A 56984-nucleotide genomic window follows, 5' to 3' on the forward strand; every position below is an offset into this window, starting at 1 on the left:
GACCGTGCAACTCATTGTCAGCAGCCTCTGCAAGCGAACGCCCGTGGCGTTCTGCCAGCCAAATCCGGGCAGCGACGATTTTCTCATAGCCGAAGATCGATCCGGCGCTGGCTATTCCAGCAGCAGCACGGATGACATAATCTGCCCATTCGGCAGGTCCGGCCTTGTTTTTAGTATCAGTAATCATGATGAACTCCGCGTCAGCAAGCGGGAGCGCTCGAGTCTCTCAGTCACGGGATGCTTGCGACTAGAACCGGGTGATGTTTCACCTTATCACAATTGAGCGAACCCGAAGAGCCCTGTATGACCCGCATTACGTAGAGCGGGGATAGGGCACATTAGGGCGATGATAGTAAATTGTCGCGTCACGGCACGGCATTTTCTGATCGTGTCTCTGCCAATGACATGTTTCGGCGAAACCCGTCATTCAAGGTTGCGCCCGGGAATGGCAGAATTGTCCCACGTTCGGTCGAACCGTTTCTTTTCAGAATTGCATGGTCAAGCGTCGACATCGCGCAACGCGAGGTTGGCATCATGGCGAATCTCGCAGCCATGTTGCAAAGGTGGCAGGCGGAGAATCCGGTCGTTTCCGGGTCAAATCCGCCGATGGCCTGCTTCCGTCAACCGCGCGGCAGGCCCTGACGATCTGCACGGACTGTCGGTCGCTGTGGCCGCGCCAGCGATCGTCACCGCAAGGCTGAGACCCGGCTTGGCCGGGGCTCGGTGGTGCAGGCGTCGGTGCGCTGGCGCAACAAACGCCGAGCCATAGAGCGCGGTCGTGCCGGTTGGCGCAGCGCCCGGCGCGAGGCGCCCCGTCTGGACGTCCTCGCCGACGTACAACCACCGCCCCACCTCATCGGTACCGCCGCCGCATCAGGTCGCGATACCCGCCCAACGCCAGGGTCTTCGCTTCGCGCGCCAGCCGCCGGACACGCGAACGCAGCGAGTCGGATCGGTCGTTCCAGTCTTCGGCCACGCGCGCCTCGCCGAACAGAACGGCCCCGATTTCGCGCTGGGTCGCGCCGTCGGCCAGCGCGTCATGGACGCGCAGCAACTGGATGCCGCGTTCGATCCAGGGGTCGCGCGGGTACAGCGAGCGGGCAAAGCGGCGATGGTGCTGGAGATGGAGGAGGCGGCGCAGCGGCAGGATGCCCGCCTCGGCGCTGCCAAGCCCATGCAGCCGATAGTGGAGGTGGACCAAGGTCTCGCCGGCAAGCCGGCCTTGCGCCACATCGAGCCGGATATGGTGGCGACCGTCCGAGAGAACGGCATGGTCATAGCCGTCCGGATCGGTGACGACGGTCAGCCAAGCGGCGACACGCTCCAGATCAAGACCATCGGGATCGGCGCGATCGGTGGAAATCGCTATAACGGACAGGGTTGCGGGATCGAGATCGGCATGCCAGATGATCCGTGCCTCGGGTGCCGACCGGGCCGGATCTTCAGCGAAAGTGCAGCCCCCACGCGCGCGGATCGACGCGGCCGCGGGTAACGCTGCTCGCCCGGGCATGCCAGGCGATATAATCAGGATTGCGACGCAGCCACTCCCACATGATCCCGGCGCGATCGATACCGCGCAGCCGTGCGTAAGCGGTGCTCTCACGCCACGCCTGCAGCAGCGTCACGGGCCGAAACCCGCGAACAGCGCGGGGGCATATATGCTGCATCGCACAAGACAACTTCTGCGCGCCTGCACAACATGATATGACGCTTCCATGACAGGAGTCGCCCGGCGACGGCTTGAGGCCCCGCCGCCTGGCCCACAGGACCAAGGAAGGGCGACCGCCGGGATCCGGGCAGCACGAGACGCCGCCGACGGTCGCGACAGGATCAGATGCCTTATTCGGGCATGGCGATGCAGCTTGCGCGCATCGTCGAAACGGTCGGCAACGCGGACGAGCTTGCGGCGGCCATGGCTGCCATCAGCGTGCAACTGGGTTTCCAGTATTTCGCGCTCAGCCATCATGTCGATGTGGCCACGGCCGGTGACGCGGCGATCCGGCTGCATAATTATCCGCGGCGCTGGGCGGACTATTATGACCAGAACGCTCTGGGCGTGAGCGACCCGGTGCACCGCGCCAGCCATGTCACCAGCATCGGCTTCCCCTGGTCGCAAATGGCGGCGATGATCCCGCTGACGCCGGGCGATCTTCGGATCCTGGCGCTCGGCCGCGCACAGGGCATCGGCGACGGCTTCACCGTCCCGGTGCATGTTCCAGGCGAGGCGCGCGGCTCCTGCTCCTTTGCGAGCGAAGCGGGCCGGCCGCTCCCGCAGGCCATGCTGCCGCTGGCGCAACTCGCCGGCAATTTCGCGTTCGAAGCGGCGCGCCGATTGTGGACGGGACGCGGCGGGCTCTTGCCGCGTCCGGGGCCTGCACTGACCGACCGGCAGCGCGACTGCGTCCTGTGGGTCGCGCGCGGCAAGGGCGACTGGGAGATCAGCCGCATCCTGGGGATCAGCGAAGAGACGGTGGCCCGGCATATCAAGCAGGCCTGCGAACGCTACGGCGTGAACAAGCGGACATTGCTGGTGATCCGGACGCTGTTCGACGGAACCCTCACCTTCTCGGATATCTTCCGCCGTCGCTATGCCCCTTTTCGGGCATAGCGCTGCGACCGGCATCTCGCCGACCCTCGACCGATCACGGCCAAGGGAGCAAGAGCCATGCTGCATATCCTGCAATCCGCCCCGCCGTCCGCGTCGGACGCGGCGCTGCGCGCGATGTTCGCCGCGCGCAAGTCGGTCTTCGTCGACCTGCTCAAATGGGACGTCCCGGTCCTCGAAGGTCGCTATGAAGTCGACCAGTTCGACGATCTCAACGCCATCTATCTGATTCTCGCCGAACCCGACGGGGCGCATCTGGGCTCGGTGCGTCTGCTGCCGACCATGCGCCCGCATATCCTCGACAGCCTCTATCCGGGCCTGTGCGAGGACGCGCCGCCGCGCGCGCCTGACATCTACGAGATCACCCGCTTCTGCCTCGACCGCCGGCTGCGCGCGATCGAGCGCCATACGGTGCGCGATACGCTGGTGACCGCGCTCGTCGATCATGCGCTGGACCACGGCATCACCGGCTACAGCGCGATCGCCGAAATGGGCTGGTTCCAGCAGATCCTCGCGTTCGGCTGGCGCTGCCGTCCGCTCGGACTGCCGCAAGTCGTCGATGGCGCGATGCTGGCGGCACTGCGCATCGACATCGCCCCCGACACGCCCGGCCTGCTCGCGGCGGCGGGCATCCAGGCGGCACCGGCCATCCGGGACAGCCGGCGCATCGCGGCCTGAAAAAAGGAGAACGACGATGATCGGCAGGATCGACGACGAGATCGCCCGCAGCGCGCGCGACCTCCTCGACCATGGCTGGTGTATCCTTCCCGATGCGCTGCCGCCCGCGCAGGTCCACGCGCTCGATGATGAATTGATGGGTGATTTCGCGGCGACGCCGTTCGGCCAGGGTGGTTTCTACGGCAGCACCACCAAGCGGTTCGGCCGCCTGCTCACGCGCGCGGCCGGCGCCGCGGCGCTGGTCCAGCACCCGCGCATTCTCGGCATCGTCGAGGCCGTGCTCGCGCCCTGGTGCGAATGCATCCAGCTCAATACGACCCAGGCGATCGCGGTTCATCCCGGCGCCCCGGCGCAATTGCCGCACCGCGACCAGGACATGTGGCGCGGCCCTGTCGGCGAGATCGAATATCTCGTCAATGTGATGTGGCCGCTGAACGATTTTACGGATGAAAACGGCGCCACGCGGGTCTGGCCGGAAAGCCATGGCGCGAACGCACTGGCCGAGCCGGACGGCGCGCCTTTCGCCGCCGAGATGGCTCCCGGCGCGGCGCTTCTGTTCCTCGGCTCGACGCTCCACGGCGCGGGTGCAAACCGCACGCGGGAGGTGCGACGCGGGATCGTGATCGGCTATGCACTGGGCTGGCTCAAGCCCTATGAAAACCAATGGCTCGCCTATCCGCCCGAGGTCGCGCGCGCGTTCCCGCCCGATCTGGCGGCGCTGGTCGGCTATCGCCAGCATCGGCCCAATCTCGGCAATTTCGAGGGGCAATGCCCTTCGGTGCTGCTGGGCGGACGCGCGGACCGGCCACTCGGCGCCGTCGATGCGCTGCGGCCCGACCAGCAGGTGCCGGTCGATGCCTTTGTGCAGGAACAGCGAGACGCGCGGTGAACGCCGGAGCGACCGCCGAACGGGTCCATGAGGCGCTGCGCCTCCGGATCATGAGCCGCGAATTCCGGCCAGGCGACAGGCTCGACCCGGCGGTGCTGGCCGCGCCGCTCGCCGCGAGCGTCACGCCCGTGCGCGACGCGCTCCACAGGCTGACCGGCGAGGGTCTTGTGGAGACGCGCACCGCCGGCGGCTTCCATGTCCCTGCGCTCGATGAACCGGGCCTCGAGGATCTCTATGACTGGTCGGCCGAACTCGTCCTGCTTGCCATCAACGCATGGCGACGCCCGGCCGTACTTCCGCCCCTTGGCGACCTCGCGGACGACGCGGCCCTGGCCGACCGGACTGCGGCGACATTTCTGGCCGTCGCCCGCCATTCCGCCAATCGCGAGCATGCGCTCGCGCTCGACCGGCTCAACGCCCGCCTTCATGCCGTCAGGACCGTCGAAGAGCATGTGCTTGAAGGCACACACGCTGAACTGCAGGCGCTGTGGCAAGCCGTCAGGACCGCCGAACGCAAGCACCTGAAAATCCTGTGCCGCAGCTATCATCGCCGCCGCCGCCGCGCTGCCGCCGACATCGTGCGGGCCGTCTACCGCGCGGACTGACGCCCGCCGCCCTGCCAAACAAAATCGATATAGAATCCGTATAAAGTTCGGATAGCCGGTCGCCCTCCATAGTCTGCCATGGCTGCATTTCGCAGCAGGACGAAGGAGTGCATCATGGAACGTGAAGACGAAGTGATCGACCTCGGCACCGCCAGCATCGAAACCAAGGGCGGCGCCGGCCTGGTCATCGATGCCAAGAATGGCCAGCAGCTCTTCGGCATTGCCGACGACTGACGGCGTCGGCGCGCGGTCCCACGGGATCGCGCGCCGATCCGGGCTTCGATCCTGGGCGTTCGATCATGGGCTTCACCCTTCGCAATGGCATCTCTTTCTGCCACGTCGGCGATCGGATCATCTTTCTCGATATCGAGGCAGACCGGTATTTCTGCCTGTCGCCAGACGCCGAGTACAGCTTCCGGGCGCTGGCGGATGGCGCGACCCCGCCGCCAGACGATGCGCACGTCCAGGGACTGCTGGCGCGCGGCCTGCTAACGGCCTCGGTGGCCCCAGAGGCACCGGCCGCCTGCCCCCCGATCGTCATGCCGCGGACGAGTATTCTTGATCTGGATCTTCCGCGGCCTGCCTTCGCCGGGACGACCAGCGCCCTGTGCTGTCTTGCCGCCACGCGCGTACGATTGAAGATGGCTGGTCTCGGCCGGACCCTTTCCTGGCTATCGACCCGAAAGTCGCGCTTGCCGACATCCCGTGCCCTGCCGGAAGGGCAGGTAGAACGGATCATGGCCGGGTTCGTTTCTGCGGCGCACCTTGCCAGCCAGATCGACCTGTGTCTTGCAAACTCCATCGCGGTGGCATCGCGCATGATCGCGAAGGGAATACGGCCCGATGTCGTGCTGGGGGTGCAACTCGGGCCATTTTCCGCCCACTGCTGGGTCCAGCACGGGGACCGGCTCGTCAACGACCGCGTCGACATGGTGCGGACCTTCACGCCGATCCTGGTCCTATGACGGGGCGCCGCTTTCTCGCGCTGATCGCGACCAGCGCCGAGCCGCTTCCTCCGGGGCGGATCGACAGCGCGCGCAAGGCTGCGGCATCGCTCGTGCCGCTGATCGAAACCGACCGCTTCATGCTGTGGAGTGACCACCTGTACGGAATTGCACAGGTTGGCGGCCATGCGATAGTCGGCGAGCTGTTCCATCGTGGCAGCACGCGGCCGGAAACCACGCTTGACGATGCGGCATGGACGGCGATCGCCCGGTCGCGAGGCGAGAGACTGATCGAACGCTACTGGGGCAGCTATGTCGCCTTCACGACCAGCGATACCGCCGCCGCCATCATACGGGCGCCCATGGGCGATCAGGGATGTTACCACGCCCGGGTAGGCGGCGTGCTCCTGGTCGCGTCCGATCTCGCCCTGCTGCGGGACCTCGGATGCCGCTTCAGCGTCGATCCCGATGCCCTGGCGCGTCACATCGCCTATCCCGAATGGCGGCGCAGCGAGACCTGCCTCGACGGCGTGGAGGAACTGCGCGGCGGCGATCGCCTGCTCGTCTCGGCGAATGGGGTAGAATACGAGACATTATGGTCGCCCTGGGCCTTCGTCGCTCGGGATCGGATGATCGACGATTCCGGGGAAGCGGCTCGCGCCGTGCGCAACGCCGTGCATCTTACCGCGCGTGCCCGCACCGCCAGCCATGATCGCGCCCTCTTGCTCCTTTCCGGCGGGCTCGATTCGGCGATCGTGGCCGCCAGCCTGAAGGCGACCGGCACCGATGTGATCGGCCTCAACCTCGTCGGCGACGACGCGGCAAGCGACGAAAGGCGCTATGCCGGGATGGTCGCCCGGTCTGCCGGCATCGAACTGCTGACGCGGACATTCGACCTTGACCGCGTCGATGTCCGCCGCTCGGGTGCGGCCCATATGCCCTATCCAGTGCATCGCTGCTTCACGCAGGCGCAGGACGCGGTCGCGGCCGAAACCGCCGAGCTATGCGGAGCCGATATCCTCATCGATGGCGGCGGTGGCGACAATGTCTTCTTCGCTTCGCGCACCGTGTCGATCCTCGCCGACTGCCTCGCCACCGGCGGTCTGGACAAGCGCTTTTGGAGCGCCGCACGGGCACTCGGCGACCTGGGCCAGACCGGGACATGGGCCCTGACCTGGCGCGCGGTGCATCGCGCCTGGCTGCGCTCGCCAGCCCCGCGCCAGCCGCCAGCGATCGACTTCCTGTCTGACGCAGCAAGGGCGATCGTCGAGGACGCTCCTGCCCATCCCTGGTTCACGCCACCCGACGGCGTCCTGCCCGGTCGGGCCAGCCATGTGGCCCTGCTCGCCCCGGCACAGAATATGGTCGAGGCCATCAATGCCCAGGCCCAACAGCGCGCGGTATCGCCACTGGTTTCCCAGCCCGTCGTTGAGGCCTGCCTGCGTGTCCCGAGCTGGAACTGGCTTGCACCCGATCGGGACCGGGCGATCGCACGCAGCGCCTTCGCGCCCGATCTTCCCAAGGCCATCGTGTCGCGTCGATCGAAGGGCACGCCCACCGGGTTCGTCGCGACCATCTTCGACCGGCATCGGCAGACCATTCGCGACATGCTGCTTGGCGGCAAGCTGGCTGACCTTCGTCTCATCGACGAAAGAAAGATTTCACAGCTACTCTTTATGCTTGGTCCGGTTCGAGACCTGCGCTTCGTGCGCATCATGGAACTGGTCGATGCTGAAGCGTGGGCTGCATCCCAAAGCTAGAGGCGGCAATCTCAGACGGTACGTCCATCCAGCAATGCCGAGAGGGGACAAAGGATGGGAGCTACCATGTGCCAGCGTGAAGTCACATTCCGAACTGCGGGCCGTGGTTGGAAGGCGTTGGCGATTGGGCAGCATGTGATCGACCGGTTCAGGCAGCGCTGCGTTTCGAACGGCTTGCCGTATGGCGATTCTCCGGCTCGGGCAGGCCCAGATGCGCGCGAAAGGTTGCGCCCTCATAATCGGTTCGGAACAAGCCGCGCGCCTGCAGAATGGGAACTACCTTGTCGACGAACAGGTCGAGTTGCCCCGGCAGCGGCTCGAAAATGACGAAGCCGTCCGCCGCGCCTTCCTCGAACCAACGCTCGAGGCGATCGGCGACCGTCTCAGGTGATCCGACGAACGCCCCGCGCGGTGTCGCCAGCCGTTCGACCACCTGCCGCAGCGTTAGGTTCTCTGCCCGCACCTCGGCGAGGATACGCAGCGTGGCGCTCTGCTGGCTGTCAAACCCGATATGCGCCACGTCCGGGAAGGGCGCGTCGAGATCATATTGACGGAAGTCATGGTCGTTGAAGGTGCGCGACAGGAAGCCAAGGCCCGTGTCGATCGATTCCAGCGCCGCCAATTCGCGATAGCGGGCCTCCGCTTCCTCTTCCGTATCGCCGATGATCGGCGCGATGCCCGGCAGCACGAACAACAGGTCGGGATCGCGGCCGAAGCCCTTGGCCCGCGCCTTCACATCGGCGAGATAGGCCTGGCCGTCCTCTTTGGTCGGCGCATGGGTGAAGATCACTTCGGCATGGCGCGCGGCGAAGCTGCGTCCGTCGTCGGACGCGCCGGCCTGGAAGATGACAGGCTGACCCTGCGGCGTGCGCTTGATGTTGAGCGGCCCGCGCACCTGAAAATACTCGCCCTTGTGTTCCAGCCGATGCAGCTTGTTAGGATCGACGAACTGGCCGCTCTCCTTATCGGCGACATGCGCACCCTTCTCCCAGCTGTCCCATAGCCCCTTCACCACGTCGAGATATTCAGCGGCGATCTTGTAGCGGGTTGCATGGGCGGGATGCTCGGTCCTGCTGAAATTGGCCGCCGTATCCCCAAGCCAGGACGTGACGACATTCCAGCCGGCGCGTCCGCCACTCAGATGATCGAGCGAGGCGAACTGGCGGGCGACGTTGAACGGCTCGGAATAGCTGACTGTCAGCGTCGCGACGAGGCCGATGCGCGATGTCGTGGCGGCAAGCGCCGACAATATGGTGATCGGCTCGAACCGATTGAGATAATGGGGGCTGGATTTCTCGGTGATCGACAGGCTGTCGGCGACGAAGAGGAAATCGAACTTGCCGCGTTCCGCCGTCGCGGCCTGCTTTTGATAATAGGACAAGCTGGTGCTGGCGTTCACTTCGCGGTCGGGGTGCCGCCAATCGTTCCAGGTGCGGCCGACGCCGTGCAGGATGAAGCCGAGTTTGATGTGCGGGGATTTGGCCATGGCCGGTCCTTGATGCAGGAAAAGAGGAGGATGAGCCGACCCCATCTAGGCCAGCGCTTGGTCGGCAACCAACGCAATGTCCTCATGCGCATATGAATTGAGCAAATACCCCTTGATGTTGTTTCTGCCGCGCTGATGTTGGCCTGCGGCATCCCGCATGAGGAGACAGAATGACAACGTCCGCTCGCACCCCGGCGCATCCGATTGAGCCCTTGTTCACCAAGCGCTGGTCGCCGCGCGCCTATGACGGCTCGTCGATTCCCCAAGCTGCCCTGGACAGCATATTCGAGGCAGCACGCTGGGCGCCGTCCGCCTTCAATTATCAGCCTTGGCGGTTCGTCTACGCCCATCGGGGCAGACCCGATTGGCAGCGCTTTATGGACCCGCTGCTTCCTTTCAACCAGAGCTGGGCTAAGAATGCCGCCGTGCTGCTGTATCTTCTGTCCGATACGCTGATGGAACAGGGTCCGGGGTCGGATCCCAAGGCGTCATACAGCCACAGCTTCGATGTCGGCGCGGCCTGGGCTCTGATCGCGTTGCAGGCGACGAGATTGGGCTATCATGCTCATGGCATGACCGGCGTCGATTTCGACGCGGCGCGGATCGCGCTGAATGCGCCGGAGCGGTTTCGGATCGAGGCGGCAGTGGCGATCGGACGACAAGGCGACAAGGCCAGCCTACCCGAGGCCCTGCGAGAGCGGGAAGTCCCCAGCGGTCGCAAGCCGATCGAGGCGTTCACGTTCGCTGGCGCGTTCCCGGGCTGACCCGTCCCGCGCCGCCGGGCGAGGGCGCGGCTGGCCTACAGACCGGCGGCTTCAACCCAATGGGCGTTGCTGATGTCCCGGGCGAGCGTCCAGACCTGCCGCCTGATGTCTGGCACGGCGACGATTTCCCAATGCGCGCCGCGCGTCATTGGGCCGACGACACGGAGGCGATCCCGTGCCTCGCCACCCGCGCCGATCGCCCGGCACTGGCGATCCACGTCAATGCCGATCGCCAAGGAATCAGGCCGGATCGCGCTCTGGCTCGCCAGCGCGCGAAGCAGTTGGTCACGCGTGCGGCCGAGGTCGCCGAGCGGACCTGTGCAATTGACCACACGCGCGAAATGCCGCCAAGCCACCGCATCGCTGCCCCGAGAGCGCAACGCAACCGCGATTCGCGCCCCGTCCGGTCTTGCTTCCATGACCTTTGCGGCGGCGATCTCCAGACGCCCGGCGGCCCGCATCCCCGCCAGCCTGTCCGCTACCGCAGGCGCGATGCGATGTCGGTGCACATCCCAATAGGGACGCAGATGGCGCAGGAAGCGCGCACGGTCGGAGGCATCGGCGGCACGCCACATATCCTGAGTAAAGGGCCGCAATTCGTCCACCGCCGCGCGCCAGCCAACCGCGTCCGCGCGCGCACGCACACGCAGCACCAGCGCCGAGGCGGAGCCGTTCGGCCGCTCCGACAGGCCGGGCGCCGCCTGCGCCGGTGCATGGGCGCGGGGCAGCAGCCCGCGCCGTGACACCGCCACGATCGGCCCCGCAAAGCCAGCCGTGTCGAAGCTGAGCGCGCAATCCACCGCTGTCAGGCCGGTGCCCAACAGCAGCACCTGATCCTCCGGCCCCAATCCATCGGCCAGCCCCAGCGCCCAGGGATCATCGGCATAGGCGGGATGGGCAATGCCGGCAAAGGCGGGCAGGGCGTGCGGCGGCAGGTTGCCCGGTGCTAACACTGCGATGTCCGCCTTCACTTGCGCACCGGTGGCGAGGCGCACTGTCGCTGCCCCGTCCGACACCCTGAGATCGACGGCTTCCGCCTCCACCAGCCGCAGCCGTGCCCCGGCAGCAGCCTTGGCGGCCTCCAGCAGGTCGCGAAGGTAGAGGCCGTAAGTTTGCCGCGTGGCGAAGCTCGCATCCTGTCCTGCGGCCCGCGTCCTCAGCCAGTCGGCGAAGTGGCCAGGTTCGTCAGGCAGCGCGCTCATATTGGCGGCGCGGACGTTGAGAATATGGTCGTGCTGCGCGGCGCCATAAGCGAGCCCGCGCCCGAAGCGGTCGCCTCGCCGTTCGATCAACGTGACGCGCACTGCGCCATGGCGCAGCAGATTGATCGCCAGCAGCGTGCCGGAAAAGCCGCCGCCAACGATGGCGACATGATTGGCGCTCAGCATGGATCAAGCATTTCTAATGGTTTGGGCAGCATTGCTTGTGGGACATATCTCTACTTACTCAATAGATAAATAGCCTCAATTCGATTTTCTGGAGCTGCGTTGTCATGACCCCTCTACAACCCCTGATCGCCGGATGGCGGCGCTGGAAGGCGGCGGCGGCGCGCGAGTTTCTGCGCGATCCCAACGTCATCCTGTTCGACCGCGCGCCCGAATCCGCGCCGGCCGCGACAAGCGCCCGTGGCGGCTGAGGGTCTTTCCCGCCGGTTGATGCTGGGCGGCGGCGCAGCCTCCTGCCTGCTGCTCGCCGCCTGCGGATCGGGCAAGGCGGGCCGCCCCACGCTGCGCGTGTCCATCACCGGCAAGGGCGATGGCGATTCGCGGCTGCTCTTCAAATCCGCCAGCATAAAGCCCGAAGGCTTCGACATCGCCTATAACGAGTTCCAGTCGGGCCATCTCGTGGTCGAGGCGCTGAATGGCGGCTCGCTCGACTATGGCGGGATGAGCGAGATCCCGCCGATCTTCGCCGCCGCTTCGACCATCCAGAGCTTCCGCCAGATCGCGGTCGCGCATGGCGACGTCAACAATCAGGTCGTGCTGGTGCCGCAGGGTTCGACCGCCAGGAGCATCGCCGACCTCAAGGGCAAGCGCGTCGGCTATGTCCGCGCCACCACCTCGCAATATTTCCTCATCCGGATGCTGGAGGAGGTTGGCCTGGGCTGGGACGATATCAAGCCGGTGGCGATGGGCGTGACCGACGGCGCGGCGGCCTTTTCCCAGGGCGCCCTCGACGCCTGGGCGATCTACGGCTTTCCGATCCAGCGCGCGATCGCGACCGAAGGCGCGCGCATTCTGCGCACCGCCTACGGCATCCTTTCGGGCAATTATCTGGTGGCCGCGCATGTCGACGCGCTCGCCGATCCCGACAAGGCGAAACTGATCGCCGACTATCTCGGCCTTGCCCAGAAAGCTTATGCCTGGGCCGCGGCGCATCAGGATGAGTGGGCGGTCATCGTGTCCAGGGATATCGGCGTGCCGCTCGCCTATGTGCAGGATCAGTTCAAGCGCAAGAGCGACGTGTACGAACTGCGCCCGGTCACGCCTGAGGCCATCGCGTCGCATCAGAAAGTCGCCGACCTCTTCTACGCCCAGAAGCTGCTGCCCAAGCCGGTCGATGTCCGCCCGCTCTGGGACGACCGCTTCAATTCCGCTATTCCGAAAAGAGGCTGACCATCATGGCAACCCGTCTCGCCACGCCCGACAGCGCCCCGTCTACGATCACCGCCGACTATCTCGACTGGCTGACGCGCGAACTCGCGTCGCACGCCGAAGCCTATGACCGCAGCGGCGAATTTCCCCGCGCGCCCTTCGACCTGCTGGCGCACGAGGGACTGATCGGCCTCACCGTCCGGCCGGAACTGGGCGGGCGCGGCGCGAACCTTTCGGAAGCCCTGCGCGTGCTCGCCGCCGTGGCGAAGGGCGAGCCCTCTACCGCGCTCATCCTCTTCATGACCTATCATTATCACGCCAACCCGCTCCGCGCGCAGGGCTGGCCCGCCGCGATCTACGAGCGGCTGGCGGCCGATGCGGTCGCGGGCCGGGGCCTCATCGGCGGGCTGCGCGTCGAACCCGAACTCGGCACCCCTGTTCGAGGCGGCCTGCCGGCAACGATCGCGCGGCGCACGGCTGACGGCTGGGCGATCAGCGGCACCAAAATCTATTCGACCGGATCGACCGGGCTGGACTGGTATTCGGTCTGGGCTAAGACCGACGAGGAAAATCCGCGTGTCGGCAATTTCCTGGTGAAGGCCGGCAGCCCCGGCGTGACGATCGAACCCGCCTGGGATCATCTGGGGATGCGCGCGACCGTCAGTCACGCCGTCCATTTCGCCGACACGCCGACCCCGCTCGACCATGCGGTGGACGTGCGCCTGCCGGAACAATGGGCGGCAGCTGCGGGCGACCCCAGCCTCGCCATCTGGAATGCGCTCGCCATCTCGACCATCTATGATGGCGTGGCGCGCGCGGCCCGCGATTGGCTGGCGACCTATCTCAACGATCGCGTACCGTCCAATCTCGGCGCGTCGCTCGCCACCCTGCCGCGCGTGCAGGAGAAATTCGGCAAGATCGAAGCGCTGCTTCAGGTCAACGCGACGCTGATCCGCGACGCCGCCGCGCGCTACGACGCTGGCGATCAGCCGGGCGCGGCCGCGGTCAACAGCATCAAATATGTCGCGACCGCCAACGCGATCCGCGCGGTCGAGATCGGCCTGGAACTTACTGGCAATCCCGGCCTCAGCCGCCACAACCCGCTCGAACGCCATTATCGCGACGTGCTGTGCAGCCGCATCCATTCGCCTCAGACCGACACGATCCTTGTCGCGGCCGGCCGCGCGGCTTTGGGACAATAGCCATGTCGCTCGTCATCGCCAGCCAGCTCGACGCCGATTTCAACAAGGGGCTCGGCCAACATCCCATCGCCCCGGTCGTGATCGACGTAGCGGAGGATGAGCCCTGGACCGCCGCTGCGGAAGCCGACCTGCTGCTGGTCCGCCCGACGCCCGCATGGCGGCAGCCCCCGGCGGCGCGCCCCTCGCTCTGGCCGGGCCGCTTGAAATGGGTCTACAGCGCGTCCGCCGGCGTCGATTTCTATCCCGAATGGCTGCTGGACACGCCGCTCGTCACCTGCGGGCGCGGCGTCGCGTCGGACGAGATCGCCGACTATGTTATCGCCGCCCTCTACGGCCATGCCAAGAATCTGGAGGCGGTGACGGTGCGGTCTCGCGCCGACTGGAAGCAGGCGCCGTTGGGGCGCGTCTCTGGCACGACCGTCGGCATTGTCGGGCTGGGCGCGATCGGGCAGGCGGTGGCGCGGCGGGTTCTGGCGCTCGGCGCCCAGGTAGTGGCGCTGCGCCGATCGGGCGCGCAGGCCGGGATCAACGGGGTCGAGCTGCTCAACGACCTGCCCGCCCTGGTCGCCCGCGCCGACCATGTCGTCATCGCCGTGCCCGGCACGCCCCAGACCCGCCATCTCTTCGACGACCGTCTGCTCTCGCAGGTTAAGCCCGGCGCGCACATCATCAACGTCGCGCGCGGCTCGGTGCTGGATCAGGATGCGCTGATCCGCGCGCTCGACCGGGCGGACGGGCCGGGTTTCGCCACGCTCGATGTCACCGATCCCGAGCCTTTGCCCGAAGGCCATCCGCTCTACACCCATCCCAAGGTTCGCCTGACGCCGCATATCTCCAGCAACTATACGCTAGTGCGGCACCGGCTGCTGGAAAAGGTCCGCGACGACATCAGCCGCTTCGTGCGCGGCGAGACGCCGTCCGACGTGGTCGATCCCGCGCGCGGCTATTGATGCGGCAGGCGCATCACAGCGCCTGCACCGTCTCCCGCGCCAGTTCCGCGAGCCGCTGCGCCGCGCTGTCCAGCTTGTCGCCCGCGCGCAGGATCGCGGCGACGCGCGGCAATTCGGGCAAGCGCTCATGCGTCAGCGTCGATTCCTCGCCAATGAAGAGGTGCGTGCGGCAGGTGATGCCGAGCCCCGCGCCGACTGCGGCCTTGAGCGTCGCGAGATTGGGCGTCTCCACCGCGATCCGCCATTGCAGGCCCGCATCCTCCAGCCCCCGTATCGCCGCCTCGCGGAAGCGGCAGGGCTCCTCCAGTACGGCGAGGGGAATGATGCTGCGATCGGCCAGCGCCGGCTCTCCATACCAGGCCATCGGCGCGACCGTCACCGCATGGGCGTCATTGGGCGCGGCGAAACCCAGCAATATGTCCAGCTCGCGCCGGTCGAGCAGCGCCTGCAACTCCGCCGTCCCGGCCACCCGTGCATAGATTTGCGCGTCGGGGTGCAGCTCCGAAAAGCGCGAGAGCAGCCCCGACAGCAACGTATCGGCGAAATCCTGCACCATCCCGATCCGCGCCGGCCCGGCAAAGCGCCCGGCGCTCACCGCCGCGACAGCCTCGTCATGCAGCAGCAACACGCGCCGCGCATAATCGAGCATCACCTCGCCCGCCGGCGTCAGGTTGAGCCTCCGCCCTTCGCGCAGGAACAGGGTCTGCTGCACCAGCTCCTCCAGCCGCTTGATCTGGAGGCTGAGCGCCGACTGCGTGACGAACACCTGCTCCGACGCATTCAGCATCGAACCGGTATCGACGATCGCGACGAAGCTGCGCAGCAAATTGGTGGGCAGGTTGACCGGCACGGTGGGCCTTTCAGCTGGAAATGCGGGGAAGGGCCGACCCATCGCAGGGAACGGGCGTTCCTTATCGCCGACGCTTATATATCAATCAAAATAGTAGAGATTGAAAGGGCCCAACTAAATCTTGCGGGATGCCAGTCCCGACCGGCAACCGGCGGTTTTCTGCGCCATGGCGAGCCAATCGAGCGGCCAGCCCCCGCTTATGATCGCTACTCATAGATGACAGCAGAAAAACTTAATTGAATTGGTAGAGAATACATGTTGGGCTTCCCGTGACCTAAACAAGGACCGGATATGGCAGGCCTGGCGATCGGACGTTCATTTGGCGCAGAGCGCACACGGCAGCCCTTTTCGCTGTCGCGCTTCGGCGGGCGCTGGCTTTCGCCGGTGCTGCTGCTCTTGCTCTGGGAGCTGGGCTCGCGCAGCGGCCTGATCCCCGAACGCACGCTCGCCGCGCCCTCGGCGGTCATCGGCACGCTGATCGAGATGGTGATCTCGGGCGAGCTGCCCTCCAATCTCCTTGTCTCCTTCGCCCGAGTCGCCGCCGGGCTGCTGATCGGGGTCGGCCTCGGCCTTGCGCTCGGCCTCGTCGCCGGTCTTTCCCGCGCCGGCGAACTGGCGGTCGACCCGCTCATGCAGATCAAGCGCACCATTCCCGCGCTCGCGCTGACCCCGCTCTTCATCGTCTGGTTCGGCATCGGCGAAACGCCCAAGGTCGCGCTGATCGCGTTCGCCACCATCTTCCCGGTCTATTTGAACCTCTACAGCGGTATCCGCGGCGTCGACCTGCGCCTGCTCGATGCGGCCAAGAGCTTCGGTCTCAGCCGGGCGGAGCAGATTTGGCATGTCGTCCTGCCCTCGGCGCTACCCTCGCTGCTGGTCGGCCTGCGCTACGCCCTTTCGGTCTCGATCCTGGTCCTGGTCGTCGCGGAACAGATCAATGCCTCGGCGGGCCTTGGCTATCTCATCAACAACGCCCGTGATTTCATGCGGACCGACATCATCGTCGTCTGCCTGATGGTCTATGCCATCCTCGGCCTCGGCGCCGACTGGCTGGTCCGCACCATCGAAGCCCGCGCCCTCATCTGGCGCCCCAGCATAGTGGAGCAATAAGCATGGACGCTCGCCTCGGCTTTAACGTGCTCAACAGCGCGCAGCATCTTCCCCATCCCGAACCCGTCGTGCGCTTGCGCGGCTTCACCCGCCGCTTTGGGCCCAACACCATCATCGACGGGCTGGACCTCGACATCGCGCCGGGCGAGTTCATCGCGCTGCTTGGCCGCTCGGGCTCGGGCAAGACCACATTGCTGCGCACTCTTGCCGGCCTGGACGAAGTGCGGGGGCAGGACGTGGAAGTCCCCGACAGCCGCGCCGTCGTCTTTCAGGACGCGCGCCTCCTCCCCTGGAAACCTGTCTGGAAGAATGTCGGCCTGGGCCTCAAGGGCGATATCCGCCCCCGCGCTGAAGCCGCGCTCAAGGAAATGGGCCTGGGCCATCGCATCGACGCCTGGCCGCTCACCCTCTCGGGCGGCGAAGCACAGCGCGCCGCGCTCGCCCGTGCGCTGGTGCGCGAGCCGCAACTGCTGCTGCTCGACGAACCCTTCGCCGCGCTGGACGCGCTGACCCGCTACCGGATGCACGACCTCGTCCTGTCGCTGTGGCGCGCGCATCGCCCGGCCGTGCTGATCGTCACCCATGATGTCGAAGAAGCGATCGCGCTCGCCGACCGGGTGCTGGTGCTCGACAAGGGCCGCATCGTCGCCGAAGAACGCATCACCGCCCCGCGCGGCGAGCGCGCCAGCTTCTCCGCCCGCCTGCGCGAAAAGCTGCTTTCCACCCTGGGGGGCGACGATCATGGCGTCGTCCCGTTCGCGCCGACGCTGGAAGCCGCCGAATGACGGCAGCCGCCATCCTCGACCGGCCGATCGACACGACCCGCCTGCGCGGCTTCGTCACCGCATTCGCGGACCTGCTCGCCGCGACCCGCGACGAACAGGCAATCCTCGACAGCGGGAGCGCCTTGCTCTCCCGGCTGATCGCTACCGACGACTGGCTGCCGGAAGAGTTCGCCCAACCCAATCCCGACCGCTACCAGCAATATCTCCTCCATTGCGACAGCCGCGAACGCTTCAGCGTCGTCAGCTTCGTCTGGGGGCCGGGCCAGTCCACCCCGATCCACGACCACAGCGTCTGGGGCCTCGTCGGCGTCCTGCGCGGCGTCGAGAGGGTGGAGCGCTTCGGCCGCCTGCCTTCAGGCGCGCTGGTGGAGGAAGGCGAGGAACTGCTCCACGCCGGTGAGGTCGATGCCGTCTCCCCCCGCATCGGCGACATCCACCGCGTCACCAACGGCCTCGCCGACCGGCCCTCGGTCAGCATCCACGTCTATGGCGCGAACATCGGCGCGGTCGAGCGCGCCACCTACACCCCCGACGGCACGGCCAAGAGCTTCATCTCGGGATACGCCAATCGCGTCATCCCCAACCTCTGGGACAGATCGAGAAATTAATGACCACCGACACGCTTTACCGCCTCCAGACCTCCACCCCGCAGGATATCCGCCGCGCACTGCTGATCGGCAGCGAAATCGCGCTGATCGACGTGCGCGAGGAGCATGAGTTCGCGCAGGGCCATCCGCTCTTCGCCGCCCAGATCCCGCTCCGCCGCATCGACGAGGAAGCGCGCTGGCGCATCCCCCGGCTCGATACGCCCATCGTGGTCTATGACAATGGCGAAGGGCTAAGCCGCAAGGCGGCCGTGCGTCTCGAAGCGCTCGGCTATACCGATGTGCGCGAACTGGAAGGCGGCCTCACCGCCTGGCGCGACGCCGGCTATGAACTGTTCGAGGACGTGAACAGCTACAGCAAGGCGTTCGGCGAACTGGTCGAGCATCGCCGCCACACCCCCAGCCTTCCCGCCGAAGAAGTGCAGGCGCTGATCCGCGAAAAGGCCGACATCCGCATCCTCGATGCCCGCCGTTACGACGAATATAACACGATGAGCATTCCGACCGGCACCAGCGTGCCCGGCGCGGAACTGGTGCTGCGCGTGCAGACGGTCGCGCCTGATCCCGACACCACGATCATCGTCAACTGCGCCGGCCGCACGCGATCGATCATCGGAGCCCAGTCGCTGGTCAATGCCGGCATCCCGAACAAGGTCTATGCCCTTCGCAACGGTACGATCGGCTGGACGCTCGCGGGGCAAGAGCTGGAAACCGGGCAAACCCGCGCCGCGCCCGAAGTGGACGACGCGGCAACGGACGAAGCGCGCGCCCACGCCCGCGATGTCGCCTATCGCGCCGGCGTCAAGCGGATCGGCTGGCAGGAACTGGAGGCGCTCCAGGCGGAGACGGGCCGGACCCTTTATCTCTACGACGTGCGCCAGCCCCGCGAATATGAAAGCGGACACCTCCCCGGCTTCCGCAACGCGCAGGGTGGTCAGCTGGTGCAGGAAACCGACCATAACGCCCCGGTGCGCGGCGCACGCATCGTTGTCACCGACCCCACCGGCGTCCGCGCCGACATGACCGCCTCCTGGCTCGCCCAGCTTGGGTGGGAGGTCTATGTCCTCGACATCGACTGGTCCGCCGCCACGCTGGAGCGCGGCCCCGACAGCGCGCCACCGCCGCGTGGCCCGGAGGGTCGCTACAAGCGCCCCTATGAAGGCACCGACAACAAGGCCGCCGCGATGCAGGCCTATCTCGACTGGGAATATGGCCTCGTCGCCCAGCTGGAGCGCGACGGCACCCACGGCTTCTACGTCATCTAATTTTTTGCAGGAGGACGCATCATGAGCGTCAAGTTCATCGGCTATATCGGCTTCAACAACGGCTCCGAAACACAATCCGCGGTGCGCAGCCGTGCGCTCGACACCGACTATGTCGATGCCGCGGCGAAGGCGCAGGAGGAAGGCGGCTTCGATCGCGTGCTCATTCCCTTCGGTTCCAACAGCCCGGAAAGCCAGATCGTCGCGGCCCATGCCGCCGCGCGCACCACACGCCTCGGCTTCCTCGTCGCGCATCGCCCCGGCTTCACCCAGCCCACCGTGGCGGCGCGCCAGTTGGCGACGCTGGACCAACTGTCGGGCGGGCGTGTCGCCGTCCACATCATCACCGGCGGCGCGGACGATGAAATGGCGCGCGACGGCGACACGAAGACGGTCAAGGCGGAACGCTACGCCCGCACCGACGAATATCTAACCATCCTGCGGCAGGAATGGACCGCCGCCAAACCCTTCGACCATCAAGGCAAATATTACGACATCCGCCAGGCATATAGCGCGATCAAGCCTGACAATCTCCCAGTCTTCTTCGGCGGATCGTCGGACGAGGCGATCGAGGTCGCCGGCCGGCATGCCGATGTCTATGCGCTCTGGGGCGAAACCCTTGCCGCCGTGCAGGACACCGTTCGTGCTGTCCGCAAGTCCGCCGCCCGCTACGGCCGCAGCCCCGGCTTCTCGCTCTCGCTCCGCCCGGTGATCGCCGACACCGAGGAAGCGGCGTGGAAGCGTGCTGCCGAGATCGAGGAGCAGGTGCGCGAGAACCGCGTCGCCGCAGGCCTTCCGCTGACCGGCCATCGCCCGCCCAATGCCGGTTCGCTGCGCCTGCTCGATACCGCAAGCAGCAACCGGCAGGACAAGCGCCTGTGGACCGGAGTCGCGGCGCTGACCGGCGCGGCGGGCAACAGCACGGGTCTGGTCGGCGCGCCCGAGCAGGTCGCCGACGCTATGCTGGACTATTACGACATCGGCATCGACCATTTCCTGATCCGGGGCTTCGATCCGCTGGGAGACTCCATCCTCTACGGCCGCGAGCTGCTGCCGCTGGTCCGCGCCAAGGTGGCGGAGCGCGAAGCGGCCGGTCTCGCGCTGGCGGGCTGATCCATGCCGAAAAAGAAGACTGTCGTCCTCCTGTCGACGGCCCTCGTCGCGGTGGCGGGCCTCGGGCTCGCCGCCGCGACCTTTTCGCGAAATGACGACAATGTCCTGCGCGTCGCCAACCAGAAGGGGCAGGTGAAGGCGATGATGCTCGCCTCGGACGCCCTTGAAGGCGCGCCCTACACGGTCGAATGGTCGGAATTTCCCGCAGCCCAGCCTCTACTCGAAGCGGTCGGCGGCGGCGCGGCGGATCTGGGCCTGGCGGCGGACGCGCCCTTCATCTTTGCCTATCAAAGCGGCAGCCCGGTCAAGGCGATCGCGGTGCAGGCCCCGGCCAATCAGGCGCGCGAAGCGCTCGCTATCCTAGTGAAGGCGGGCTCCCCGGTTCGGGGCGCACAGGACTTGGCCGGCAAATCGGTCGCCACGACGCGCGGCTCGATTGGCCACCATCTTCTGCTTCAGGCGCTCGAGCGGGCCAACATCCCGGCGGACAAGGTGCGCGTCACCTTCCTGCCTCCAGGCGACGCAAAGGCCGCATTCGACAGCGGCGCGATCGACGCCTGGGCGACCTGGACGCCCTATACCAATGTCGCGATCAAGGAAGGCGCGCGCGCCGTGGTGGACGCCAAAGATTATGGCCTGCCGCTCTATATCGACATCGCCAACGAAGACTCGATCGAACCCAAGCGCGCGCTGCTCGCGGATTTCCTGAAAAGGGAAGCCAAGGCCGTTGCCTGGGCGCGGCTGCATCCTGACCAGTTCGCGCAGGTGCTCTCGAAAGAAACCGGGCTGCCGCTCGATATCGCGCGCGCCAGCTTCGAACGGAGCAACCGCGTGGCGCGCCCGATCGACGACGGCATCGTCGCGCATGAACAGGCGATCACCGCCCGTTTTCAGAAAGCCGGTCTTATCAATAGCCCGCGCGATGTGCGGCTGGCTTTCGACGGCAGCTTCGACGGCCGCAAAGAATAAGTTTTTCGCGAACAAAACAATCTTCAGTTTAGCTGAAGTCATCGGTGGATGATCGAACTCATTTATCAATTAAATTCGTAGAGAATAGACCGCCCTCAACATCTCGTGGGGGACCCATTACAATGAACAAATGCCGTCTTCTCCTTGTCTCGACAGCGCTTTCGGCTGTTTCTTTCACTGTCTCGCCAGCCGGCGCGCAGGGCGTCGTCGCGCCGGAGCAGCCCGCCGAGGACGCCGCTGCTGACGCAGGCACGATCATCGTCACCGGCGTTCGCGGCGCGCCCCGCACCGTCGCGGAAAGCCCCGCTCCAATCGACGTAGTGGGCGCGGAAAAGCTGCAAGCGACCGGATCGGCCGAGTTCGGGGAGGCGCTGTCCAAGCTGCTCCCGTCGCTCAACTTCGGCGCGACCCATGCCGGGGTCTTTTCGATCGGTCGCCCCGTCACTAATCGCGGCCTGGCGCCTGCCTATACGCTCGTGCTGGTGAACGGCAAAAGGCGGCATAACGGCGCTTTCCTCAACAATTCGACCGCTGATACATCCGGCGCGAACCCGGTCGACATCGACCTCATCCCGACCAGCGCGATCGACCGGATCGAGGTGCTGAAGGACAGCGCCGCCGCCCAATATGGCACCGACGCGATCGCGGGCGTCATCAACATCCAGCTTGCGCAAAAGGAGGGGCTCTCCGGCGACTTCACCTACGGCACGCTCTACGACGCCAATGGCAAGCCCGACAGCTGGAAGGGCACCATCCGTTACGGCACGAAGATCGGACCCGATGGCGGCTTCCTGACCCTGTCAGGCGACATCCGCAAGCGCGGCGGCGCCTGGTGGAACCTGCCCGCGACCGACATCAACATCTACGGCCTGCCCGCCGGCCGCACGATCGACCAGGTGGTGGCATCGAGCGGCCTCACCCGCGCCCAGGTAGAGGCGAACGTCGCCGACGCCAACGCCCGCAACGCCCAGTGGAACCGCGACGGCGCGCATAATGGCGACCCGCAGATCGAGGCGTTCAACCTGAGCTACAATGCCGAGTTGCCGGTCACGGAGAATGTCAGCCTCTACAGCTTCGGCACCTATGGCGAGCGCGACGCCCAGATCGGCAACAATTTTCGCCGCCCCAACAGCACCGCCAATTTCACCGCCCTCTTCCCGGACGGCTATTACCCCCTCAACAATATCGAGGAGAACGACTTTCAGGTCGTCGCGGGGCTGAAGGGCACGCTTGTCGGCTGGGACTATGACGTCTCCTCCTCCTTCGGCCGCAACTACAGCCATCAATTCTCGAAGCTCTCGGTCCGCCCGTCACTCGGGCCGACGGGCCCCACGGAGTGGCCGAACCTCGCCAATTTCGAGTTCCGCCAATGGACCCACAATGTCGATCTGCACCGCAGCATCGATATCGGCTTCGCCAAGCCGCTCGAAATCTCGATCGGCGGCGAATATCGGCTCGACCGCTTCCGCACCTTCGCCGGCGACCCGCTCGCTTACCAGCCCGCGACCTACACCTTCAAACCCGGCGACCAGCAATATGACTGGAATGTCGGCCGCATTGCCTCCCCGGTGGTGCAGGGCGGGATTGTGCTGTCGCCCGATGACGAGGCCGACATCAGCCGCAAAGTCTATGCCGGCTATATCGACCTTGGCCTCTATCCCACCGACGCCTGGTATATCGGCGCGGCGATCCGGGCGGAACATTATGACGACGGATCGGGCAGCCCGGTGGGCCTCAAGCTCAACAGCCGCTATGAGGTCACGCCGACGCTGGCGATCCGCGGCACGGTCGGCACCGGCTTCCGCGCGCCCTCGCTGACCCAGATCGGCTACGCCCAGACCGACGGGCGGACCTCCTCCTTCTTCAACGCCGCGACCGGCCAGACCGAATTGCGCCCCACCGTCGCCAAGCTGGTGACGGCGGATTCCACCGTGGGCCAGCTGCTGGGCGCCAAGCCGCTCAAGGCGGAAAAGACGTGGAACGCGGGCCTCGGCCTCGTCTTCACCCCCGCGCCGTCGCTGTCGATCACGCTCGATGGCTATTATATCCGCATCAAGAACCGGGTGGAGCGGACCGGCCGCCTGTTCGGCCCCGGCATCTCGGCGATCCTCGCCGCCAACGGCCTGTCGGACATCGAACAGGCGGAATATTTCATCAACGCCGCCGACACCGAGACCAAGGGCTTCGACCTCGTCGCCGACTATAGCCGCACTCTCGGCGACCTCGGCAAGATCGGCGTGACGCTGGCCTTCAACTATTCCAAGACGAAGGTCACCGATGTCGTCGCCACCCCGTCGCAACTGTTCGCCGCCAGCGGCGCGTCGCTGCTCGGCGCGGGCTCGGTCTTCTTCGGCGGCGACAAGATCGGCGAGCTGGAAGTGCTTCAGCCCCGCACCAAGCTGGTCAGCACCGTCAACTGGCAGAAGGGCATTTTCGGTCTCAGCGTCACCGCCACCCGCTACGGCAAATATACGCAGCGCACGGCAGCGGGCGACGATCGCTATTTTGGCGCGAAGATCATCACCGACGCCAGCCTCAGTGCGAAAGTCACCGACTTCGCGACTCTCTCGGTCGGCGCGACCAATCTCTTCGACGTGCGGCCCGAAACCAACGGGCCGGGCAATCCCCAGACAGGGCAGGGCTATTATGGCCCGTCGCCCTTCAATCCCGCAGGCGGCTATTATTATGGAAGGATCGCTCTTGCCTTCTGATCGGCGCACCTTCCTCGCCGGTGCAGCCGCTCTCGCCCTCGCCGGTTGCGGTGAAGGCGCGAAGGGCGGCCGTACCAGGCTGGTGCTGGGCGATCAGGTCCATCTGCTCCAGTCGAAGGCAGAAGCGGCGCACGCGCTCGGCAACCTGCCCTATGACATAGAATGGGCCAATTTCGCCGGCGCCGCGCCCCTGCTCGAAGCGCTCAACGCAGGGGCGGTCGATACCGCGCCGGCGGGCGACCTGCCGGTGGTGCTGGCGGCAGCGGCCAAGGCGCCGCTCAAGATCGTCGCCGGAACAGGTTTCTCGACCCGCGACATCGGCATCATCGTGCCCCAAGGTTCCCCCGTCCGTCGCGTTACCGATCTCGCCGGCCGCCGCGTCATCGTCTCCAGCGCGCGGGGCAGCATTTCCCACTATCTCCTGCTCGAAGCGCTCAAGGAGGCACATGTCGACCGCAAGGCGGTGGATATCGGCTTCATGCTGCCCAATGACGCAGCCGCTGCCTTCAACGCGGGAAGGATCGACATATGGGCGACCTTCGGCACCTATCAGATCGCGGCGGAACTGGCCGGCGCGCGGCTGATACGCGACGGCGAGGGAATCAATAGTCCCTTCGCCCTGATCGCCGCGTCGCAGGCGGCGCTGGACGATCCGGCCAAGCGCGCCGCGCTGCGTGACGTTCTTGGCCGTCTTCAGAAGGCTGCGCTCTGGTCGGCGGACCATCCGGCCGCTTATGCCGCTATCTTGGTCGAGCAGACGAAGGTGGACCCGAGGGTCGCCGACATCATGGCCAACCGGCAGCGCGGGATACTCGTTGCCCCCGACGACGCCGTCATCACGCCGCTCCAGCGCGTGGTCGATCGCTTCCATGCCGACGGCGAACTGCCCGCCCATGTCGATGTCGCCGCGATCGTCGACCCAGGCATCTTCCCAGCATGAGCGGCGCTTCGCGACCCTTCATAAATCCTCATTGGGCGGCCGCCTGCCGTCCTCTTACTATCGCGCCCAAAGGAGCATCGCCATGGCTACAGTGTTGAAGGACGACCGATTCCGCCACAGCGGCATCAGCGAAGCCGAATGGAAGGTCCGCGTCGATCTCGCCGCCTTCTATCGTCTCTCGGCTCTCTACGGCTGGGACGATTTCATCTACACCCACATCTCCGCCCGCGTGCCGGGGCCCGACCATCATTTCCTCATCAACCCCTTCGGCCTGATGTTCGACGAGATCACGGCATCCAGCCTGGTCAAGGTCGATCTCGACGGCAACGTCATCGGGAACAGCGACTATGGCATCAACTATGCCGGCTATGTGATCCACTCGGCGATCCATGGCGCGCGCGAGGACGCCCATTATATCGCGCATTTCCATAGCGCCGATGGCATGGCGGTCTCCGCCCACGCCGACGGATTGCTGCCCTTGAACCAGCGCGCGCTCGCGTTGATTCCCCGCCTGTCTTACCATGACTATGAAGGCGTCGCGCTCAACCTTGACGAGCGCGAACGGCTGGTCGCGGACCTTGGCGATACCAAGGTCATGCTGCTCCGCAACCATGGCACGCTGGCACTGGGATCATCGCCGGGCGAAGCGTTCAGCGGCATCTATCATCTGGAGGAGGCCTGCAAGGCGCAGGTCCGCACCCTCGCTGTCGGCCGCGACAACATCCTTATCGCCCCCGAAGCCGCGCAGGAGGAAGTGCGCCGCCAGATGAGCCGGGAGCGCCTGCCCGTGGAGGGCGCCAAGTCCCATTACGATCTCGTCTGGGAAGCCGCGCTTCGCAAAGCGCAGCGCCGGTCGCCCGGCTTCGACGCCTGAGGGATCACGCCATGACCAAAAGACAACTCAAACTCGGCCTTGTCCCCACCGGCGTCGGCGGTCCCGGCGACAGCAACCGCTGGCTCGATCCCGACATTCCGGAGGACGCCAGCGTCAATATCGCCTGGACCATCGACATAGTGCGCCAGGCCGAGGCAGCGAAGTTCGACCTCGTCTTCATCGTCGACAGCCAGTTCATCACGCCCCACTCGCCACCCCATTATCTCAACCGGCTGGAACCGCTCACCCTCCTGTCGGCGCTGGCGGTGGCGACGAAACAGATCGGCCTCGTCGGCACCTTCACCACCTCCTACAACGACCCCTTCGGTCTCGCCCGTCGCCTCGCCTCGCTCGACCTCATCAGCAAGGGGCGGGCCGGCTGGAATGTCGTCACCAGCGGGGACGCGGGAACGGCGAGCAACTTCAGCCTGCCCGAACATTTCGACTATGACACCCGTTACCGCCGCGCGGTCGAGTTCCTGGATGTCGCACGCGGCCTCTGGTCGAGCTGGGAGGAAGGCGCACTGGTCCGCGACCGCACGACCGGTCAGTTCCTCGATCCCGCCCGGCTCCACCGCCTTGACCATCACGGCGAGTTCTTCCAGGTCGCGGGGCCGCTCAACATCCAGCGCTCGCCACAAGGGGAACCGGTCATCTTCCAGGCAGGCGACAGCGATCAGGGCCGCGATCTGGGCGCGAACATAGCCGACGCCATCTTCACCCATGCCGCCACGATCGAACAGGGCCAGGCTTTCTACGCCGACCTCAAGGGCCGCGCCGCCCGCCTTGGCCGTAATCCGGACGAGATTGTGATCCTCCCGGGCTTCTTCATCTATGTCGGCGATACCGACGCAGAGGCGCAGGAGATTCAGCGCCGCTACCGCGAGCAAGACCAGAGCTTCGACCAGGCGCTGGCCGAATTCGGTCGCCCGTTCGGCTGGCATGATTTCCGCCGCTATGATCCCGAGGCGCCCTTCCCGGTCGCAGCGCTCGATCATGCCAGGAGCAGCTTCTACACCCAGGCCAAGCGCATCACCGACGAAGCGATGGCGCAGGGCTGGACGCTGCGGCAGGCGGTAGAGAAAGCGCGCGCCAGTCGCGGCAGTCCCTTCGTCGGTTCACCCGAAACGGTAGCGAACGAAATCCAGCGCTGGTTTGAGGAGCGCGCGCTCGACGGACTCAACGTCCATCTCGGCCACCCTGAACAGCTCACCCGTTTCACCGAGGAGGTGGTGCCGATCCTCCAATCGCGTGGCCTGTTCCGCACCGACTATGAAGGCGACACGCTGCGCGCCAATCTCGGCCTCCCCATCCTGCCGAGCCGCCACCAGCGCGCTCCCGCGCGGCGGGACGCGGCCTGAACCTATGACAAATCATCGCCGCAGCGCCATCAACTCTCATTGGCGGCGCAGCGCGTCGGCGGCCATCATCACGTCAATGCAAGGAGACGATGATGGCGACTATCCTTACTCAGCCCCTCAAGACCCGCTATGCCGCCCTTCAGGCCGAGCGCGAACGCAACTGGTCCGCCGCGCAGCTTGAAGCCAATGCTCGCCAGCGCCGTCTGTTGATCGAGCGTTTCGATCCCGCCGCCATCGCCCAGCCCGGCGACCTGCTGCCCGACTTCGTCTTCGCGGAAGTGGACGGCGGGGAACTGACGCTGAGCGGCCTGACGAAAGGCGGATCGGCGCTCTTCATCTTCTTCCGCTTCGCCGGTTGCCCGGCGTGCAACATCGCGCTCCCTTATTATGCCGAGGCGCTCTACCCCGAACTGCGTCAGCGTGATATCCTGCTGGTCGCCCTCAGCCCGCAGCAGCCCGACCGGCTGCGGGAAATCAAGGATCGGCATCAGCTGCCCTTCCTAGTGGCCACGGATGCGGATAATAGCCTCGCCCGACATATCGGTATCGCGTTTGAGCCTGATGACAGACCTTCGCCGCCACCCGCCGGCTGGATTGGCGAGGTTACGGGGACGGGCACTTGGGAACTGCCCCAGCCAGCGGTCCTGCACCTGGGTGCAAACCGGGCCGTGAGGTCGTTGCAGGTCAGCCCCGACTGGCTGCAAAGACCCGAAGCGGAAGAGATATTGCAGAAAATTGCCTAAAGCCCGCGAAATTCGCGCGTTACGCCAGTAGCAGCGGGGTTGAAGTGGTGGCAGGCCGATAAAGGGCCGTTAGATGGCGGCCTTTGATATTGGGCAGCGACCGGACACCGGCCGCACGATAGCGTTGGAAAATGGCGCGCGGCCCATCGATCGGCCGAGCGTCGATTGGCACGACTGTCCGAGCACAGAACCGGCGGAGAAGCGGGCGGCCTTGAACGGGGTGCCGGTCTTTGCCGAAAAGGTCCAGGCGTAGTGGTCAGGATGCGCATGCCCCCAGGCGCGGGCGAGGCGCGCGGTGAAATCGGCCACCAGCGCCGTTTCCGCGATCGCGGTGTCGCTGGCTGCAAGGAAGGCGAGGCTGGTCGGAACGCCGCTGCCATCAGCCAGAACATGATCGCCATTTTCCAGTACGGCTATGCCAATATAGCTGCCCCGGGTCGACTAGGCGTCGATCGCTCCGCTGGCGAGAACCGACTTCGCTTCGCCATTGGCGAGATGGATCCATTGCACGTCTGTCGGCTCGAGCCCCGCCTTTTCCAGCGGTTTGAGGGCCAAATCCTGCCCGGCGGACCCCTTTATCGTCGCCAGCCGCTTGCCCTTGAGGTCGGCGAGCGTGCCGATCGGCGATGGTTTCGGCTGGCGCTGTTGCCATGGTGCATTCCTTTCCTGCCAGTGCGACTCCCCTGACGGTAGCGACGCACCGATGGGTAAGTCAGCCAAGCCCGGCATTTCCCATGAATAATTTTGGGCCCTGATGACCAACGGGCCGAGCAACGCTTTTACGTCCCTTTGCGTCGACCTATTGGCATCGCTCGCGGACGATCAAGAAGTTTCAGAGAATCACGGGCCCAAGCCAGCAATTCCATTGAACAAATTCAGCGGTGATTGAGCAGCACTCATTATCTTCCCTCGCGTCAGCGGCCTAGCCTTCGCGCCAAATCGGCAGGAGGAACAAGCATGGGTCACGGGACCGAACGGCAATTGCATCTGGGCGCGATATTGGAAGGCGTGGGCGCCGACCATCATAGCTGGCTCGACCCGGAGCTACCCGGCAACGCCAGCATCGACATTAGCTGGTATATCGAGAATGCGCGGCTGGCGGAGGCGGCGAAGTTCGATTTGGTCTTCATCATCGACTCGCCCTACATCACCCCGGACACCGCGCCGCATTTCCTGAACCGGCTGGAGCCGCTGACTTTGCTGTCGGCGGTGGCGGCGAGCACGTCGAGCATCGGCCTCGTGGGGACGCTCACTACATCCTATTGGGAGCCCTATAATGTCGCGCGGCAGTTCGGCTCGCTCGACCACATCAGCAGGGGCCGCGCGGGGTGGAACGTCGTCACCACCGGCCTCGAGGGCGCGGCGCACAATTACGGGCGCGACGTGCATTTCGAGCATGGCGTGCGTTATGCCCGCGCGCGTGAGTTCGTCGAGGTGGTGCAGGGCCTGTGGGACAGTTATGAGGAGGACGCCTTCCCGCGCGACCGGGCGGCGGGTGTCTTTTTCGACAAGAGCAAGCAGCACCGCCTTGACCACAAGGGCGCGCATTTCTCGGTCGCCGGGCCGTTGGCGCTCAGCCGTTCGCCGCAGGGGCAGCCGGTGATCTTCCAGGCCGGCGACAGCGGCGAAGGACGCGCGCTGGGCGCGGCCATTGCTGAGGGCACCTTCGCTGCGTCCCAGGATTTCGAGAACGGGCGCGCTTATTATGCCGACCTCAAGGCGCGGGCGGCGGCGATCGGGCGAAACCCGGACCTCATCAAGGTGATGCCGGGTCTCGTCCCCACCATCGCCGAGACGGATGAAGAAGCGCAGGCGCTTGCGACGGCGCAGCAGGGCAGCCTCAGCATCGACAAGCTGCTGACGCAGGTCGGACGGGCGTTCAACTATCATGATTTCTCGGGCTACGATCTCGATGCGCCGTTCCCGGACCTGACCGGCGTGACGCTCAACAGCTACAAGGGGCAGGCCGAGCGGATCATCCGCGTGGCGGCAGAGGAGAAGCTGACGCTGCGCCAAGCGGCCTATCGCTTCGGCCAGTGGAAGTCAGACTTCGTGGGATCACCCGAAACGATCGCCAACGAGATCGAGCGCTGGTTCACCGGGCGCGCGGCAGACGGCTTCATCCTGCGGGTGACGAGGCCAGGCGACTTCGCACTGTTCCGCGAGAAGGTGGTGCCTATCCTCCAGACGCGGGGCCTGTTCCGCACCGAATACGCCCATGACACGTTGCGCGGCCATCTGGGTCTGCCTGTCCCTGAGCATCGGCACGCCCAGGTGCCGGTCGCCATCGCCGCGGAGTGAGCGACATCCTGACACAGCGGTGCGACGTGCTCATCATCGGCGGCGGGATGGCAGCAGCCTGGGCCGCCATCGCCGCCGCAAAGGCGGGCGCGGCCACCATCCTGGTCGACAAGGGCTATGTCGGCACCAGCGGCGTGACCGCGACGGCCGGGCCCAACCACTGGTGGATACCGCCCGATCCGGCGCGCCGACGCGAGGCGATCGAGCAGAAACTCGCCGCCGGACTTGGGCTGGGCGATCCGGCGTGGATGGAGCGGGTGATCGACACCACCTGGCGAATCCTGCCCGACCTGTCGCCCTATTACCGATTCGGGTCGGACGGGAGGGGCGGCACCTATTATAGCGGCGTGCGCGGACCGGAGTATATGCGCGCGCTGCGTGCCTATGCGGTGGCGGCGGGCGCGCGGATTCTGGACCATCATCCCGCGCTGCAGTTGCTGACCGACGCGGAAGGGGCCGTAGTTGGGGCGCGGGGGCATGCGCGACTGGCAGGCACGGACTGGGAGATACACGCACGCGCCGTCGTGATGGCGACGGGCGGCTGCGCCTTCCGCTCCGGCCTCATCGGCAGCCATGGCAATACCGGCGACGGCTATCTGATGGCGGCGGAGGCGGGCGCGGAGCTTTCCGGCATGGAATTCTCCATCCAATATACGGTATCGCCCGCCTGGGCATCGACGCGAACGCTGCCCTATAGTGCTGCCCGCTATTATGATGCGGAAGGCGCCGAGATCGTCACGCCGCCGCGCGGCCATGCACATTATCAGGCGCTGGGCGCGGCGCTGCTGAAAGGGCCGGTATATGCCGACCTGATCGACGCGCCTGCGGAATTGCCGCCGATCCTGAAGGATATCCAGCCCTTCACCCCGCCGCCCTTCGTTCGCAAGGGCGTGGACCTGTTCCGCGATCGCTGGCCGATCAAGCTGTTCGGCGAAGGCACGATCCGGGGCAATGGCGGGCTGCGCATCCTGGATGAGAATTGTGGGACCAATGTCGCTGGGCTTTATGCCGCCGGCGACGCCGCGACGCGTGAACTGGCGACGGGGGCGGTCAGCGGCGGTGGGGCGGTCAACAGCGCCTGGGCGCTGACATCGGGCCAGATCGCCGGCGCCGCGGCGGCACGGCGGAGCCTGGCGTTGCGCGACAAAATGGTAGGCGCGGCGCGGGCAGTGGGATCGGCAGGGATAGCGCCTGCGTCCGACGAGCGAAGCATCGACCGCAAGGCGATCGAAGCAGATGTCGATCATCATATGAACAGCTACCAACATTCCCTGTGGCGGAGCCGTACGCAGCTCGGCGATACGCTTGCTTTGCTCGATACCCACTGGCGCATGATCGGCGATCATGGCTGGGCGCAGGGGTCGCGGCTCGTCGCGCTGCGCGAGACGGCGGCGCTGACCGCCACGGCGCGCTGGTGCACGGCGGCGGCGCTCGCCCGCAACGAGAGCCGTGGCATCCACGTCCGCGTCGATGCCCCCGCGCTAGATCCGGCGTGCGGCGTGCGGCTGCTCACCGGTGGACTCGACCGGGTGTGGACCCGCCCCGAACGCCGCGCCTATGCGGAGGCGGCGGAATGATCGCCCATATTTTCGAGGATCTGTGCAACGGCTGCCACCGCTGCGTGGCCGTCTGCCCCACGCATGTGCTGGATGTGGGCGACGGCACGCCGGTGATCGCTCGTCTCGACCAGTGCCAGACCTGCTATATGTGTGAACTTTATTGCGAGGCCGACGCCCTCTATGTCGGGCCTGACGCGCACGTCGCCGAAAGCGTCGATCCGCAAGCGATCCGGGCATCGGGGCACCTCGGCCGCATCCGCCGCGACCATGGCTGGGACCGGCCGGACGAGGCCGGGCATCTGGACCGATACCGGCTGCTCGGCCCCCTGTTGCAGGAGGGTGGGGAGACTGCCGCACGACGCTACCGCACCCTGGCCGCGGGCGGAACGGACACCGCCGATTGAGATAGTTTTCCAGCCTTATTGGGGATCGTCATGCCTCAGGCGACGCCGCGCCTGATAGACGTCGCATCTTCGGAAAAATGGTGGTCCATGCCCATGATGCTGTCCCGTCGCCACACTCTCGGCCTTCTGGCCGGCTCGCTTCTCACCGCCTGCGCGGGCGATGGCGCGGCCCGCAAGGGCAAGCTGTTCGTCGGCGACCAGCGCGGCGGATCGCGCGTGGTGTTGCAGGGGGCGAAGCGGCTGGACGATGTGCCATATGAGATTATCTGGTCGCAATTTCCCAATGCGGCGCCGCTGCTGGAGGCGCTGAACGCCGGCGCGATCGACAGTGGCATCGGCGGGGATTCGGCGTTCATCTTCGCCGCCGGCACCGACGCGAAGATCAAGGCGATCGGCGCGCAGGCGACGCGCGGCATGGGGCCGGTAGTGCTGGTGCGGCGGGACTCGCCGATCCGGTCGCTTGCGGATCTCGCCGGGCACAAGGTCGCGACCCCGCGCGGGTCGATCAGCCACAATCATGTGCTCGCCGTGCTGGAAGCCTATGACCAGCCCTACGACACGGTCAACTTCGCCTTTCTCTCGCCCTCGGACGGGCGCGCGGCGTTGCAGAGCGGTGCGGTCGACGCCTGGGCGATCTGGGACCCCAACGCCGCCATGGCTGAGCAGGACGGCGCGCGCATCCTGCCCGGCAAGCAACATCTTGTGCCCGGCTATGGTCTGATGTTCGGGCGCGAAGGCGCGATCGCCGACAAGCGCGCCTTGCTTCAGGATTATCATGACCGGCTCTATGCCGGCTGGAGGTGGGCGGCGCGCAACCGCGACGCCTACGTCGCGCTGATGCACAAGGATACGGGCCTTGCGCTCGACATACTGCGCATTATGCAGCGCCGTGCGGACCGCTTCCCCGCCAAGGTCGACGATGCGCTGATCGCCCAGCAGCAGGCGACCGCCGACCGCTATTTCCGCGCCAAGGTGATCGATCGCAAGCTGGACGTGCGGCCACTGTTCAACACCAGCTTTTCATGAGCCGCTACTCGGCCGCCCATTGGGGCGTCTATGAGGTCGAGGCCAATCCGGGCGGCGGTGCCCCCCACCTGTCGCCGCTGGGAATGGACCCCGATCCCAATCCGATCGGTCTCGATCAGCTCGACGACAGCGTCACCGGGTTGCGCGTCGCCCGTCCGGCGATCCGCAAGGGCTGGCTGGTGGGACGGAACCGCGAAGGACGAGGCGAGGAGCCTTTCATCGACCTCCCTTGGGATGAGGCGCTCGACATCGCCGCCTCCGAGATCGAGCGGGTGCGCCGCAACCATGGCAACGACGCGATCTTCGGCGGCTCCTATGGCTGGTCGAGCGCCGGCCGCTTCCATCATGCGCAAAGCCAGCTCCACCGCTTTTACAATATGCTGGGCGGCTATGTGCGCAGCGTCGACAGCTACAGCCTGGGTGCCGGGCGGGTGCTGATGCCGCACATCGCGACCAGCATGGACGAGAGCAACGCCTCGCACACGAGCTGGGACGTGCTGGAGGCGCATTGTACCCTGTTCGTCAGCTTCGGCGGCGTGCCGCTCAAGAACACCCGCGTCTCCTCCAGCGGCGCCGGCCGGCATCGCGCCCGTTCCGGTCTGAAACGTCTGCGCGAAGCCGGCGCGCAGATCGTCAATATCGGCCCGGTCGGCGACAATCTGGGCGATAATGATGCGAGCGAATGGATCGCCATCCGTCCCAATACGGACACGGCGATGATGCTGGCGCTGGCCTGGGTGGTGCTGCACGATCCGCTGTTCGACCGCGGCTTCCTCGACAGTCATACGGTCGGCTTCGACATATTCCGCGCCTATCTGCTGGGGGAAGCGGACGGGGCGCCCAAGACGCCCGGATGGGCCGCCGCGATCACCGGCGTTCCCGCCGCCCGGATTGCCGCGCTTGGCCATGACCTGCTGCGCCACCGCACGATGCTCAACTGCGCCTGGGCGTTGCAGCGCGCCGCGCATGGCGAGCAGCCCTTCTGGGCGCTGGTGACGCTCGCCGCGATGGTCGGGCAGATCGGTCTGCCGGGGTGCGGCTACGGCCTTGGCTATGGCGCGATGAACGTGATGGGCAGCCCGCATCCGCGCCTGCCCGGCCCATTCCTGCCGCAGGGGCGCAACGGCGTTTCGGCCTTCATCCCCTGCGCGCGCATCGCCGACATGCTGCTGCGTGCCGGAGAGCGCTTCACCTATAATGGCGGGGTCCATCGCTATCCCGACATAAGGCTTGTCCACTGGGCGGGGGGTAACCCGTTCCACCACCATCAGGACCTCAATCGGCTGAGACAGGGCTGGGCGCGGCCCGACACGATCATCGTGCAGGAACAATATTGGACCCCGGTTGCGCGGCAGGCCGACATCGTCCTGCCCGCCACCCTCTCGCTGGAGCGCGACGACATCGGTTTCGCCACGCGCGAAGGACTGTTCGTCGCCATGCGCCAGGCCGTCCCACCACAGGGCGAGGCGCGCGACGATCACGCCATCTTCGCTGCGCTAAGCCGCCGGCTCGGGACGGAGCAAGCCTTTACCGAACGGCTCGACACAATGGGCTGGCTTCGGCGCCTCTATCGCGAAAGCGCGGAGAAGATCGCCACCACCGGGATCAACCTTCCCGAGTTCGACCAGTTTTGGGAAAACGGCCTGATCGACCTGTCCGCACATGATGCGCCGTATGTCATGCACGCAGATTTCCGCCGCGATCTGCGAGCGTACCCGCTGCCGACGCCATCAGGCAGGATAGAGATTTTTTCCGAGCGGATCGCGCGTTTCGATCTTGCCGACTGCCCCGGTCATCCGGTCTGGCGCGAGCCGTTCGAGTGGCTCGGCCATGAGAAGGCCAAAGTCTATCCGCTCCACCTCCTCTCCGACCAGCCGGAACGACGGCTGCACAGCCAGCTCGACGCAAGCCCCTATAGCCGTGCGGGCAAGGTGGCAGGACGCGAGCCGGTCTATCTCAATCGCGGCGATGCGGCGGCGCGCGGCATCGCCGATGGTGATCTGGTCGAACTGTTCAATGATCGCGGCCGGTGCCTGGCGGGTGCGATCCTGAGTGATGCGATCATGCCGGGGGTGGCGCGACTTGCGACCGGGGCTTGGTTCGATCCCGGCCCGAACCTCGAACGCCATGGCAATCCCAATGTGCTGACGCTCGATCGCGGCGCTTCCGGCCTGTCGCAGGGCTGCGTCGCCCAGACCTGCCTGATCGAAGCGCGGCGGTTCGAGGGCGAACCGCCCCGCGTTACTATATTCGATCCGCCTCAGATCTTGCCGCGCAGCGTCAGCCCATAGAGGCGCGGCTCGCCGATCGCCGCCATCGCCACGCCATAGGTCGCGTTGACGCTGATCGTGTTGTAATAATCCTTGTCGAACAGGTTGCGGACCCAGACCGACACGTCCCACCTGCCGTCGGAGCGACGCAGCCCCGCATGGGCGCCGAACAGGGCGGAGCCCGGCACGCGCGAGAAGGGATCGAGATTGACCGACGCGAAATAGCTGGAGCGGTAGCTGCCGTCTGCGCCGACATAAAACTCCTTCTCGCCGCCCGCCGGATGGACATATTCAACCGTACCGCCGAGCGACCATTTGGGCGCGCCCGACGCCTGCCGGCCCGACAGGTCGATCGAGGTCCGGTAGCTGTTCAGATAGTCGGGAACCGCGTTCGTATACCGCGTATATTTGGCATCATTATAGGTCGCGGCGAAGGTCGCGCTCAGCCCCTCGACCGGTGCGAAGCGGGCGTCGAGCTCAACACCGCGCGACCGCAGCGTGCCGACATTGGCGATATAATAGGCCGCCGGGCTGACCTGCGTATTGGCGTAGTTGGCCTGATAATTCTGGTCTTTTGTCCAGAACAGCGCCCCGTTCAGCTCGACCGCGCCTTCCGCAAGCCGGGATTTGACACCCAGTTCGAAAGCATCGACCTTTTCGGGCTTCACGAAGACATCGACGCCCAAAGTCTGGCGGACGAGGTTGATGCCGGGCGACTTATAGCCGCGCGAATAGCTGTAATAGGCGTGGACATCGTCCGACACATCATAGGCCGCGATCAGCGTGCCCGACAGATTGTTGCTGTTATTCTTGACATAATAGCTCGCTACAGGCGCGTATGCGGCGCGCAAAGCGATGGCTGTCGCTTGGACCGCTGCGGGCAGCGCGCTGATCGGCGTCACATCACCCCTTGCCTCGGCGTCGTACAGGCCGGTCTTGTGCTCATAGGTGTAGCGCAGCCCGCCCGTCACGCGGAAGCGCGGCGAGACGTTCCATGTCGCCTGCCCATAGGCGGCATAGCTATGGGTCGCGGGCACGACATGGGCGAACGCCTCCAGCCCGTCGAGGATCGCCGAGGGCAGCGGAGAGACAGTCGCGGTGGGGGTGTTGGCTGTGCGGAGCCAGCCGACTGCGTCGCGGCCATAGACCGTCCGCTGCTTGTCGTCCGCCTCCTGCCAGAAGAAATAGAGGCCGGCGCTGAAATCGATCGTGCGTTCGCCGGTGGATGCCAGGCGGAATTCCTGGCTCACCTGCTGCTGGTCGGTATCTACGACGCCCAGCGTCGAGATCTCCGCACCGATCTGGTCCCCGTCATAATTGGGGATCCACTTCCAGTTGCGATAGGCGCTGATCGACGTGAGCGTCACGCCTGGCAGATCGACGTCGAGCTGCGCTTGGAAGCCGTAGCTCGGCATCTTGTCATATTGGCTGCTGTCGAGATCGACCTGCCTGTCGAAAGCGTTCACGCTGCCCGGCGCATAGCCCACATCGGCGGCGCGGCGGTAGAAGCCGCGCACCTGCATGCCGTTGTTCAGGGTGGTGGGCAGGACGCGGGCGATGCTTTGGAAGCCCACATCGCCCTTCTGGATCGAATAATCGGCGATGAAGCGCAGCCGGACATTGTCCGCCGGCTTGTAGAGCAGGTCGAAGCGCGCCGAATGATTGTCCAGATTGTCCCAATCTTCATTGTAGACGATGTTGCGAATGAGGCCGCTGCGCGAGGTCCGCAGATAGGACAGGCGCACCGCCAGCGTGTCGCTGAGCGCTGCGTTGAGGCTAAGATATCCGCGAGCATAGTCGTAATTGCCGTAACTGGCTTCTGCCCTCGCTTCATTGGTGAAGCTTGGCGCGCGGGTCTTCACGTCGATCGCGCCGGCGACGGTGTTCTTGCCCAACAGCGTGCCCTGCGGGCCGCGCAGCAACTGGATGCTCTCTACATCGATGAGGTCGGTGATGACCGATCCGGTGCGCGGCCGATAAACGCCGTCGACATAGAGGCCGACGCCCTGTTCCAGCCCGTCGTTGGTGCCGCCCGAATTGGTGCCGATGCCGCGGATCGTGATCGTCTGGTTGCGGCCGCTGAAGCCCTGGATGTTTAGGCTTGGCAGTTGCTGGATCGACTGCTTGAGGTTGAACGCGCCCTGCGCCGCGATCCTATCTCCGCTGATCGCGCTGATGGCGATCGGCACTTTCTGGGCGTCTTCCTTCCGGTAACGGGCGGTGACGACGATGTCCTGCACCGCCGCCTCGCCGGCTTCGCCCTCCGGCTCGGGGCTCTGGGCGAAACTGGTCGCGGGCAGCGACAGCGCGGCAGCGCTGCCCAACAGGGCCAGGATGATATGGGCTGGACGACGATGCATGTTCTTCCCCTCGATAAATCGGGGACCGCATAGGGAAGGACAGCCCGATGCATCCAATGCGCATCGCGCGGCGTCCTATTGCGAATGCGAAAGCATTGAGCGCTGCTCAACGATGAATGCGTCATGCCGTATATATCCGGCTGGGTAACGCGCTGTCTGCGCTCGTTTCCTCGATCCGGCCGCCCTCGGTTAACGCCGCTCATACAAACGTGAAAAATTCTCAACCCGCGTTTCGGACCATTTGCCAGCGGCCTCTTTCGGCTAAGGCGGCGTCGGCGACAGGAGACATCTTCATGAAGTATCGGACATTGGGACGGACGGATATCAAGGTCAGCCTCATCTGCCTCGGCACCATGACCTGGGGATCGCAGAATAGCGAGGCGGAGGCGCACGCCCAGCTCGACTATGCGATCGGACAAGGAATCAATTTCATCGACACGGCCGAAGGTTACCCGGTCACGCCTGTCAGCCGAGAGACGCAGGGGAAAACCGAGGAATTTATCGGGAGCTGGCTCGCTAGGCGCGGCAAGCGCGACGACATCATCGTTGCGACGAAGGTCGCAGGCCCCTCGCGCGATCCCGTACGGGAATTTCGCGGCGGCAACAACCGGCTGGACCGGCGCAATATCGAGCAGGCGATCGACGATAGCCTCAAGCGCCTGCGGACCGACTATGTCGATCTCTATCAGGTCCATTGGCCCGACCGCCCTGTGCCGTCCTTCGGCGCGCGCGGCCTCGCGCAGATCGACGACATGCCGGAGATAGTGCCGATCGAGGAGACGCTCGACGCGCTCGCCGGCCTGGTCAGGGCCGGCAAAGTGCGGCATGTCGGTGTCTCCAACGAGACGCCTTGGGGCGTGTCCGAATATCTGCGGCTCGCGCGCGATCAGGGGGTGCCCCGCATCGCCTCGATCCAGAACGCCTATAATCTCCTCAATCGCACGTTCGAGGGCGGGCTTAGCGAATTCGCATTGCGGGAAGGGGTCGGTCTTCTCGCCTATTCCCCCTTGGCCGGCGGCAACCTCACCGGTAAATATCTAGGCGGCGTCATTCCGCCTGGCTCACGCCGGGATGTCGCAAAGCAGTTCGGCCGCTATGACCTTCCGGGGCAGGGGACGGCCAGCGCCCGCTATGTCGCCATCGCTCATGCGCACGGCCTAGATCCGGCGCAGATGGCGCTCGCCTATGTGAACAGTCGTGATTTCGTGACGGCCAACATCATTGGCGCAACATCCATGGAACAGCTCGAAGTGAATATCGCAAGCACCAGCATCGTCCTGTCGCCCGAAGCCGTCGCGGCCATCGAAGCGGTGCATCGGGAGATTCCCGACCCCTGCCCCTGACCGCCCCGGTCGAGCGCCGGTTGATGGCACCCCGCCCATCGCCTGCCACCCCGTTCCCCTACCCATGAGCGGCCAATCCGCTCCGATCAGCAACACTCATTGGTTGAGCCGGCTTTCTTTCAGGCTCAGCAAAGTTCATTATACATTCTCTACTAAATTAGTAGTTTTACCGCCAAGGGCGTAAGCCCTGGGGGGGGGCATTGTCCCGATGAGGCGATATGGAGGTGTAATCCTCAACCGGCAGCTCTTGCCCATGTGTCGATCGGCGTCAGGCGCCTTGAGCGCCGCGACGCCCGAGCCTCAGCCAAGAAGGATATCATATGCCGTCGATCAATCGGGAGTGGCTGCGCGCAGCCGCCGCCCCGCCTGTCGTTTCGTTCGCTCTCCTGTCGATCGAGCCAGCGTTGGCAACGGAACCGACAAACCCTGTGAAAGCGCCGGACGCCGGCAACGGCCTTGGCGATATCGTCGTCACAGCCACCCGAAAGGAAACCAGGCTCCAGTCCACGCCCGTCGCGGTCAGCGTGATCGACGAGACCTTTCGCAGCAACCAGAATGTCCTGACGACCCGGGATCTCGCCGGGCAAATACCGGGCCTCTACACGCCGCCAACCGGAATCACGCCGCTGACCAATACCTTCTTCATTCGCGGCATCGGCAACAGTGATCCGATCTTCGACCCAACGGTCGGCATCTATATTGACGATGTCTATCTGCCGCGCGCGATCAACGGCATGTCGGACCTGACCGACATCGAACGGATAGAAGTGCTGCGAGGGCCGCAAGGCACTCTGTTCGGCGCGAATTCGGCGGGCGGCGCTGTTCGTTACGTCACGCGTACGCCGGGCGACAGACTCAATCTGCGGTTTGACGCCGGCTACGGCAATTACAAGGCCTTCAATGCCCACGCCTATGTCGCCGGCCCGCTGATGCCGGGCCTGCTGGCTGCAAGCATCGCATTCGCGCATGACGAGCATGAAGGCTATACTTGGAACCCATCACTCCAGCGTCGCGTGAACAACCAGAATACAGATGGCGGCCGCGTGAAGCTGGTCTTCACGCCGTCCAGCACGCTGAAGTTCATCCTCACCGCAGACGGCACGGTCGATCATTCGCAGGCCGCGCAATATGTCCCGACCACCTATAACGCCACAAATCCCGCCTTGTCCGGCTTGGGCGCCATCACCGGCGGGACGCTGTTCAGCCCGACGCAGTTTTCGGCGTTCGGGGACAATGTGAGCTATGCCGGGCGCTACGGCATCAACCGGTCGCACTCCGGGGGGCTTACGGGCCGGATCGACTTCGACCTCTCGCCGCATCTCTCGATCCACTCGATCACCGCGTTGCGCGCGTTCGACCAGAACCCGGTCAACTACAATAATGACGGCCAGAACCGCCTTCCCTACAACAGCGCCCAGCCGCGCCGGGTCGACATCTCGGACAACTATATCGTGTACAAGCAGAAAAGCTTCACCCAAGAGTTGCAGGTGCAGGGTGACTGGAATCGCCTCGATTTTACTGGCGGACTCTATTATCTGTTCGAAAATTTCCGGAGTAACCGCATCGGTTATGTCACCGGCCTTCCAGCGTCGGACACCGCGCTACCGGCCGCGCCATTCGACCAAATCGGCAGGACGATCACCCGCAACTATTCGGCCTATCTGCAAGCCAATTATCGTCTGACCGACCGGCTGACGCTGACAGCCGGCGGACGCTACATCACCATTCGCCGGGCCTTCGACTTTCAGGGCGTGAATGACGACCTCGACGGCAATCCGATCGATCCGACGCTCTATCCGCAGGTGCGGACCGGGGGTGCGATCCCGGCTCTCGGCGTCAACATCGCCGCATCCCAGATCAACTTCACCAACGCCAACGTGCTCAACCACAAGACGTGGAACGCCTTCACTCCGAAGCTCGGCCTCTCCTATCAGGTCACGCCCGCCATCTTCCTGTTCGCAAGCTTTGCCAAGGGCTTCGACGCGGGAGGGTTCAACAATCGCGCCCTCAACCTCGCCACCGCTCTGCCATACGCACCGGAAACGGTCAGCACCTATGAAGGCGGCGTTAAAAGCGAGTGGTTCAACCGCCACCTGCGCGTCAACCTGACGGGCTTCTACAACGACTACAAAAATCTCCAGACGGCCGTGTCAGCCTTCAGCCCTATTTCTGGCACCTATGTGAGCACCCGCGGCAACGCGCCGGCGGCGTATACCCAGGGCTTCGAGCTGGAGACATCCCTACAGCCGGTCGACAATCTGTCGCTGGCGCTCAACGTAACGTACCTCAAGACGCGGTTTGACGACTATTCTGCGCCGACCCTGGGAACGGTTCCGGCCTACAACTACACGGGAAAGGCGTTTTCGGGCCAGCCGGAATGGCAATATTTCGCTTCGGCGGATTATGGCATCCCGATCGGCGGCGTCGGCACGATCAAGCTGGGCAGCAGCGTGAACTGGCAGACATCCTATTTCTCCGACCTGCTCAACAGCCCGCAATATCGAATCGGCAACAAGCATTTCGTGAACGGGTTCATCGGCTTCACCACCGCGAACCGGCGCTGGGATTTCACGCTGACGGCCCGCAACATTGGGAACGCCTTCTACTTCTCGACCCTTTCACCGGTCAGCACGCCACTCAGAGCCGGCCCCTTTGCGGGAACGCAGCTTGTTCAGGGCGCGCAAAACGCGCCCCGGACCATCTTCTTCAAGGTCGTATATCAATATTGAAGGCCCCTTGGGGGCGGGCGGTCCCCGAATTTGCCGGAGCAGGAAACTCGTCGCACTGCGGGTGCAACTCTCAAAAGATCGCGCTCAGATTGAATGAGGCGTACCGCGTCCATCGTCCTGCGGTGGCATTCGGTGCATCCCGCAAGAACCGCCCCTTGGACAGCACCAGGCCATCAAATTCGAACTGCAGGCGCTGCGGTACGAGCCAGTAACGGATGCGGCCCTCCAACTGGTGGCCAGAAAAATCACCGGCCCTCCCTGTAGCATCGCGAACGCCGGTGGATGAGAAACTATCCTGGCGCGATGCAAGCCACATGGGCCTGTAGACCGCGAACCAGTCGAGGCGTCGACTGGGTTTGGCTTCGAACCTTACCCCGACAGTTTCGATGTTGGTGCGCGCAAGCGCGTTATAGAGGCCCGCCGGAGCAAGATCGGCACGCCGCATGCCAAAGAGCGTGTCGAAACGGCCGAACTTCCCACCCGGTTTGTCACCACTTGCCCGGTCATATTCAATTGAAAAACGAGGCGTCCAGGCACCCGCGAAGGTATAGCCCGCATCGACGTGAATGAAATTGGCAGCGACGCTTTGATGCGCGGCCGTAGGCGACGCCGAGATACTTGCCGAGCCTGTCTGGTAGAAACCTTCTATCTCGTAATCGAACTGTCCTGGCTTGGGATCGAGCATCACTCGGCCACCGAATGTATTTAATGAACGATCGCGAGTGGGGCGGCCTGGAGCATCACGCTCACCTAGATGGAAGTAGGTAAGTTCGATCGTCGCCGGACCGATCATTTTCGCGCGGCTTAGCTGACCGCCCCATAGCACAAGATCGAAGCTCTCTTTATCGAGCTTCACCTTCGCCGAACGCACATCGTGGAGAGCGTCGGGCAAGCGAATTTGCGGCAATGTGTAGATGAAAGTCCCTTTCCATCCACCCTTCGCGGAAAGATCAACTTTCAATCCCGTATAGCCGTTGGTGGTGTTACGATAATCGTCGGCTGCCACAAGTCGGCGAGAACCCAGATTGAGCATTATCCGTCCCGCCGTGATCGAGATCTTCGACCGGTCGCCAAGCGGGTCTGTCAACGTGCCTGCAATATAGGCCTGTACCGGTTCGAACGCATTGACCTCATTCGTCGATACAGGCGTCCCGACGCGATCACCCCAAACCCGGCTGTCATAAAGCTCGACAGCCACCTCGATGTCGGACTTGCGAAACCGAGCCAGCACATTGGTGCGGAGGTTCACCATATCGTCGCTCTTGTTGAAGCCTGCACGGGCTTGGCCGTCGATCGCCTCATAACGCAGGCGCATCGCTCCCGAAATCGAAAACCCCTCTATCGCCTCTTGAGCCTGGGCAGGGCTGGCGTTGGCTGCAAACGCCCCGCCTGCGGCCAAAACCCATCGCGTCCGCATGACAAGCTTTTCACGCCACATATGATATACCTATTCTATATATATAGAAAATGAGATATAGTAATATCATGAAACGCGCAACAGCCCCTGTCGAGTGGATTGCTCTACTCCACCAGCTTCCGACGAAACCGCCCTATCTGCGCGTGAAAATCTGGCGTCGTCTGCAAGCAATCGGCGCGGTGGCAATCAAGAACGCCGTCCACGTGCTGCCGAAGACACTGGAGCACGAAGCAACTCTTCAGGAACTGCTGAATGAGATCGTCGCCGGTGGGGGCGAAGCGATCCTGATCGAAGCCAGACTGCTCGCCGGCATGAACGATGCGGACATTCAGGCGCTTTTCGATGGCGCACGGGACGCGGATTATGACGAAATTACGCAAAGCGCCCGACGCCTTCTGGAAACCGGCCCCGCCAGCGGAAGCGAAATTGCGCGGCTTCAGAAACGAATGAACGAGGTCTTGGCACTCGACTATTTCAGGGCCCAACGCCGCCAGGATGCCGAGGTTGCGCTCGCTGAGCTTGTCCGCCAACGCTACGAGCATCCTGATATCAGCCGCACCGAGCCTCCGGCCGAACACCCGCCGGACCTGAAATCGAAGGTCTGGGTGACGCGCAGCGGGGTTCATGTCGATCGGATTGCTTGTGCCTGGCTTATTCGCCGGTTCGTCGACCCGGTGGCCACCTTCAAATTCGTTGATGCCCGCACCTATCTGCCCGGCCCGGACGAACTGCGCTTCGACATGGCTGAAGCGGAGTTCACCCATGAGGAAGATCGATGCAGCTTCGAGACGATCATGCTGCGAGCGGGTCTTTCCGATGATCCTGCCCTCGCAGCCATCGGCGAAATCATCCATGACCTCGATATCGCGGACGGCAAGTTCAACCGACCGGAAACAGCGGGACTGGGAGCGATCCTTTCCGGGGTGTGCGCTTCCACCGACGACGACCTTCAGCGCATCGCCCAGGCGGGCGAAACGCTCAACCAGTTCCATGCATTCTTCAGCGCGAGGGGAACCGAACAATGACTGCTGCTCCCTTTGCTCCTGCTGACGCGCCGGTCCAGGGCACAGGCGATCACGGCATTCCGTTCGCCGAAGCGGCAGGCGTGTGGGCGCGCATTGCCGCCCTGAGCTTTGGCGGGCCTGCCGGCCAGATCGCGGTCATGCACCGCATCCTGGTCGAAGAGAAGAAGTGGATCGGGGAGGAACGATTTCTGCATGCACTGAACTACTGCATGTTGCTGCCTGGGCCCGAAGCGCAGCAGCTTGCCGCCTATCTCGGGTGGCTGCTGCACAAGACCAAGGGCGGGCTGGTAGCCGGATGCCTGTTCGTCCTGCCCGGCTTTCTCGCCATTCTTGGCCTCAGCTGCATCTATGTGCTGCTCGGGCAGACCCCGCTGATAGAGGGTTTGTTCTTCGGCCTCAAGGCTGCTGTTCTCGCCGTCGTCATCCAGGCTGTCGTGCGCGTGGGATCGCGAGCGCTCCGGAACAACGTGATGCGAGGAATAGCGGCAGCGGCGTTCGTCGCCATCTTTTTCCTCGACGCGCCGTTTCCGCTGATCGTCCTTCTTGCGGGCATCGGTGGGTATGTTGGCGGGCGCGCCGGCCTTTCTGCGTTCAAGGGCGGCGGCGGTCATGGCCCTGCTGGCGGCAAGATCGTTCACGACGCCGAAACTGCGCTGGGCGAAGGTCTTCCGGACCATGCCCGTCCCAATCTCTCCTGGTCACTCAAAATCTCGGGCGCTTTTCTCGTTCTTTGGCTCGCTCCGGTGATAGCGTTGCTCGTCCTTGCCGGGCCAGACAATGTTTTCACTCAAATTGCCACATTCTTCAGCCAAATGGCGGTCGTGACCTTCGGCGGCGCTTATGCGGTGCTCGCTTATGTCGCACAGGAAGCGGTCGGCACCTATGGCTGGCTGAAGCCTGGTGAAATGCTCAATGGCCTGGGTCTTGCCGAAACAACGCCGGGGCCACTCATCATGGTCACGCAATTTGTTGGTTTTCTGGCTGCCTTTCGCGAAGCATCAGGACTCCCTCCGCTGCTCGCTGCAACGCTGGGCGCGATCCTCACCACCTGGGTAACGTTCGTGCCCTGCTTCCTGTGGATTTTTGCCGGCGCACCTTTTGTCGAGCGCCTGCGCGGCAACCGGGCCCTCTCATCGGCGTTGACGGCGATAACGGCGGCAGTGGTCGGCGTGATCATGAACCTCGCCATCTGGTTTGCCATCCACACGCTCTTCACGCGGGTCCGGACTGTGGGCGGCGTTGGCGGCGGCTTCGACGTGCCTGTACTGTCATCGCTGAATGTGCCCGCGCTTCTCCTGGCAATGGCCGCCGCGCTGGCTGTTTTCAGGTTAAAAATTGGTATGATCCCGGTTCTCCTCGCTTCTGCTGTCTTGGGTTCTGCCTACCTCTTGATCGTGTAATCGGGAGCTTCAACTCGACCAAGCAGCGCCTTTTTGCCCCAAGGTCGCTCGCGATCGTTCGCGGATTGACCGGTTGGGATCGACAGTTGGCATTCTCATCCCCCCGAGAGGCCGTCGCTATTCGACTTTTGCAACCGAAATCTGCTAGTCGGGAGCAGCCCATCAGCGGACTGGAACCGTCAATGAGGCAGGGGGAGTTCCCTGTCGCATCCCGTTCCAACGACGATATTGCTCAATCTTGGCGGCATCCGAATCCTCCCGGCCCTGTAGCCAGAAGGAGAACCAGTCCAAGTTACGCTCATAGACGGCGCGCCGGTGGATCGGCTGCCATTTGACGTGGAATTCGTCGGGATAGACATACATCTCCACTGGCTTGTTCTGCTCGTGAAGGGCACCAAAGGCTTCGAGCGCCAGCCGGAACTCATTGTCGGCGAGTTGCATGAGCAGCGGCGTATCGATCCGGGCAGCATTGCGGGCCAGCGACATGTCGCGCCAGAAGCCTGGATTGTCCCGGGTTGCAGGCGGATAGCCCATCCCGCGCAGCCACTCTGCCCAGGCGATGCCACCATAGGTCGCCGTGGTGTTGGGTTCCATGCAACAGGTGCTGACGGCCGCAGCTGCGAAGGCTTTCGAGTTGATCAAAGCGAAGGCAACGGTCGAAGCGCCGTCACTCAGGCCCGTTATGCCCACGCGCGCGGGATCGATATCGCTACGATCAACTGCCTGGCGGACGCCGGTGAGGACCGATGACAGCAGGCTGCGGCGTTCACCCCAATCTTTCTGGTTGGCGGCATTGATTTCGTACCAGGTCTTGAGTTGGGGAAAGGCCGCGGCGAAGAAATTGGGCCGCTCGGTACTGAGCACGGCGATCCCGCGCTGGGCGAGCAGGAAGATCGGATAATCGTCGCCGGTGCCACCGCGCAGGAAGCCGTCGCTATGATATTGCACGACGACCATCGGCAGTTTCTGTCCGGGCTTGTGCCCCGGCGGCAGGACCAGGTCGCCCCATGCTTCCAGGCCAAGATCGTTGCGCCATCTGAGCCGAGTGACAGAACCCAGGCGAATGCCGGATAATTCGGGATTGGGATCGAAAATGGTGCGCAACCTGCCGTTCGCGGTGTCGATGGCAACCACATTGCGCGGCGTGCTGCTGTCTTCGCGGGTGCAGACCAGTTCGGTACCAGCCATTACGCAGCCGTGCAGCACGTCGGTTGTGCGCGACAAGGCGGTCGGACGGCCAGCGCCGGGTCGCCAGCGATAGAGCGCCATCGCCTCCTTGGCCCAGCCTTCCCGACGCAGAATAAGCACCGATGCGCCTTGCCACCAAAGCGAGACGATACCGCCGGCACAGGCCTCGGCATCGCAGCGCCAACTGCTGTTGCCGTTCGTGACGAAGAGCCTCGCGGACGTCAGCGGCGAAGTGTTCGAACGCTCGAGATGCGCCTTGCGGCCGTCAGCACTGATGGCTTGCGGATCCACCGGCATGTCGGCAGGTGCGGCGCGTTCGACTGCCGCTTGCTCAGCAGCATCGGCTGGCACGACCGCGCCGGTACGCAAATCGACGGCGCTGACGTCCAGCGCCGCGGTGGCCGGGGTGAGCGGCCGCGGGGAAATCTCCGGCGAGACGCGGCGGTCGTACAGCCACCCTGACTGGCCTTCGCGATCGAGTTCCGCCTGCACGGCTGCCGCGCCTTTTCGCGTGCCGTAGAGCAGCCGTGATCCGTCCTTGCTCCAGGCCACCGCCTCGACATCGACGTCGGAGCGCGTGACCGCACGCGCGCCGCCGCCGTCCGCCTGTGCCACCCACGCCTGCGTCACGCCACGGTCGCGCCGCAGATAGGCTAGCCTGCGCCCGTCAGGGGACCAGGACGGAACGATGGTGCGCGTGGTGCCGCTCGGCAGGTAAAAGCCGCGCTGCACGTCCATGATCTGGATGAGTTCGCCGCCCCGATCGACAATATCGGGTGGGCCGACGCCCGTCAGTGCACTGACGACCAGTGCGCGGCAATAGCTGTTGGTCGCGAGATCGGCACGGTTGATGATATAGGCGATACGACTGCCGTCCGGCGCGACAGCGAACGGGCTCGGACCGTTGAAGACGGCGGAATCCGGGTCGCCAATCTCGCGAAGCTGGATGAGGTCCGCCGCTGTCAGATCGCGCGTCGCTGTCTGGACGGCAGCCTCATCCGAAGGCAGGACATCACCGCAGTTTGCCCACGCTGCGCCGGGAATCAGCAGGCACAAGGCCACAATGCCGATGCCGCCCCTTATTTTGGCGCTCACCATTGCCGGGTGATCCCGAAGGCGATCATCCGGCCGACCGGAGAATAATTGGTCGAGTCGTAAGGCGTATCGTAGGGTATCGACGTCGCGATCGGGTCGGGCTTGTCGTTGAAGAGGTTCTGGACCGACAGGCTGAATTCGAGACCGCCGAGCGGTGCACCGGGCTCGACCCGGTAGCGGGCGGTGAGATCGAGCGTGGTCATCGCCTTGATGCGCACGGTTGGCGTCGAGCGCGTGTCGCTGACACTGCCGGTGTAATTGGCGTTGGCCGCCAGAGTGAGATTGCCGCCAGTCCAGGCGACTCCAGCCTGTCCGCGCCAATGGGGCGGATTGAAGATGGTGCCGGCAAGGTCATAGGTGGGCTGACCAGCGCTGAGTTGCTGGTCGCTTTCGAGATAGGCGATGTCGAGCGACAGGCGCAGTCGCTGGTCTGGCGCAATCGCGGCATTGTAGCTCGCCAGCACATCGACGCCCCTCGCGCGCTGCCGACCGGCATTCAGATTGGCATTGTCGACAATCGCGACGACGTTCGCCGGATCACAGGGCACGCCGGTAATGTTGAGGAAGGTGCCCGCACTGGCGATGGCGGCCGCCTGTTGAGTAGCACTCGGGTTGAAGATGATCTGGTCGCGGTAGATGGGATTGCTCAAAGCCTGCGCCAGCAAGGTGATCGGCGATACGATCCGGTCGCGATAGCGTACGCTGAAATAGCTGACCTCGAGGCTCGCGCCCGGCAGTGCGCGCGGATGCAGGGCAAGCGTGGTCGACCAAGTCGTCGCCTTTTCCGGCTTGAGATCGGGATTGCCGCCGAGGATGAGAATGGCCCCCGCGCTTGCCGGCGTCCCCGTCGCACCCAGCGCTGCGGGAGGAAACAGGTAGACCGCGCGCGGCTGATATTGCTGATAGAGCGTTGGCGCGCGGAAGGATTTTCCCCAGCTTCCCTTGAGGCTGATATCAGGCGTCATCGCCCATGACAGACCGAGCTTGGGCGTGGCGACGTCGCCGATGCCGGGGTAACGCTCATAGCGCAGGGCAGCACTCGCATCGATCTTGGTCACAAGCGGCAGGTGCTGGTCCGGGCCGACGATGGGGAGGCTCAATTCCCCGAAAGCGAACAGATTGTCCTGAGACGCGACGGTATTGACCGCGCTTCCGGTCCCGACGAACCGCTCGAAGCCGATATCGCGATAACCGCCGCCAATGGCGATCTTGGCGGTCCCGCCGGGCAGGCGAAAGAGGTCGCCATTGGCATTGATCTCGACCGATTTGGCCGTGTTGCGATAGTAACTGGGGCCGGAATCGCTGCAGACCGTCAGGGCGCATTCGACCTGATGATAGTCGACCCGTTCCCTGCCGTAGGTTCCGCCAAGCGCAATCTGCCAACCGCCAGACAGATCGAGCATGAGTGTCGGCGCGACGCCGAAGGACTTGTCGACCGACGAGAAGGTCGCCTTGCCTTCGTCGAGATCGCCACCTGCCACCGTCGGAAATGTCAGGTCACTCCAGCGGATATTGTATAGCCCATCGATTGAGAAGGCCAGGCCGCCGCCCAGGTCCTGATGTCCGCTGACAACGACGCTGTGATGGCGCAGTGCCGGGTACAGATCGAGGCCCGGCGAGCGTGTCGCGGCATAGGACCGCTGGCTCGCGCGGATCGCAGTGTTGCTGCCATATTCATAGGCCGCGAGCAGCCCGCCTGATGCCCATTTGCGCCCGGCCAGCACGCCATATTGCTGCTGGAAATCGCCTCCGTCCGTGGTTCCCGCCAGGCGGGCACTAGTTTCCAGGCCGTCATAGTCACGGCGCAGGATGACGTTGGCGACGCCGGCGACCGCGTCAGAGCCGTAGATGGCCGAGGCGCCGTCTGGGACGACCTCGATGCGATCGACCGCGGAAACCGGAATACCCGATACATCGACGCTCTGCCGAACAGCCGTATAGGCGAGACGCCGGCCGTTGAGCAGCGTGAGCGTCGCATCGCTCCCAAGGCCGCGCAGATTGATGGATGATCCGCCGCCAACGTCGACGCCGCTGGCGTCGGGGACATTCATGCCGATGCCGGGGTTCTGCCCGCCTCCGAAGCTTTGCGGGATACGGCGGACAACGTCGCCCAACCCAGCCTGGCCGGAATCGCGGATCTCTTCCTGACCGATCCGGACCACCGGCGAAGCAATCGCGGCACCGCGCAGCCGGCTTCCCGTGACGACGATATCCTGCCGGTCATTTGTCGAACTGCCGTCACGGCTTGTGCGGGCCTGCCGCACGGCAAAGCCGCCATCGACAGGCGTGTATGCCAGCCCGGATTGGTCGAGCAGTATGCGCAGCGCTTCCTCGACGGTGTAGGAACCGTGAAGCGGCGGGGCCTGCTTGCCCGCCAAGATCTTGCTGTCGACCAGCACGGTGATGCCGGATTGAAGTGCCAGCGCCTGGAGCGACGCGCCCAGATCTTGCGCCGGCACTTCAAAGGCATGGCGCTTTACGTCCTGGCCTCGCGCGACCGAAGGGCCCGCCACCAGCGCCACGGCAGCGATGCTGTTGAACAGATATCTTGCGTCAAATCGAACCATTATCCTGTGTCTCCCCCTGGCCACGTCGTGGCTGGTTGGCGGGGAGACGCCGGGTTCTGAAAACCCACGACAGGTTTTTTTCAGTGAAGGGTCAAAACATCCTACGGAGCGCTGCGAAGAAGGATCACGCCCGGATCGGTTCGGTCGATACCGAGCCCGAATGTCGCTGCCACGGCCCGGGCGAAGGCGTCCGGATTGCGCACCTGGAAGGCGCCGGTAACCGACAGGCGGGCCAGCTCAGGCTCGGCAAGGCGTATCTGGATGCGGTTGTAGCGGTTGATGGCTGCGACGGCCTCGCCAAGCGGGCCGCTGTCCAGCGCCAGCATGCCGGACACCCATTGGGTCTCGGCCGGCAACGTAGGACGGGGCATGTCGGCATTGCCCAGGTCTGCGGTCTGTCCAGCGGCAAGCGTTCGGGCTGGATGGGAGGCTGCGTCACTTGTGCTGGTGAGATCGACCCGCCCCTCAATCACCGCCACCACGGGACTTCCGCTTTCCACGCTGACGTCGAACAGCGTGCTGCGTGCAACGACAGTGCCGCCGGGAATCGTAACGGTGAACGGTCGCTTGCCGTCCGGCGCAACGCGAAAGCGCGCGCGGCCTCGTTCCAGCGAGACCTTCCGCTCGCTCGCGGAAAGGGTGACACGCACGCGCGTGGCGGTGTCGAGCGTGAGCTGCGATCCGTCCGCCAGCGATATGGTCCTGATTTCGCCCAGCGCGGTTTCGTAGGTCGCGGCTTGCGCCGGAGAAACCAGTTCGAGAGGGGATCCATAGCGCAGCAAGCCGATACCGCCGATCCCGAGCAGGACGACGACGCCAAGGCTGGCAGCCGCAACATGGGTGCTGTGCCGCATCAGGAAGGGTGCGCGAACCAGCTTTCGCGTGCGGCCGATGTCGCTGTCGGCCAGCAACGAGCTATCCTGCCAGTGACGCTCCGCCTGCGCATAGGCGATCCGATGGCGCGGATCGGCATCCAGCCAGACGGCAAAGGCTCGCTCGACGTCCGGACTCGCAGGTTCCTGCCGACGTGCCAGCCAATCCCCGGCGGCATCCTGGATAGCGCGCGGAATGGAACGAACTTCGTCAGCCATGGTCGCTGAGGTGTCGCCCAAGTTGCTTGATCGCCCGGCTCATCTGCTTTTCCACGCCTCGCACGCTCAATCCCGTCTGTTCCGCGATTTCGGCGTAACTATAGCCATCAAGGCGGCAAGCGAGAAATATTTGCCGGGTCAGCGGCTTGAGGCGCAGGACGGCCTGTTCGACACGGGCAAGACGGTCGCGCGCCTCCAACGCAGCGACAGGATCCCCGCTTCCAATTTCGACATCGTCTATCGGCACATGCTGGGACTGGTGATTACGGGCAACGGTGCGGGCGTGATCGCGCAGGAGATTGTGCGCGGCCTCGCGCAGATAGGCTCCGGGCGAATGGATCGCGACGGCATCGGTTTGCGCGCGGGCAACGAGCCGGGTGAAGACCTGCTGGACGATCTCCTCGGCGCGATCGTCAGGAGCGCGACGATCGAGGAAGCGCAGGAGCCGTGGCCTCTCAGTTCGGTACAATTCGTCGATGGTCGGCGCCATCGATGTCACGCGATCATGCGTCGGCGGCAGCGGCTCGCCTTCGTCGATCGGCAAACGGGCCGCTCCTAGTGCAGGCCGCATGGCTTGTGGCGCAGTGCGCCGATCCCGGCTGTGGATCGCATCGATCGCATCTCCTCGCGTCTGGCGAGGCGATGCCGGCGAAAGCCGGGTGTTGAGAACATGCACGAGCACATGCGCCAACGCCTTTGGCCGCGAACGGCTTGGACATGCGCGTCGGCCACCCGGCCGCACGATGGCGGATCCATTTCATCTCGCACGAGGTTCTCACGCCTCGGCGCCATGCATCGATGGCGCGCCTTCAGCTTATCGCAGGTCGTCCAAGACGCAAGCCCGGCTCTGCGGAACAAGGCGATTTAAGGCTCTGAACAGGCATAATATCCTTCCAATCGAGCGGCGTCATTGCCGATGCATTTTTCTTGTCGGGTATTTCTCAATCCGAGCGTCATGGAATGATCGCAAACCGGTTTTGGGCGGCGGATCGGCAGCTTCCGGCGTCCTCATGCATGTGGCTTTGGAGTGAAAGACTGTCCGATGGATATGCCCACCACGCTGTTGGACCGTGCATTGCTGTCCCGTACCGAACTTCACGCCCTGGTCTGGGCCGAACCTCTCCGCCACCTCGCAGGACGCTTCAGCATATCGGATCAAAGTCTCGCCAAACTGTGCGACCGTCTCGATATCCCGCGTCCTCGGCCTGGGCACTGGAACAAGGTCGCGGCCGGAAAGGAGATCGCCGTGCCGGCCTTGCCGCCCGCAAAAGCCGGCATGGACGAGAAGATAGAAATTACCCCGCACCCGGATGGTAGTGCGTCGTCAACTGCGCACGACCCTCTTGCGGCGGCCCGCCACACTCGCAAAGCGGTGCGCGTGGCCGATCGGCTTTCGGATCCGCACTCCATCGTTGCCGGCTGGCTTGCAAATCGAAGGGAGGCGATCGCCCGGGGAAGGCTGGTCTATGATATCTGGCCCAACCGGCCGGTCCGGGCCGCGCCTTTCACGCCGCTCGAACGGCGTCGCCTCAGGATATTGGACACCCTGTTCAAAGCCTTGGAAGCAGAGAAGATCGTCGTCGCCGAGACAGACCGGCATGGTCCCGTTGCGCGGTGCGGACAGGACGAGATCGCATTTCAACTGAGGCCCCGGCTCAAGGAAGTGCGCCAGCGCCTCACTGCCGAAGAGAGACCGTGGCATGGCTCCGGCAAGCAATACCGGCGAGAACTGGTCGAGACGGATGTGCTGGTCTTCGAGATCAAGCGCTGGTTGCCCGGCGATTTGCCCCGCGTCTGGCAGGACGGCCGCAAGGGCATGATCGAGGACAGGGTGGGCGACATACTCGCTACCCTGCTTGCGGCATTCCCGATGATGGCGGCAGCGCGCCAAGAGGCCGAGGAGCGGCAGCGACTAAGGGAGACCGAGGAACGGCGTCGCCAGATCCTGGCGCAGGAGCTCAAGCTCGACCGCGACCGCTTCCGGTGCTTTCTCGAACAGGCCGGCAGATGGCGCGAAGCTGAACTGGCGCGGGATTTCCTCATGGCGCTGCGCGCCGCGATCCCGGATTCTTCATTGGAAATCGGCGGCACGCCTGCCGCCGAATGGCTGGAATGGGCGCAAGCGCATGTGCAGGCCCATGATCCGCTCACACAGGGTTCGTGCGCTGTCTTCCGGTCGATCGCCGAAGTGACGGAGAGGGCCTATCGTGACCATTAGGCCGGGAGCCTCAGGCGCGTCGGAAGTTGGGCTTCAAGACCCTCGCGCCGTCGCGCATCTCGTCCAGCTGATCCGACCAGTACTGCATCATGCGCACGCGCTCGTCCCAGTATTCGCCGCGCGTGTAGGCCCGCCTTATGGCTTTGGTCTCCATATGGGCGAGCTGGCGCTCGATGGCGTCGGGATTGAACTTGCCCGTTTCGTTGAGCAGCGTCGCCGCCATCGCCCGGAAGCCGTGCGCCGTCATCTCCTCCTGGCTGAAACCGAGCGCTCGAAGGGCCGCGTTGACCGTGTTTTCGGACATCGGGCGAAGCGGCGAGCGGAAAGAGGGGAAGCAGTATCGTCCCGTGCCCGTCAGTTCCCAGAGCTGTTCGAAGAGCGCGATGACCTGCGTGGACAGCGGCACGCGGTGCGGCCGACGCATCTTCATCTTCTGCTCGGGGATGTTCCAGACCGAGCGGTCGAAGTCGAATTCGCTCCACTCGGCCTGGCGCAGTTCGCCCGGTCGCACGAACAGATGGGCCGACAGCCTGAGCCCGAACAGGGTGATGGCGTGGCCGGTGTACCCCTCGATGGCGCGCATCAGTTCGCCCGCGCCCTTGGGCGTGGTGATGGCGGCGAGATGCTTGGCCTTGGGAACGGTCAGCGCTCCGCGCAAATCGCGGGATGGATCCATTTCGGCGCGCGTGGTGGCGATGGCGTAGCGGAACACGCGACCGAGGACGCTGCGCATCCGGCGCGCGCTTTCGTAGCGACCGGTGGCCTCGATCGCGCGGAGCACGGCCAGCGCTTCCTGCGGGGTGATCTTGGCTACCGGACGGCTGCCGATCCTGGGATAGGCCTTGGCGAGCAGCCAGCGGATCTTGCTGAGCGTAACCTCCGACATGCCCTCGCGTTCCTGCTTGGCGACCCATTCCTCGGCGACCAGCTTGAAGCTGTTTTCCTCGGACAGCATCGCGCGCGCTTCGGCGAGCTTGGCTTCGTGCGAGGGATCGAGCCCGGCGGCGATCAGCTTGCGGGCTTCGTCGCGCCGCTCGTGTGCGTCGGCGAGGCCGACGTCGGGCCAGGCGCCGAAGGAAAGCGTACGCTGCTTGCCGAGATAGGCATAGTTCAGCCGCCAGAGCTTCCGACCGTTCGGCTTGACGAGGAGATAGAGGCCGGCGCCGTCGGTGAGCTTGTATTCGCGCTCCCTCGGCCTGGCGCTCGTGACGGTGGTCGCGAAGAGTTTTCCCATGGTATCGGCCCGTCCATAAGGGGCCTTCGATACCATGCAGGATACCATATTTGTTCCCGATTGGTGCCGGATCAGCCCGGATTTGACCGGACGGTCTTAGCACAAAAAACGGCTGAAATCAGCCGTTTTTCGGACGTTCCCGGACGTCGCCGGAAGAACAAATGGTGCCCAGAAGAGGACTCGAACCTCCACGACCTTGCGATCGCCAGCACCTGAAGCTGGTGCGTCTACCAATTCCGCCATCTGGGCACGGGGTAGGAGCGCGCAACTAGCCTCTGGTCGGAGGGCTGTCAATCACGCCGGGTGGATTATTCTTATTTTTTCTGGTTTCCCCGCCAAGACCTTTTACGAGCCTTTTTCAGGCCCCTGCCGCTGAACTGGAGAAATAGCATGGAACGCCCCGAAACCGCTCCACCCGCCTTTTTCGCGCGCGGGGACGGATTGCGGCTCGCCTATCGCCATCGGCCGGGCACGGGGCCGACGATCATCTTCCTGCCCGGCTACATGTCCGACATGGAAGGCGGCAAAGCGGTCGCGCTGGACCATTGGGCGCGGGATCAGGGCCGGGCGATGCTCCGTCTCGACTATGCCGGCAACGGGGTGAGCGACGGGCGGTTCGAGGATGGGACGCTGGCGAGTTGGCGCGACGATGCGCTGCTGCTGATCGATTCGCTGACAGACGGGCCGCTGGTGCTGGTCGGGTCGTCCATGGGCGGCTGGCTGGCGCTGTTGATCGCGCTGGCGCGACCGGGGCGAGTGGCGGGGCTGGTCGGCATCGCGGCGGCGCCGGATTTCACCGAATGGGGCTTTACCCAGGCGGACAAGGCCTTGCTGGCAACGGAGGGCCGACTCCTGGAACCGACCCCCTATGGCGATGATCCCTATGTCACCACCCTGGGCTTCTGGAAATCCGGCCAGTCGCTCCGCCTGCTGGAGGAGGAAATCGCGATCGATTGCCCGGTTCGCCTGTTGCAGGGCCAGGCCGATCCAGATGTACCGTGGCAGACGGCGCTGCGCATCGCCGAGCGGCTGCGTTCATCCGATGTGCAGATGCTGCTGATTAAGGATGGCGACCATCGCCTTTCCCGCGACGCCGACATCGCCCTGCTGATCCGGACCGTCGCCAGCCTGTTGGACAGCCTCTGATGCCCTTTCTCCTCCCGCTGCTTCTGCTCGCGCCGCAGGTCTATGATCCGGAGATCGAGGCGGTGATGAACCGCAAGAGGAAGGAAAAGGCGGAGGCCGCGGCTTCCGTCCCCGCTGCGCCTGCACGGGCAGCGACAACGGCAAGCGACGGCCGCATTCCCGTGCCGGACAAATATGCCGCGAAATTCCAGGCCTGTCTGGATCAGGCGGTGGAGGCGCCCGACAAGGGCGTCGACTTCGCGCAACAATGGCGTATCGAAGGCGGCAGCTTCTATGCGCGCAACTGCATGGGCTTTGCCTATGCCCGCGCCGAACGCTGGGCGCCGGCGATCGTCGCCTTCGAACAGGGGGCGGATGAAGCCGAACGCAACGGCGAAATGGTGCAGAGCGGCCGTTTATGGGCACAGGCGGGCAATGCCGCGCTGGCGGCCGGCGATGCCGCCAAGGCGCGCGACGATTTCGACGCGGCATTGGCGCGCGGCCTGCCCGATGGGATGGAGAAGGGAGAGGTGCATCTCGACCGCGCCCGCGCACTGGTGGCGCTGAACGATGCCCAGGCCGCGCGAGACTCCCTGGACATCGCGCTGGAGCAGGTGCCGCAGGATCCGCTGGCCTGGCTGCTTTCGGCCACCCTGGCGCGACGATCGGGAGAGATGAAACTGGCCCAGGCGCAGATTGCGCGCGCGGTGCAGCTTTCCCCGGATGATGCCTCTGTCGCGCTGGAGGAGGGCAATATCGCCATCCTCACCGATCATGAGGATGTTGCCCGCTCCGCCTGGCAACGCGCCGTGAAGCTGGCCGCGGATGCTCC

50 protein-coding genes and 1 tRNA gene (1 of these 51 running past the window's edge) are annotated in these 56984 nt (G+C 64.8%); 35 read left to right on the top strand and 16 right to left on the bottom strand.

The annotated features are described in order from the left end of the window. The 3 genes from MRBLMC3_RS08280 to MRBLMC3_RS08290 all read right to left on the bottom strand — a co-directional run. Positions 1-187, bottom strand: a 187-nt coding sequence (locus MRBLMC3_RS08280) for a hypothetical protein (protein WP_363827570.1), incomplete at its 3' end; no start/stop codon positions are given. A 666-nt stretch (positions 188-853) separates the two neighbouring features. Then, the gene (locus tag MRBLMC3_RS08285; protein ID WP_363827573.1) at positions 854-1510 is read right to left on the bottom strand and encodes a DUF2285 domain-containing protein; all 657 of its coding nucleotides are present in this window, start codon (positions 1508-1510) and stop codon (positions 854-856) included. Then, positions 1443-1667: a transcriptional regulator domain-containing protein gene (locus MRBLMC3_RS08290; RefSeq protein WP_363737599.1), complete on the bottom strand. Its 225-nt coding sequence runs from the start codon at positions 1665-1667 to the stop codon at positions 1443-1445. The genes MRBLMC3_RS08285 and MRBLMC3_RS08290 overlap by 68 nt, the downstream gene beginning before the upstream one ends. 167 nt (positions 1668-1834) lie before the next feature. Here MRBLMC3_RS08290 and MRBLMC3_RS08295 point away from each other — a divergent pair, with 167 nt between their 5' ends. The 7 genes from MRBLMC3_RS08295 to MRBLMC3_RS08325 all read left to right on the top strand — a co-directional run bounded on the left by MRBLMC3_RS08295 (position 1835) and on the right by MRBLMC3_RS08325 (position 7481). Further along, positions 1835-2608: a LuxR family transcriptional regulator gene (locus tag MRBLMC3_RS08295; protein ID WP_363827576.1), complete on the top strand. Its 774-nt coding sequence runs from the start codon at positions 1835-1837 to the stop codon at positions 2606-2608. Positions 2609-2665: 57 nt separating this feature from the next. Then, complete coding sequence (locus MRBLMC3_RS08300) at positions 2666-3283, top strand: acyl-homoserine-lactone synthase (RefSeq protein ID WP_363827579.1); 618 nt, start codon at positions 2666-2668, stop codon at positions 3281-3283. 16 nt (positions 3284-3299) lie between these two features. Next, positions 3300-4172, top strand: coding sequence for a phytanoyl-CoA dioxygenase family protein (locus MRBLMC3_RS08305; protein WP_363827582.1), 873 nt, complete (start codon positions 3300-3302; stop codon positions 4170-4172). Then, positions 4169-4777, top strand: coding sequence for a GntR family transcriptional regulator (locus MRBLMC3_RS08310; protein ID WP_363827585.1), 609 nt, complete (start codon positions 4169-4171; stop codon positions 4775-4777). The genes MRBLMC3_RS08305 and MRBLMC3_RS08310 overlap by 4 nt, the downstream gene beginning before the upstream one ends. Positions 4778-4891: 114 nt before the next feature. Next, positions 4892-5011 (top strand): benenodin family lasso peptide, encoded by a 120-nt coding sequence (locus MRBLMC3_RS08315; RefSeq protein ID WP_129927693.1) that lies wholly within the window; start codon positions 4892-4894, stop codon positions 5009-5011. Positions 5012-5076: 65 nt separating this feature from the next. Continuing rightward, on the top strand, positions 5077-5742 hold the full coding sequence (locus MRBLMC3_RS08320) for a lasso peptide biosynthesis B2 protein (RefSeq protein ID WP_363827588.1): 666 nt from the start codon (positions 5077-5079) through the stop codon (positions 5740-5742). Beyond that, positions 5739-7481, top strand: coding sequence for an asparagine synthase-related protein (locus MRBLMC3_RS08325; protein ID WP_363827591.1), 1743 nt, complete (start codon positions 5739-5741; stop codon positions 7479-7481). Before MRBLMC3_RS08320 ends, MRBLMC3_RS08325 begins: the two co-directional genes overlap by 4 nt. 148 nt (positions 7482-7629) lie before the next feature. On the opposite strand, the gene MRBLMC3_RS08330 is transcribed toward MRBLMC3_RS08325, so the two are convergent. Next, positions 7630-8967, bottom strand: a complete 1338-nt coding sequence (locus tag MRBLMC3_RS08330) for an LLM class flavin-dependent oxidoreductase (protein WP_133652520.1) — start codon at positions 8965-8967, stop codon at positions 7630-7632. A 170-nt stretch (positions 8968-9137) separates the two neighbouring features. Between MRBLMC3_RS08330 and MRBLMC3_RS08335 the strand changes: the two genes are divergently transcribed. Beyond that, the gene (locus tag MRBLMC3_RS08335; RefSeq protein ID WP_133652519.1) at positions 9138-9731 is read left to right on the top strand and encodes a nitroreductase family protein; all 594 of its coding nucleotides are present in this window, start codon (positions 9138-9140) and stop codon (positions 9729-9731) included. 35 nt (positions 9732-9766) lie between these two features. On the opposite strand, the gene MRBLMC3_RS08340 is transcribed toward MRBLMC3_RS08335, so the two are convergent. Next, positions 9767-11119, bottom strand: coding sequence for an FAD/NAD(P)-binding protein (locus MRBLMC3_RS08340; RefSeq protein ID WP_363827594.1), 1353 nt, complete (start codon positions 11117-11119; stop codon positions 9767-9769). Between the two features lie 104 nt (positions 11120-11223). Between MRBLMC3_RS08340 and MRBLMC3_RS08345 the strand changes: the two genes are divergently transcribed. From MRBLMC3_RS08345 to MRBLMC3_RS08360, 4 genes are read left to right on the top strand one after another with little or no spacing between them, the layout of a single operon-like run. Then, entirely contained in the window at positions 11224-11367 is a 144-nt protein-coding gene (locus MRBLMC3_RS08345) for a hypothetical protein (RefSeq protein ID WP_166666323.1), read from the top strand. After that, a complete protein-coding gene (locus MRBLMC3_RS08350) occupies positions 11357-12346 on the top strand; it encodes an ABC transporter substrate-binding protein (RefSeq protein ID WP_363827597.1) in 990 nt (329 codons plus the stop codon). Before MRBLMC3_RS08345 ends, MRBLMC3_RS08350 begins: the two co-directional genes overlap by 11 nt. 5 nt (positions 12347-12351) lie before the next feature. Continuing rightward, complete coding sequence (locus tag MRBLMC3_RS08355) at positions 12352-13527, top strand: acyl-CoA dehydrogenase family protein (RefSeq protein ID WP_363737585.1); 1176 nt, start codon at positions 12352-12354, stop codon at positions 13525-13527. Positions 13528-13529: 2 nt separating this feature from the next. Next, positions 13530-14477, top strand: a complete 948-nt coding sequence (locus tag MRBLMC3_RS08360) for a D-isomer specific 2-hydroxyacid dehydrogenase family protein (protein ID WP_363827600.1) — start codon at positions 13530-13532, stop codon at positions 14475-14477. A 13-nt stretch (positions 14478-14490) separates the two neighbouring features. On the opposite strand, the gene MRBLMC3_RS08365 is transcribed toward MRBLMC3_RS08360, so the two are convergent. After that, a complete protein-coding gene (locus MRBLMC3_RS08365; RefSeq protein WP_363737581.1) occupies positions 14491-15327 on the bottom strand; it encodes a LysR substrate-binding domain-containing protein in 837 nt (278 codons plus the stop codon). Between the two features lie 291 nt (positions 15328-15618). On the opposite strand from MRBLMC3_RS08365, the gene MRBLMC3_RS08370 reads away from it, so the two are divergent. The 11 genes from MRBLMC3_RS08370 (at position 15619) to MRBLMC3_RS08420 (ending at position 27800) form a co-directional block, all read left to right on the top strand. Continuing rightward, a complete protein-coding gene (locus MRBLMC3_RS08370) occupies positions 15619-16437 on the top strand; it encodes an ABC transporter permease (RefSeq protein ID WP_363752854.1) in 819 nt (272 codons plus the stop codon). Positions 16438-16439: 2 nt separating this feature from the next. Then, positions 16440-17222 carry an ABC transporter ATP-binding protein gene (locus MRBLMC3_RS08375; protein ID WP_363752852.1) on the top strand — a complete coding sequence of 261 codons (783 nt, stop codon included), beginning with the start codon at positions 16440-16442 and terminating at the stop codon, positions 17220-17222. Next, a complete protein-coding gene (locus MRBLMC3_RS08380) occupies positions 17219-17830 on the top strand; it encodes a cysteine dioxygenase (RefSeq protein WP_363752850.1) in 612 nt (203 codons plus the stop codon). The genes MRBLMC3_RS08375 and MRBLMC3_RS08380 overlap by 4 nt, the downstream gene beginning before the upstream one ends. Then, complete coding sequence (locus MRBLMC3_RS08385; RefSeq protein WP_363752848.1) at positions 17830-19092, top strand: rhodanese-like domain-containing protein; 1263 nt, start codon at positions 17830-17832, stop codon at positions 19090-19092. The genes MRBLMC3_RS08380 and MRBLMC3_RS08385 overlap by 1 nt, the downstream gene beginning before the upstream one ends. Before the next feature lie 21 nt (positions 19093-19113). Continuing rightward, the gene (locus MRBLMC3_RS08390; RefSeq protein WP_363827603.1) at positions 19114-20202 is read left to right on the top strand and encodes an LLM class flavin-dependent oxidoreductase; all 1089 of its coding nucleotides are present in this window, start codon (positions 19114-19116) and stop codon (positions 20200-20202) included. Between the two features lie 3 nt (positions 20203-20205). Next, positions 20206-21171: an ABC transporter substrate-binding protein gene (locus MRBLMC3_RS08395; RefSeq protein WP_363737572.1), complete on the top strand. Its 966-nt coding sequence runs from the start codon at positions 20206-20208 to the stop codon at positions 21169-21171. 122 nt (positions 21172-21293) lie between these two features. Next, entirely contained in the window at positions 21294-23882 is a 2589-nt protein-coding gene (locus tag MRBLMC3_RS08400) for a TonB-dependent receptor plug domain-containing protein (protein WP_363827606.1), read from the top strand. Further along, the gene (locus MRBLMC3_RS08405; RefSeq protein WP_363737568.1) at positions 23872-24822 is read left to right on the top strand and encodes an ABC transporter substrate-binding protein; all 951 of its coding nucleotides are present in this window, start codon (positions 23872-23874) and stop codon (positions 24820-24822) included. Before MRBLMC3_RS08400 ends, MRBLMC3_RS08405 begins: the two co-directional genes overlap by 11 nt. Positions 24823-24904: 82 nt before the next feature. Next, positions 24905-25696 (top strand): class II aldolase/adducin family protein, encoded by a 792-nt coding sequence (locus MRBLMC3_RS08410; RefSeq protein ID WP_133652505.1) that lies wholly within the window; start codon positions 24905-24907, stop codon positions 25694-25696. A gap of 11 nt (positions 25697-25707) precedes the next feature. After that, entirely contained in the window at positions 25708-27057 is a 1350-nt protein-coding gene (locus tag MRBLMC3_RS08415) for an LLM class flavin-dependent oxidoreductase (RefSeq protein ID WP_363737566.1), read from the top strand. Positions 27058-27149: 92 nt separating this feature from the next. Further along, complete coding sequence (locus MRBLMC3_RS08420) at positions 27150-27800, top strand: peroxiredoxin-like family protein (RefSeq protein WP_133652710.1); 651 nt, start codon at positions 27150-27152, stop codon at positions 27798-27800. Positions 27801-27869: 69 nt separating this feature from the next. Here the strand turns inward: MRBLMC3_RS08420 and MRBLMC3_RS08425 are convergent, their stop codons facing one another. Both MRBLMC3_RS08425 and MRBLMC3_RS08430 read right to left on the bottom strand, forming a co-directional pair. Then, entirely contained in the window at positions 27870-28109 is a 240-nt protein-coding gene (locus MRBLMC3_RS08425) for a hypothetical protein (protein WP_363827609.1), read from the bottom strand. 132 nt (positions 28110-28241) lie between these two features. Then, entirely contained in the window at positions 28242-28520 is a 279-nt protein-coding gene (locus tag MRBLMC3_RS08430) for an ABC transporter substrate-binding protein (protein ID WP_363737563.1), read from the bottom strand. Positions 28521-28757: 237 nt separating this feature from the next. On the opposite strand from MRBLMC3_RS08430, the gene MRBLMC3_RS08435 reads away from it, so the two are divergent. Genes MRBLMC3_RS08435 through MRBLMC3_RS08455 form a run of 5 tightly spaced genes read left to right on the top strand, consistent with a single transcriptional unit; the run spans position 28758 to position 35381 of the window. Then, the gene (locus MRBLMC3_RS08435) at positions 28758-30101 is read left to right on the top strand and encodes an LLM class flavin-dependent oxidoreductase (protein ID WP_363827612.1); all 1344 of its coding nucleotides are present in this window, start codon (positions 28758-28760) and stop codon (positions 30099-30101) included. Further along, positions 30098-31678: an FAD-dependent oxidoreductase gene (locus MRBLMC3_RS08440; RefSeq protein ID WP_133652500.1), complete on the top strand. Its 1581-nt coding sequence runs from the start codon at positions 30098-30100 to the stop codon at positions 31676-31678. The genes MRBLMC3_RS08435 and MRBLMC3_RS08440 overlap by 4 nt, the downstream gene beginning before the upstream one ends. After that, complete coding sequence (locus MRBLMC3_RS08445) at positions 31675-32064, top strand: ferredoxin family protein (protein WP_363737559.1); 390 nt, start codon at positions 31675-31677, stop codon at positions 32062-32064. Before MRBLMC3_RS08440 ends, MRBLMC3_RS08445 begins: the two co-directional genes overlap by 4 nt. Positions 32065-32094: 30 nt before the next feature. Beyond that, positions 32095-33090, top strand: a complete 996-nt coding sequence (locus MRBLMC3_RS08450; protein ID WP_363737557.1) for an ABC transporter substrate-binding protein — start codon at positions 32095-32097, stop codon at positions 33088-33090. After that, positions 33087-35381 carry a molybdopterin-dependent oxidoreductase gene (locus MRBLMC3_RS08455; protein ID WP_363827615.1) on the top strand — a complete coding sequence of 765 codons (2295 nt, stop codon included), beginning with the start codon at positions 33087-33089 and terminating at the stop codon, positions 35379-35381. The genes MRBLMC3_RS08450 and MRBLMC3_RS08455 overlap by 4 nt, the downstream gene beginning before the upstream one ends. On the opposite strand, the gene MRBLMC3_RS08460 is transcribed toward MRBLMC3_RS08455, so the two are convergent. Continuing rightward, positions 35351-37720 (bottom strand): TonB-dependent receptor, encoded by a 2370-nt coding sequence (locus MRBLMC3_RS08460; RefSeq protein WP_363752826.1) that lies wholly within the window; start codon positions 37718-37720, stop codon positions 35351-35353. The two genes, MRBLMC3_RS08455 and MRBLMC3_RS08460, sit on opposite strands and share 31 nt — an antisense overlap. Before the next feature lie 293 nt (positions 37721-38013). On the opposite strand from MRBLMC3_RS08460, the gene MRBLMC3_RS08465 reads away from it, so the two are divergent. Then, complete coding sequence (locus tag MRBLMC3_RS08465) at positions 38014-39063, top strand: NADP(H)-dependent aldo-keto reductase (protein WP_363752824.1); 1050 nt, start codon at positions 38014-38016, stop codon at positions 39061-39063. Positions 39064-39383: 320 nt separating this feature from the next. Beyond that, entirely contained in the window at positions 39384-41792 is a 2409-nt protein-coding gene (locus MRBLMC3_RS08470) for a TonB-dependent receptor (protein ID WP_363827618.1), read from the top strand. A gap of 70 nt (positions 41793-41862) precedes the next feature. On the opposite strand, the gene MRBLMC3_RS08475 is transcribed toward MRBLMC3_RS08470, so the two are convergent. After that, a complete protein-coding gene (locus MRBLMC3_RS08475) occupies positions 41863-43230 on the bottom strand; it encodes an alginate export family protein (RefSeq protein ID WP_363752818.1) in 1368 nt (455 codons plus the stop codon). Between the two features lie 47 nt (positions 43231-43277). On the opposite strand from MRBLMC3_RS08475, the gene MRBLMC3_RS08480 reads away from it, so the two are divergent. Both MRBLMC3_RS08480 and chrA read left to right on the top strand, forming a co-directional pair. Continuing rightward, a complete protein-coding gene (locus MRBLMC3_RS08480; RefSeq protein WP_363737547.1) occupies positions 43278-44234 on the top strand; it encodes a chromate resistance protein ChrB domain-containing protein in 957 nt (318 codons plus the stop codon). Beyond that, positions 44231-45634 (top strand): chromate efflux transporter, encoded by a 1404-nt coding sequence (gene chrA, locus MRBLMC3_RS08485; RefSeq protein WP_363752815.1) that lies wholly within the window; start codon positions 44231-44233, stop codon positions 45632-45634. Before MRBLMC3_RS08480 ends, chrA begins: the two co-directional genes overlap by 4 nt. Positions 45635-45796: 162 nt before the next feature. Here chrA and MRBLMC3_RS08490 read toward each other — a convergent pair whose 3' ends face one another. The 4 genes from MRBLMC3_RS08490 to MRBLMC3_RS08505 all read right to left on the bottom strand — a co-directional run bounded on the left by MRBLMC3_RS08490 (position 45797) and on the right by MRBLMC3_RS08505 (position 52119). After that, positions 45797-47920: an Atxe2 family lasso peptide isopeptidase gene (locus tag MRBLMC3_RS08490; RefSeq protein WP_363827621.1), complete on the bottom strand. Its 2124-nt coding sequence runs from the start codon at positions 47918-47920 to the stop codon at positions 45797-45799. After that, entirely contained in the window at positions 47914-50484 is a 2571-nt protein-coding gene (locus tag MRBLMC3_RS08495) for a TonB-dependent receptor (protein ID WP_363827624.1), read from the bottom strand. The genes MRBLMC3_RS08490 and MRBLMC3_RS08495 overlap by 7 nt, the downstream gene beginning before the upstream one ends. 101 nt (positions 50485-50585) lie before the next feature. After that, positions 50586-51575 carry a FecR family protein gene (locus MRBLMC3_RS08500; protein WP_363827627.1) on the bottom strand — a complete coding sequence of 330 codons (990 nt, stop codon included), beginning with the start codon at positions 51573-51575 and terminating at the stop codon, positions 50586-50588. Further along, the gene (locus tag MRBLMC3_RS08505; RefSeq protein WP_363827630.1) at positions 51568-52119 is read right to left on the bottom strand and encodes an RNA polymerase sigma factor; all 552 of its coding nucleotides are present in this window, start codon (positions 52117-52119) and stop codon (positions 51568-51570) included. The genes MRBLMC3_RS08500 and MRBLMC3_RS08505 overlap by 8 nt, the downstream gene beginning before the upstream one ends. A 498-nt stretch (positions 52120-52617) precedes the next feature. Between MRBLMC3_RS08505 and MRBLMC3_RS08510 the strand changes: the two genes are divergently transcribed. Beyond that, a complete protein-coding gene (locus tag MRBLMC3_RS08510; protein ID WP_363827633.1) occupies positions 52618-53793 on the top strand; it encodes a hypothetical protein in 1176 nt (391 codons plus the stop codon). A gap of 10 nt (positions 53794-53803) precedes the next feature. Here MRBLMC3_RS08510 and MRBLMC3_RS08515 read toward each other — a convergent pair whose 3' ends face one another. Both MRBLMC3_RS08515 and MRBLMC3_RS08520 read right to left on the bottom strand, forming a co-directional pair. Beyond that, positions 53804-55027, bottom strand: coding sequence for a tyrosine-type recombinase/integrase (locus tag MRBLMC3_RS08515; protein WP_363827635.1), 1224 nt, complete (start codon positions 55025-55027; stop codon positions 53804-53806). 162 nt (positions 55028-55189) lie between these two features. Further along, positions 55190-55276: transfer RNA gene (locus MRBLMC3_RS08520), tRNA-Leu, on the bottom strand. Between the two features lie 141 nt (positions 55277-55417). Here MRBLMC3_RS08520 and MRBLMC3_RS08525 point away from each other — a divergent pair. Then, positions 55418-56173 carry an alpha/beta fold hydrolase gene (locus MRBLMC3_RS08525; RefSeq protein ID WP_363827638.1) on the top strand — a complete coding sequence of 252 codons (756 nt, stop codon included), beginning with the start codon at positions 55418-55420 and terminating at the stop codon, positions 56171-56173. After that, positions 56173-56984, top strand: partial view of a tetratricopeptide repeat protein gene (locus MRBLMC3_RS08530; RefSeq protein WP_363827641.1) — the 5' portion only. Its footprint extends 58 nt past the window's final position; only the first 812 of its 870 coding nucleotides appear in the window; its start codon is at positions 56173-56175; the stop codon falls past the right edge of the window. Before MRBLMC3_RS08525 ends, MRBLMC3_RS08530 begins: the two co-directional genes overlap by 1 nt.

It is taken from the genome of Sphingobium sp. LMC3-1-1.1 (assembly GCF_040676285.1).
GTDB lineage: Bacteria > Pseudomonadota > Alphaproteobacteria > Sphingomonadales > Sphingomonadaceae > Sphingobium.

Bases quoted from the DNA above. Each gene is read 5' to 3' on its own strand.
- MRBLMC3_RS08285 (WP_363827573.1), bottom strand. From the start codon at position 1,510: ATGCCCGGGCGAGCAGCGTTACCCGCGGCCGCGTCGATCCGCGCGCGT.
- MRBLMC3_RS08290 (WP_363737599.1), bottom strand. From the start codon at position 1,667: ATGCAGCATATATGCCCCCGCGCTGTTCGCGGGTTTCGGCCCGTGACG.
- MRBLMC3_RS08295 (WP_363827576.1), top strand. From the start codon at position 1,835: ATGCCTTATTCGGGCATGGCGATGCAGCTTGCGCGCATCGTCGAAACG.
- MRBLMC3_RS08300 (WP_363827579.1), top strand. From the start codon at position 2,666: ATGCTGCATATCCTGCAATCCGCCCCGCCGTCCGCGTCGGACGCGGCG.
- MRBLMC3_RS08305 (WP_363827582.1), top strand. From the start codon at position 3,300: ATGATCGGCAGGATCGACGACGAGATCGCCCGCAGCGCGCGCGACCTC.
- MRBLMC3_RS08315 (WP_129927693.1), top strand. From the start codon at position 4,892: ATGGAACGTGAAGACGAAGTGATCGACCTCGGCACCGCCAGCATCGAA.
- MRBLMC3_RS08320 (WP_363827588.1), top strand. From the start codon at position 5,077: ATGGGCTTCACCCTTCGCAATGGCATCTCTTTCTGCCACGTCGGCGAT.
- MRBLMC3_RS08325 (WP_363827591.1), top strand. From the start codon at position 5,739: ATGACGGGGCGCCGCTTTCTCGCGCTGATCGCGACCAGCGCCGAGCCG.
- MRBLMC3_RS08330 (WP_133652520.1), bottom strand. From the start codon at position 8,967: ATGGCCAAATCCCCGCACATCAAACTCGGCTTCATCCTGCACGGCGTC.
- MRBLMC3_RS08335 (WP_133652519.1), top strand. From the start codon at position 9,138: ATGACAACGTCCGCTCGCACCCCGGCGCATCCGATTGAGCCCTTGTTC.
- MRBLMC3_RS08340 (WP_363827594.1), bottom strand. From the start codon at position 11,119: ATGCTGAGCGCCAATCATGTCGCCATCGTTGGCGGCGGCTTTTCCGGC.
- MRBLMC3_RS08345 (WP_166666323.1), top strand. From the start codon at position 11,224: ATGACCCCTCTACAACCCCTGATCGCCGGATGGCGGCGCTGGAAGGCG.
- MRBLMC3_RS08355 (WP_363737585.1), top strand. From the start codon at position 12,352: ATGGCAACCCGTCTCGCCACGCCCGACAGCGCCCCGTCTACGATCACC.
- MRBLMC3_RS08360 (WP_363827600.1), top strand. From the start codon at position 13,530: ATGTCGCTCGTCATCGCCAGCCAGCTCGACGCCGATTTCAACAAGGGG.
- MRBLMC3_RS08370 (WP_363752854.1), top strand. From the start codon at position 15,619: ATGGCAGGCCTGGCGATCGGACGTTCATTTGGCGCAGAGCGCACACGG.
- MRBLMC3_RS08375 (WP_363752852.1), top strand. From the start codon at position 16,440: ATGGACGCTCGCCTCGGCTTTAACGTGCTCAACAGCGCGCAGCATCTT.
- MRBLMC3_RS08380 (WP_363752850.1), top strand. From the start codon at position 17,219: ATGACGGCAGCCGCCATCCTCGACCGGCCGATCGACACGACCCGCCTG.
- MRBLMC3_RS08385 (WP_363752848.1), top strand. From the start codon at position 17,830: ATGACCACCGACACGCTTTACCGCCTCCAGACCTCCACCCCGCAGGAT.
- MRBLMC3_RS08390 (WP_363827603.1), top strand. From the start codon at position 19,114: ATGAGCGTCAAGTTCATCGGCTATATCGGCTTCAACAACGGCTCCGAA.
- MRBLMC3_RS08395 (WP_363737572.1), top strand. From the start codon at position 20,206: ATGCCGAAAAAGAAGACTGTCGTCCTCCTGTCGACGGCCCTCGTCGCG.
- MRBLMC3_RS08400 (WP_363827606.1), top strand. From the start codon at position 21,294: ATGAACAAATGCCGTCTTCTCCTTGTCTCGACAGCGCTTTCGGCTGTT.
- MRBLMC3_RS08410 (WP_133652505.1), top strand. From the start codon at position 24,905: ATGGCTACAGTGTTGAAGGACGACCGATTCCGCCACAGCGGCATCAGC.
- MRBLMC3_RS08415 (WP_363737566.1), top strand. From the start codon at position 25,708: ATGACCAAAAGACAACTCAAACTCGGCCTTGTCCCCACCGGCGTCGGC.
- MRBLMC3_RS08420 (WP_133652710.1), top strand. From the start codon at position 27,150: ATGGCGACTATCCTTACTCAGCCCCTCAAGACCCGCTATGCCGCCCTT.
- MRBLMC3_RS08435 (WP_363827612.1), top strand. From the start codon at position 28,758: ATGGGTCACGGGACCGAACGGCAATTGCATCTGGGCGCGATATTGGAA.
- MRBLMC3_RS08445 (WP_363737559.1), top strand. From the start codon at position 31,675: ATGATCGCCCATATTTTCGAGGATCTGTGCAACGGCTGCCACCGCTGC.
- MRBLMC3_RS08450 (WP_363737557.1), top strand. From the start codon at position 32,095: ATGCCTCAGGCGACGCCGCGCCTGATAGACGTCGCATCTTCGGAAAAA.
- MRBLMC3_RS08455 (WP_363827615.1), top strand. From the start codon at position 33,087: ATGAGCCGCTACTCGGCCGCCCATTGGGGCGTCTATGAGGTCGAGGCC.
- MRBLMC3_RS08460 (WP_363752826.1), bottom strand. From the start codon at position 37,720: ATGCATCGTCGTCCAGCCCATATCATCCTGGCCCTGTTGGGCAGCGCT.
- MRBLMC3_RS08465 (WP_363752824.1), top strand. From the start codon at position 38,014: ATGAAGTATCGGACATTGGGACGGACGGATATCAAGGTCAGCCTCATC.
- MRBLMC3_RS08470 (WP_363827618.1), top strand. From the start codon at position 39,384: ATGCCGTCGATCAATCGGGAGTGGCTGCGCGCAGCCGCCGCCCCGCCT.
- MRBLMC3_RS08475 (WP_363752818.1), bottom strand. From the start codon at position 43,230: ATGTGGCGTGAAAAGCTTGTCATGCGGACGCGATGGGTTTTGGCCGCA.
- MRBLMC3_RS08480 (WP_363737547.1), top strand. From the start codon at position 43,278: ATGAAACGCGCAACAGCCCCTGTCGAGTGGATTGCTCTACTCCACCAG.
- chrA (WP_363752815.1), top strand. From the start codon at position 44,231: ATGACTGCTGCTCCCTTTGCTCCTGCTGACGCGCCGGTCCAGGGCACA.
- MRBLMC3_RS08490 (WP_363827621.1), bottom strand. From the start codon at position 47,920: ATGGTGAGCGCCAAAATAAGGGGCGGCATCGGCATTGTGGCCTTGTGC.
- MRBLMC3_RS08495 (WP_363827624.1), bottom strand. From the start codon at position 50,484: ATGGTTCGATTTGACGCAAGATATCTGTTCAACAGCATCGCTGCCGTG.
- MRBLMC3_RS08500 (WP_363827627.1), bottom strand. From the start codon at position 51,575: ATGGCTGACGAAGTTCGTTCCATTCCGCGCGCTATCCAGGATGCCGCC.
- MRBLMC3_RS08510 (WP_363827633.1), top strand. From the start codon at position 52,618: ATGGATATGCCCACCACGCTGTTGGACCGTGCATTGCTGTCCCGTACC.
- MRBLMC3_RS08515 (WP_363827635.1), bottom strand. From the start codon at position 55,027: ATGGGAAAACTCTTCGCGACCACCGTCACGAGCGCCAGGCCGAGGGAG.
- MRBLMC3_RS08525 (WP_363827638.1), top strand. From the start codon at position 55,418: ATGGAACGCCCCGAAACCGCTCCACCCGCCTTTTTCGCGCGCGGGGAC.